The organism is Ideonella sp., from assembly GCF_035254525.1.
GTDB lineage: Bacteria > Pseudomonadota > Gammaproteobacteria > Burkholderiales > Burkholderiaceae_C > Ideonella.
In genome coordinates, this window is sequence record NZ_DATFAN010000188.1 from 1 (window position 1) to 45,975 (window position 45,975).

The 45,975-nt window shown below is 72.1% G+C and carries 41 protein-coding genes; 13 read left to right on the plus strand and 28 right to left on the minus strand.

Going from position 1 to position 45,975, the window contains the following annotated elements:
* A partial coding sequence (locus tag VJ693_RS20450; protein WP_414652329.1) for an AMP-binding enzyme occupies positions 1 to 373 on the plus strand: 373 nt, incomplete at its 5' end.
* A gap of 23 nt (positions 374 to 396) precedes the next feature.
* Here the strand turns inward: VJ693_RS20450 and VJ693_RS20455 are convergent.
* Together VJ693_RS20455 and VJ693_RS20460 are read right to left on the minus strand one after the other, a co-directional pair.
* Positions 397 to 1,272 carry a plasmid replication/partition related protein gene (locus VJ693_RS20455; RefSeq protein ID WP_324157222.1) on the minus strand — a complete coding sequence of 292 codons (876 nt, stop codon included), beginning with the start codon at positions 1,270 to 1,272 and terminating at the stop codon, positions 397 to 399.
* 63 nt (positions 1,273 to 1,335) lie between these two features.
* Positions 1,336 to 2,898 (minus strand): winged helix-turn-helix domain-containing tetratricopeptide repeat protein, encoded by a 1,563-nt coding sequence (locus VJ693_RS20460; RefSeq protein ID WP_324157224.1) that lies wholly within the window; start codon positions 2,896 to 2,898, stop codon positions 1,336 to 1,338.
* A gap of 135 nt (positions 2,899 to 3,033) precedes the next feature.
* Between VJ693_RS20460 and VJ693_RS20465 the strand changes: the two genes are divergently transcribed.
* Together VJ693_RS20465 and VJ693_RS20470 are read left to right on the plus strand one after the other, a co-directional pair.
* Complete coding sequence (locus tag VJ693_RS20465) at positions 3,034 to 3,477, plus strand: cupin domain-containing protein (RefSeq protein WP_324157225.1); 444 nt, start codon at positions 3,034 to 3,036, stop codon at positions 3,475 to 3,477.
* Positions 3,478 to 3,491: 14 nt separating this feature from the next.
* The gene (locus tag VJ693_RS20470; RefSeq protein ID WP_324157227.1) at positions 3,492 to 3,977 is read left to right on the plus strand and encodes a RidA family protein; all 486 of its coding nucleotides are present in this window, start codon (positions 3,492 to 3,494) and stop codon (positions 3,975 to 3,977) included.
* 15 nt (positions 3,978 to 3,992) lie between these two features.
* Here VJ693_RS20470 and VJ693_RS20475 read toward each other — a convergent pair whose 3' ends face one another.
* From VJ693_RS20475 to VJ693_RS20495, 5 genes are all read right to left on the minus strand, one after another.
* Positions 3,993 to 5,189 carry a polysaccharide pyruvyl transferase family protein gene (locus VJ693_RS20475; RefSeq protein WP_324157229.1) on the minus strand — a complete coding sequence of 399 codons (1,197 nt, stop codon included), beginning with the start codon at positions 5,187 to 5,189 and terminating at the stop codon, positions 3,993 to 3,995.
* Positions 5,190 to 5,222: 33 nt separating this feature from the next.
* Complete coding sequence (locus tag VJ693_RS20480; protein ID WP_324157231.1) at positions 5,223 to 7,322, minus strand: hypothetical protein; 2,100 nt, start codon at positions 7,320 to 7,322, stop codon at positions 5,223 to 5,225.
* 61 nt (positions 7,323 to 7,383) lie between these two features.
* Positions 7,384 to 7,791 (minus strand): hypothetical protein, encoded by a 408-nt coding sequence (locus VJ693_RS20485; RefSeq protein ID WP_324157233.1) that lies wholly within the window; start codon positions 7,789 to 7,791, stop codon positions 7,384 to 7,386.
* 28 nt (positions 7,792 to 7,819) lie between these two features.
* Positions 7,820 to 9,451, minus strand: a complete 1,632-nt coding sequence (gene groL / locus VJ693_RS20490) for a chaperonin GroEL (protein ID WP_324157235.1) — start codon at positions 9,449 to 9,451, stop codon at positions 7,820 to 7,822.
* Between the two features lie 4 nt (positions 9,452 to 9,455).
* Entirely contained in the window at positions 9,456 to 9,911 is a 456-nt protein-coding gene (locus tag VJ693_RS20495) for a universal stress protein (RefSeq protein WP_324157237.1), read from the minus strand.
* A gap of 368 nt (positions 9,912 to 10,279) precedes the next feature.
* On the opposite strand from VJ693_RS20495, the gene VJ693_RS20500 reads away from it, so the two are divergent.
* Genes VJ693_RS20500 through VJ693_RS20515 form a run of 4 tightly spaced genes read left to right on the plus strand, consistent with a single transcriptional unit; the run spans position 10,280 to position 14,711 of the window.
* Positions 10,280 to 11,635, plus strand: coding sequence for an MBL fold metallo-hydrolase (locus VJ693_RS20500; RefSeq protein ID WP_324157239.1), 1,356 nt, complete (start codon positions 10,280 to 10,282; stop codon positions 11,633 to 11,635).
* Entirely contained in the window at positions 11,632 to 13,230 is a 1,599-nt protein-coding gene (locus tag VJ693_RS20505) for a thymidine phosphorylase family protein (RefSeq protein WP_324157241.1), read from the plus strand. Before VJ693_RS20500 ends, VJ693_RS20505 begins: the two co-directional genes overlap by 4 nt.
* Positions 13,227 to 14,132, plus strand: coding sequence for a ribose-phosphate pyrophosphokinase (locus tag VJ693_RS20510; RefSeq protein ID WP_324157243.1), 906 nt, complete (start codon positions 13,227 to 13,229; stop codon positions 14,130 to 14,132). Before VJ693_RS20505 ends, VJ693_RS20510 begins: the two co-directional genes overlap by 4 nt.
* 45 nt (positions 14,133 to 14,177) lie before the next feature.
* The gene (locus tag VJ693_RS20515; RefSeq protein WP_324157245.1) at positions 14,178 to 14,711 is read left to right on the plus strand and encodes a CBS domain-containing protein; all 534 of its coding nucleotides are present in this window, start codon (positions 14,178 to 14,180) and stop codon (positions 14,709 to 14,711) included.
* Positions 14,712 to 14,747: 36 nt separating this feature from the next.
* Here the strand turns inward: VJ693_RS20515 and VJ693_RS20520 are convergent, their stop codons facing one another.
* On the minus strand, positions 14,748 to 16,544 hold the full coding sequence (locus VJ693_RS20520) for an AMP-binding protein (protein WP_324157247.1): 1,797 nt from the start codon (positions 16,542 to 16,544) through the stop codon (positions 14,748 to 14,750).
* Positions 16,545 to 16,728: 184 nt separating this feature from the next.
* Between VJ693_RS20520 and ftsH the strand changes: the two genes are divergently transcribed.
* Positions 16,729 to 18,609 carry an ATP-dependent zinc metalloprotease FtsH gene (gene ftsH / locus VJ693_RS20525; RefSeq protein WP_324157249.1) on the plus strand — a complete coding sequence of 627 codons (1,881 nt, stop codon included), beginning with the start codon at positions 16,729 to 16,731 and terminating at the stop codon, positions 18,607 to 18,609.
* Here ftsH and VJ693_RS20530 read toward each other — a convergent pair.
* Positions 18,570 to 19,076, minus strand: a complete 507-nt coding sequence (locus VJ693_RS20530; RefSeq protein WP_324157251.1) for an ornithine carbamoyltransferase — start codon at positions 19,074 to 19,076, stop codon at positions 18,570 to 18,572. The genes ftsH and VJ693_RS20530 overlap by 40 nt on opposite strands.
* Positions 19,077 to 19,318: 242 nt before the next feature.
* Between VJ693_RS20530 and VJ693_RS20535 the strand changes: the two genes are divergently transcribed.
* Positions 19,319 to 20,101, plus strand: coding sequence for a Crp/Fnr family transcriptional regulator (locus VJ693_RS20535; protein ID WP_324157253.1), 783 nt, complete (start codon positions 19,319 to 19,321; stop codon positions 20,099 to 20,101).
* A gap of 34 nt (positions 20,102 to 20,135) precedes the next feature.
* Here VJ693_RS20535 and VJ693_RS20540 read toward each other — a convergent pair whose 3' ends face one another.
* Both VJ693_RS20540 and VJ693_RS20545 read right to left on the minus strand, forming a co-directional pair.
* Complete coding sequence (locus tag VJ693_RS20540; RefSeq protein ID WP_324157254.1) at positions 20,136 to 22,226, minus strand: PAS domain S-box protein; 2,091 nt, start codon at positions 22,224 to 22,226, stop codon at positions 20,136 to 20,138.
* Between the two features lie 19 nt (positions 22,227 to 22,245).
* Entirely contained in the window at positions 22,246 to 22,977 is a 732-nt protein-coding gene (locus VJ693_RS20545; protein WP_324157256.1) for a response regulator transcription factor, read from the minus strand.
* A 211-nt stretch (positions 22,978 to 23,188) separates the two neighbouring features.
* Between VJ693_RS20545 and VJ693_RS20550 the strand changes: the two genes are divergently transcribed.
* Both VJ693_RS20550 and VJ693_RS20555 read left to right on the plus strand, forming a co-directional pair.
* Entirely contained in the window at positions 23,189 to 23,398 is a 210-nt protein-coding gene (locus VJ693_RS20550; protein WP_324157257.1) for a hypothetical protein, read from the plus strand.
* Positions 23,399 to 23,451: 53 nt separating this feature from the next.
* Positions 23,452 to 24,738: a DUF4010 domain-containing protein gene (locus tag VJ693_RS20555; protein ID WP_324157259.1), complete on the plus strand. Its 1,287-nt coding sequence runs from the start codon at positions 23,452 to 23,454 to the stop codon at positions 24,736 to 24,738.
* 22 nt (positions 24,739 to 24,760) lie between these two features.
* Here the strand turns inward: VJ693_RS20555 and VJ693_RS20560 are convergent, their stop codons facing one another.
* From VJ693_RS20560 to VJ693_RS20620, 13 genes are all read right to left on the minus strand, one after another.
* Complete coding sequence (locus VJ693_RS20560; protein ID WP_324157261.1) at positions 24,761 to 25,093, minus strand: TraR/DksA family transcriptional regulator; 333 nt, start codon at positions 25,091 to 25,093, stop codon at positions 24,761 to 24,763.
* 113 nt (positions 25,094 to 25,206) lie between these two features.
* Entirely contained in the window at positions 25,207 to 26,193 is a 987-nt protein-coding gene (locus tag VJ693_RS20565) for a zinc-dependent alcohol dehydrogenase family protein (protein ID WP_324157264.1), read from the minus strand.
* Positions 26,194 to 26,202: 9 nt separating this feature from the next.
* A complete protein-coding gene (locus VJ693_RS20570) occupies positions 26,203 to 26,622 on the minus strand; it encodes an Hsp20/alpha crystallin family protein (RefSeq protein WP_324157266.1) in 420 nt (139 codons plus the stop codon).
* Between the two features lie 127 nt (positions 26,623 to 26,749).
* Positions 26,750 to 27,958 carry an efflux RND transporter periplasmic adaptor subunit gene (locus tag VJ693_RS20575; RefSeq protein WP_324157268.1) on the minus strand — a complete coding sequence of 403 codons (1,209 nt, stop codon included), beginning with the start codon at positions 27,956 to 27,958 and terminating at the stop codon, positions 26,750 to 26,752.
* A gap of 238 nt (positions 27,959 to 28,196) precedes the next feature.
* The gene (locus tag VJ693_RS20580) at positions 28,197 to 30,557 is read right to left on the minus strand and encodes an ABC transporter permease (RefSeq protein WP_324157270.1); all 2,361 of its coding nucleotides are present in this window, start codon (positions 30,555 to 30,557) and stop codon (positions 28,197 to 28,199) included.
* Between the two features lie 4 nt (positions 30,558 to 30,561).
* On the minus strand, positions 30,562 to 31,239 hold the full coding sequence (locus VJ693_RS20585) for an ABC transporter ATP-binding protein (protein ID WP_414652332.1): 678 nt from the start codon (positions 31,237 to 31,239) through the stop codon (positions 30,562 to 30,564).
* 49 nt (positions 31,240 to 31,288) lie between these two features.
* Complete coding sequence (locus VJ693_RS20590; RefSeq protein ID WP_324157272.1) at positions 31,289 to 31,492, minus strand: hypothetical protein; 204 nt, start codon at positions 31,490 to 31,492, stop codon at positions 31,289 to 31,291.
* A gap of 99 nt (positions 31,493 to 31,591) precedes the next feature.
* On the minus strand, positions 31,592 to 31,933 hold the full coding sequence (locus VJ693_RS20595; RefSeq protein WP_324157274.1) for a hypothetical protein: 342 nt from the start codon (positions 31,931 to 31,933) through the stop codon (positions 31,592 to 31,594).
* Complete coding sequence (locus VJ693_RS20600) at positions 31,930 to 32,295, minus strand: phage holin family protein (protein ID WP_324157276.1); 366 nt, start codon at positions 32,293 to 32,295, stop codon at positions 31,930 to 31,932. Before VJ693_RS20600 ends, VJ693_RS20595 begins: the two co-directional genes overlap by 4 nt.
* The gene (locus VJ693_RS20605) at positions 32,295 to 32,603 is read right to left on the minus strand and encodes a DUF883 family protein (RefSeq protein WP_324157277.1); all 309 of its coding nucleotides are present in this window, start codon (positions 32,601 to 32,603) and stop codon (positions 32,295 to 32,297) included. The genes VJ693_RS20600 and VJ693_RS20605 overlap by 1 nt, the downstream gene beginning before the upstream one ends.
* Before the next feature lie 11 nt (positions 32,604 to 32,614).
* Positions 32,615 to 35,221, minus strand: coding sequence for a magnesium-translocating P-type ATPase (mgtA, locus tag VJ693_RS20610; RefSeq protein WP_324157279.1), 2,607 nt, complete (start codon positions 35,219 to 35,221; stop codon positions 32,615 to 32,617).
* A gap of 16 nt (positions 35,222 to 35,237) precedes the next feature.
* Entirely contained in the window at positions 35,238 to 37,058 is a 1,821-nt protein-coding gene (locus tag VJ693_RS20615; RefSeq protein ID WP_324157281.1) for a PHA/PHB synthase family protein, read from the minus strand.
* 7 nt (positions 37,059 to 37,065) lie between these two features.
* Complete coding sequence (locus VJ693_RS20620; protein WP_324157283.1) at positions 37,066 to 39,747, minus strand: bifunctional acetate--CoA ligase family protein/GNAT family N-acetyltransferase; 2,682 nt, start codon at positions 39,745 to 39,747, stop codon at positions 37,066 to 37,068.
* A 358-nt stretch (positions 39,748 to 40,105) separates the two neighbouring features.
* Between VJ693_RS20620 and VJ693_RS20625 the strand changes: the two genes are divergently transcribed.
* Together VJ693_RS20625 and VJ693_RS20630 are read left to right on the plus strand one after the other, a co-directional pair.
* Positions 40,106 to 42,682 carry a hybrid sensor histidine kinase/response regulator gene (locus VJ693_RS20625; protein ID WP_324157284.1) on the plus strand — a complete coding sequence of 859 codons (2,577 nt, stop codon included), beginning with the start codon at positions 40,106 to 40,108 and terminating at the stop codon, positions 42,680 to 42,682.
* A gap of 42 nt (positions 42,683 to 42,724) precedes the next feature.
* Positions 42,725 to 43,537: a TenA family transcriptional regulator gene (locus VJ693_RS20630; RefSeq protein ID WP_324157286.1), complete on the plus strand. Its 813-nt coding sequence runs from the start codon at positions 42,725 to 42,727 to the stop codon at positions 43,535 to 43,537.
* Positions 43,538 to 43,568: 31 nt separating this feature from the next.
* On the opposite strand, the gene VJ693_RS20635 is transcribed toward VJ693_RS20630, so the two are convergent.
* From VJ693_RS20635 to VJ693_RS20650, 4 genes are all read right to left on the minus strand, one after another.
* Positions 43,569 to 44,030, minus strand: coding sequence for an MSHA biogenesis protein MshP (locus tag VJ693_RS20635; RefSeq protein ID WP_324157288.1), 462 nt, complete (start codon positions 44,028 to 44,030; stop codon positions 43,569 to 43,571).
* Entirely contained in the window at positions 44,027 to 44,890 is an 864-nt protein-coding gene (locus tag VJ693_RS20640) for a type II secretion system protein (RefSeq protein WP_324157290.1), read from the minus strand. The genes VJ693_RS20635 and VJ693_RS20640 overlap by 4 nt, the downstream gene beginning before the upstream one ends.
* Positions 44,887 to 45,477, minus strand: a complete 591-nt coding sequence (locus tag VJ693_RS20645) for a type II secretion system protein (RefSeq protein WP_324157292.1) — start codon at positions 45,475 to 45,477, stop codon at positions 44,887 to 44,889. The genes VJ693_RS20640 and VJ693_RS20645 overlap by 4 nt, the downstream gene beginning before the upstream one ends.
* Positions 45,467 to 45,975, minus strand: a 509-nt coding sequence (locus tag VJ693_RS20650; RefSeq protein ID WP_324157294.1) for a type II secretion system protein, incomplete at its 5' end; no start/stop codon positions are given. The genes VJ693_RS20650 and VJ693_RS20645, both read right to left, overlap by 11 nt.

The window sequence follows — 45,975 nt, forward strand, 5'->3', positions numbered from 1 at the left end:
CACCGACCGCAGCAAGGACGTGATCAAGTCCGGCGGCGAGTGGATCGGCTCGATCGACCTGGAGAACATCGCGATGGCGCACCCGGCGGTGGCGATGGCGGCGTGCATCGCCGCCCGGCATCCGAAGTGGGATGAACGCCCCTTGCTCGTGGTTCAGCCCAAGCCTGGTGCCGACGCGACGCGCGAGGACATCCTGGCGTTCTTCGACGGAAAGATCGCCAAATGGTGGACGCCCGACGACGTGGTCTTCGTCGACGCGATCCCGCTCGGCGCCACCGGCAAGATGCAGAAGAACAAGCTGCGCGAGCAATTCGCGGCCCACGTGTTGCCAGGCGTCGGAATGGCAGCCGACGTGACCTTGCCGTCCACCTAGGCTGGCGATCTCAGCGCGGCGGCTCAGAACGGCGGCGACATTTCCTCGGCCTGGTCGGCCTGCGCGCCGCAGGCCTGCAGCCGGGCCTGCAGGCTCGCCACCTCGTCGCGCAGCGCCGCGTTCTCGGCGCTCAGGGTGGCCACGCGGCGGCGCAGCGAATCCAGGCTGTCTTGCTCCACCGCGCCCGCCTCGGGCACCCCGGCGGCGGAGTCTGCGGCCGGCTCGGCGGCCGGCTTGCGCTTGGCCTCGCGCACGCGCTTGGCCGCCTGCTTCAGCTCGTCCTTGCCGGCGGCGGCCGCGGCGGCCTGTTCCTCGGCCGGCAGGCTGGCGACGGCGGCCGCGGCGTTGATCGAGATCGTGCCGGCCTTGACGGCCGCCACCAGCTCGGGCGCGGCCTGCTTCTGGATCTTCTCGATCATCACGACCTGGCTGCTGCGCAGGCGCGCAGCCTTGGCCAGCGCCTCGCGGGTGTCGAGCGGCTCGGGCGCGGCGGCGGGGCGGGCGCCCGCGGCGTCAGGCGCCTCGGCGGCCGGCCCTTCCGCCGCCGGGCTCGGGGCGACGGCCCGGCGGGCGCGCCGCTCGGCCACGATCTCGCGCTTGCGCAGCGCGAGCACGCCGCGCTGGAAGTCCGACAGGCTGCGCCGGCCCAGGTGCTGGTCGATCATCCACAGGTGCACGTCCTCGATGGACTGGAAGCGCGTGTGCTGCACCGTCTGGAACGGCAGGTTGTGCTTGCGGCAGATGCCGTAGCGGTTGTGGCCGTCGACCAGCATGTCGCCCCACAGCACCAGCGCATCGCGGCAGCCCTCGGCCAGGATGCTGCGCTCCAGCGCCTCGTACTCCTCCGGGGTCAGTGGGTCGATGTAGGCCTTGAGTTCTTCGTTGACGACGATGTCCATGAGCGCGGTGTTCGAGCGGGGGCAAGGGGCGCGCATTGTAGAGAGCGGCCTCGCGCCGCCGTCTCAGCCCGCGTCGTCGCGCCCGGCTGGCGCTGGCGGGGCCTGCAGCAGGCGCTGCATCGCTTCGGCCCACCGGGGCTGGCTGTGCCACAGAGGCTGCAGCGCGTCGCCGCGGGGGGCGGGCAGCACCGACAGCTGGCCCCGCCATTGCCGGGCCTCGTCGATGCGCTCCAGCGCTGCGCAGCAGGCGGCCGCCACCTGTGCCGACGGGCGCCAGGCCGGCCGGACCTTCAGCGCCGCGACCGCAGTTCGCAGGCCCGCCTCGGGCCGGCCGTCGAACAGCTGCGCCAGGGCGAGGACGTTGAGCCAGATGAAGTTCTGCGGGTCGTGGCGATTCAGCTCCAGCCCGCGCTGGAGTGATTCGATGGCGGCCGGGGCGTCGCCGGAGAACAGGCGCGCCATTCCGTGCACCAGGTGCCCCAGCGCGAACCCGGGGCTGAGCTCGATGGCTTGCTCGGCGGCGCGGATGGCCGTGTCGAAGGATTCGCCGTACACGCTGACGATCGCCAGCGCGTAGTGCGCATACGGGCTCTTGTCGTCCAGCTCCACCGCCCGCACGGCAGCCTGCCGTCCCTCTCGCAAGTCCGACCCGGTGTCGGTGCTCCAGCCGTAGGCCACGAGGCCGGCGTTGACACGGCCGAGCCACAGGTGCGCTTCGGTTGACTCCGAGTCGATCTGGGCGGCCTGCCGGAACAGCTCGCGGGCCCGCCAGTGGGTCGGCTCGGTCACGTGGTGAAAATGCCAGGCGCCCTGGGCGACCAGATCCCAGGCGGTCACGGCGCCCGCGCGCCGGTGCGCGGCGAGGCCGCCTTCGCGCTGCAGCAGCTCGGGCTCGATGGCGCCCACGACCTGGCGCGCGATGGTGTCCTGGACGGTGAACACGTCCGCCATGTCGATGTCGACGTGGTCGGCCCACAGGCAATGGCCGCCGGCGGCATCGGACAGCCTGGCCGAGACGCGCAGCCGCGGTCCCGCTCGCCGCACCGCGCCCTCCAGCGCGTAGCGCACGCCCAGCTCGCGCGCCGCCGTGATCGCGTCCACGGGCCTGAGCTTGTAGACGTGGCTGGCGTTGCGGCCGACGACCGAAAACCAGCGGAAGCGGGTCAGCGCGGCGATGATGTCCTCGGTCACGCCGTCGGCGAAATAGTCTTGCGACGGATCGTCACTGAGGGTGGCAAAGGGCAGCACGGCCACCGAGGGCCGCCCGCCGCGATCGGCCGGGCTCGGCTGGACGGGCGCCAGCGTCGCATCTTCGACAGCGATCGCGCCGACCAGGCGGTAGCCCGCCCGAGGCACCGTGACGATCCAGTCGACGCCGCCGGCGGCCGGCCCGAGCTGGCGGCGCAGCGCCGCGATCTGCACCGACAGGTTGCTGTCCTCGACCACCAGCCCCGGCCAGGCGAGCTGCATCAGCTCGTTCTTGCCGACCACGCCGCCTTGCGCATCGAGCAGGGCCTTCAGGATGCGCATGCCGCGCTGGCCGATTGCCACCGCCGCGCCGTCGGACGTCAGCGTGCCCCGCGCCACGTCGAGGATGAAGGGGCCGAACGCGAATCGCTGGGCCATCGCTTGCCGCCGCCGCGGGTTTAGGAAGATTTCGGGGCATTTCGGCGCGCGTTCAGTGACGCGCCGGCCTGCCTGACGCATTGTGTTCTCGCGCAGCCGCGCGATGCAATCGCCCCACCGGGCAGGAGGTCCGACATGAACACCATCATCGACACCGGCAACCACGCCGGCACCCACGCCGGCACCGGCCGGGTCGTCCCGGGCTCGGCGCCCTACACGAGCGCCCAGGGCTCGGTGTACACCCCGGGCATCAGCGCCGAGACCGTCGGCGCCGCCGCGCTGTTCCTCGGCGTCGTGACGATCCCCCCTGGCCAGCGGACCAAGGCCCACGTCCACGCGCTGCATGAGTCGGCCTTCTACATGCTCAGCGGCGAGGAGGTCGAGCTGTGGACTGGCCCGCGGCTCCAGCACCGGGCAGTTGCCCACCCCGGCGACTACCTGTTCATTCCGGCCGGCACTGCCCATGTCGCGGTCAACTGCAGCGCGGTGCAGCCGGCGGTGTTCGTCGGCGCGCGCAACGAAGCGACGGCCCAGGAGAGCATGGTCCTGCGGCCCGAGCTCGACAGCCTCGTGCAATGAAGGCGGAGACCTCCATGGGACGAGTCGAACAACGCCTGGCCGAATCAGGCCTGATCCTTCCCCAGCCCATGCGTGTGCCTACCGGCCTGCAGTTCCCGTTCGCGTGGGTCCGCGTGCGGGGCCACCGCGCCTATGTCTCCGGGCACGTCCCGCTGAATCCGGACGGGACCCTGGCCCGGCCGCTCGGCAAGGTGGGCGCGGAGGTTTCGGCGGAGGAGGGCAGGCAGGCGGCGAGGCTCGTGGCGCTCGCGCACCTGGCGAGCTTGCAGCGCGCGCTCGGCGACCTGGATCGCATCACCGCCTGGCTGCGGGTGTTCGCGATGGTCAACGTGGCGCCCGGCTTTCATGAGACGCCGCGCGTGACGAACGGCTATTCCGAGCTGATCCTCGAGCTCTTCGGCCCTGAGGTCGGCGCCCATGCCCGCTCGTCGATCGGCATGATGATTCCGCTGAACGCACCGGTGAACTGCGAGGCCGAGGTCGAAATCGATGGTGGCTGAGGCCGCGATCGAGGCTCAGCAGCGCATCAGCTGCTCGAAGCTGCTGCGGTAGCTCGCCACCCACTGCGCCCGCCGCGCCTGCCGCTGCGCGGCATCACCGGCCAGCGCGGTGCGGATGCCCTCGGCGAGCCGGCCGGCCGGCCACAGCACGGCGTCTTGCGGTGCCTCCCAGGTGGTGAGGTAGGCGGCCAGCTTGCCGGCCTGCGCCGGGTCGTGCGGACGCTGCAGCCCGACAGCCGGCACGCCGAAGGCCGTGGCGACGATGTGGCCGTGCAGGCTGCTGCCGGCGTGCGCGCTGGCGTGGGCGAGCAGGGCGCAGATGTCCCAGAGGTCGAGCGACTCGAACAGCCGCACGCGCGAGCCGGTGGCCATGCGCTGCGCGATGCGGGCCAGCACGCCGAGGGCGTCGTGACAGGGCGCGGCGCCGGCGCGGAACAGCACGATGCCGAGGCCGGTGTCGGCGGCGGTGGCCTCCAGTTGCGTGCCGATCGTGGCCAGCGTCGCGTCGTCGCCGAAGTCGGCCGCCAGCTGCATGGCAACGTAGCCGCCGGGAAAGGCGGCCCTGACCTCGGCGACCGGGCCCTGGCCGGCCCGGGCCCGGATGGTCGGGCCGAACAGCGTGTCGACCATCACCGCCGGGTCGGGCATCAGGCTGGCGGCGATGCCGGCCGACTGCAGCGATGCCAGCGTGACCACGTCGCGCACGCCGACGGCATCGGCGGCCGCCAGCCGCGCGAGCACCGCCTGCCGCCAGGGCGGCGGCAGGGCCGGCAGCGCCACGCCGCCGACCGCGTTGAACACGACGCGCCCGACGCCGGGCAGCTCGTCGCGCGATGCGACGTAGGGCATGGGTGACGCCGTGCCGAGCAGCGTGCCCAGCCAGTGCGGCTCCTCGCCGGGGTGCTGCTCGATGTAGCCGAGCGTCGCATCGACCTCCTCGTTCGGCAGCAGCATCACCGCCGCCTGGCGTGCGCTGCAGCTGAGGATCTCGCCGCCGACGTGAACGAGGCTCGCGCCGCGCAGGCGCCCCTCGCGGGCCAGGCGGTGCAGGGCGTGCACCGTGTGGCCACCGTACGGGCGCAGGTCGCGCTCGGCCAGGCCGGCGAAGACCAGGTCGTGGCCCGGCAGCAGCGCCGAGACGATGTGCGGGAACAGCAGGTCGCCGAAGTTGTGCCGATCGAAGGCGCCGAACAGGACGGTGGCCGCGCGCATGCCTGATCCTAGTCGGCTGCGCGCCGACGCGGGTCAGGGGGCGCTGGCCTCGGGCGCGACCGTCCTCTCGGCACTGGCTGCGGCCCCGTCCTTGGCTACCGCGGGCTTGACCTCACTGATCTTCTTGGCAGCGGGCTTGTCGGGCGCGGCGGTGGCGGGCGCCGGGGCCGCGGCCGCCTTCGTGCCGGCCGCGTCGGTGGTCGCACTGCTGCTCGCCGTGGCGCCGAGCTTGCCTTCCAGGCCCTCGACGATTTTGACCAGCGCGCGTTCGGAGATGCCGAACAGCAGCGCGACCGCCAAGGCCATCGCGCTGTGCGGCCCGTCCCAGGTTACCGAGGCAAAGAGGTCGCCCAGCAGCTTCCACTGCACGGCCAGCACCACCAGCAGCACGCCGGCCCAGCCGCCGATGGCCCCGACGACCGGGCTCAGGAACAGGGTCGTCCACGCGCCGGCGTGGTCCGTGGGCAGCTGCAGCCGCCCCAGCACGCGCATCAGGCGGCTGAGGAAGCCGCCGGTCGCGCCGAGCAGGAAGAAGACCGCGTTGCCGACCGCGGCCGACAGCGCCGTGATCAGCAGCAGCGCGGAACAGACGAGCCAGAGCGTCTTCTTGTGCCAGCTGGCCACCGCGGCGAACTCGCCGTCTTCGCGGTCGTAGAGCTGGTTGCGCGCTTCGGTCAGCAGGGCATTGCGCCGTTCGCTCGGCAGCAGCGGGGCCGACGCCAGCGCCAGCTCGATGCGCTGGCGCAGGGCCTCGGCCGGCGCCAGCCCGTCGCCCTGGAAGGCGAGCAGGCGCTTGCGCCAGTCGGCTTCGGCCGGCGTCGTGTTGGCCGGCCAGGGCGCCGTGAGGCCGGTGCACGCTTGGTCCACGGCCGGCAGGAAGCTGTTCGCGACATGCTCGAGCAGCACGCGGTACTCGATGAGCATGCCGGCGCCGGCGGTCCGCAGCGTCGCGTGGATCTGCGGCAGCAGGTCCGCCTGCGGCGTCAGGGTGGCCGCCAGGCGGTGGGCCAGCGCCTGCATCTCGGCGGCCTTCGCCGTCGACTTGGGGTCGGCCATCGCGGTGGCGCTGCGGGCCAGGTCGCCGGTGGCCTGCGCCAGCATGGCATTGACTTCGCGCAGCAGCGCCGCCGGCGGGTCGCCCAGGTCCACGCTGGAGCGTGCCAGCTCGGCGCGGATGCGGTCGGCCAGCGCCAGCGCCTGGGTCGTGCCGACGTCGCGCAGCTGCACCTCGGCGTCGTCGAGCGACACGCGCACGTCGTCGGGCCGCGTCGCCGCGGCTAGCTGCTCCTTGGCCTCGTGAAGCAGCGTCCAGCCCGCGTGTTCGTGCCCGCGGCTCCAGAGCAGGACGTTCAGCAGCCGCTGCGGGCTGCCGCCGGCCTCCAGCCGCGCCCGCGCCTGGCCCAGTAGCGAGTCGACCTGATCGAGGCGTTCGGGCTTGCCGGTGGCCGTGGCGCGCAAGCCCGCTGCACGGGCCTCGACCGCATCGATCTCGGCGCTGAGCAGCTCGATCGCGGGCCGGGCGACCATGTTCCAGCGCGCTGCGGTCACGGCCAGCCAGTAGATCACCACGAGCAGAACGACCGGCCACATCGAATCGCGGCCGAGCCGCCAGGCCAGGCCCGTGGGCGCCTGCCGGCCCGCGCCCGTGCCGGCCAGCTGGGCCGCCACGCGGGTCGTGCCGCTGTCGCTGTCGGACACGACCAGCGCGCCCGTGGTCGCGCCGAGCTTCTTCGGCGCAAACGTGACGGCCAGGGCGCAGGAGCCCTGGGGGCCCAGCTTGCAGGTGGTCGGTGCCACAGCGAAGTCGCCGTTGGCGCGCACTTCATAGGTGGCGGCCGCCACTCCCGCACCGGCCTGGAGCGTGAGCGTTCGGACGGTGCTGGCCGTGTCGACCTGCTGGCTCGCGAAATCGATCCGCGATGGCTCGAACTGCAGCCCGGCCAGGCCCGCCGACGCGGCCGATGCGGCCGACGCGGCCGATGCAGCCGACGCAGCCGATGCAGCCGATGCTGGCGCTTGGGCGGCTTCCCCGCCGGCCCCGGCCATCAAGGCCAGCGGCAGCAGGGCCCATCGGCACAGCCGCAGGAAGCGGCCAGCCCCTGCACGGCGTCCGGACAGCGGCGCGTAGCTCATTCTTGTCCTCCTCGACGGTCGGGGCGCCGGGCCACCAGCCCGTGCCGGCCTGGGCTCTTTCCTACTTCGCGGGCGCAGCAGCCTTCAGCCCGGCACAGGCATCACGCCGCGGCTGGGCCGGCATGGCCGCGCCCTTCTCCTTCGCGCGGGCCGCCATCAGGTCGTGGTGCTCGGTCATGTAGGCGTGGCATTCGTCGTAGGTCTTCATCGAGGCGAGCCTGTCGCGGTGCTGCTGGCGCTCGGCGTCGCTCATCATCGACCAGCCGGGCGTCCAGCCCTGGCCCCAGCGCGCGCCGGGGCTGCGGCCGCTGCGCATCATCGGGCCGGGGCAGTTCACGCCTGCCGGGGCGCTGGCGCCGGCGCGGCAGGGGCCGGCGCCCGGGCCGGGGGCGGAAGCGGGTTGGGCGGCGGCGAACCCGGCGGCCAGCAGCATGCCGGCGGCACAGAGCGACAGGGTGAGTGCTTTCATGCGCGATCTCCTGGGGGTGATGGGCGAATCAGTACATCTCGGGCTCGGCGCCGGGCATGGCCGGTGCAGCGGGCGACTTCTTCGGCGCGTTGGCGACCATGCAGTCGGTCGTCAGCACCAGGCTGGCGATCGAGGCGGCGTTCTGCAGCGCCAGGCGCGTGACCTTGGCCGGGTCGATCACGCCCATCTCGAGCATGTCGCCGTACTCGCGCGAGGCGGCGTTGTAGCCGTAGCTGCGCTGGCTCGATTCGTCGACCTTGTGCAGCACGATCGAAGGCTCGTCGGCCGCGTTGCTGACGATGCGGCGCAGCGGCTCCTCGAGCGCGCGCTGCACGATCTTGACGCCCGAGGCCTGGTCGAGGTTCGGCGAGGCGAGCGTGGCCAGCGCGCGGCGCGCGCGCAGCAGCGCGACGCCGCCGCCCGGCACGATGCCCTCCTCGACGGCGGCGCGGGTGGCGTGCAGTGCGTCCTCGACGCGCAGCTTGCGCTCCTTCAACTCGGTCTCGGTGGCCGCGCCGACCTTGATCAGCGCGACGCCGCCGGCCAGCTTGGCGATGCGCTCGTCGAGTTGCTTGCGCTCGTAGTCGCTGGTCTGCGCCTCGCGCTCCTTCTTGATCGCGGCGATGCGCTCGCGGATCGCGGCCGCATCACCGGCGCCGCCGATGATCGTCGTGCTCTCGCGCCCCACCTCGATGCGCCGCGCGCGGCCCAGGCTCTCGAAGCTGGCCTTGGCCAGCGTCTGGCCCAGGTCGCCCGAGATGACCGTGCCGCCGGTCACCACCGCCATGTCCTGCAGCATCGCCTTGCGGCGGTCGCCGAAGCCCGGCGCCTTGACCGCGCAGGTCTTGACGACGCCGCGCACGCTGTTGATGACCAGCGTGGCCAGCGCATCGGCATCCACGTCCTCGGCGATCACCAGCAGCGGCGCGCCGGACTTGGCGGCGGCTTCGAGCAGCGGCACCAGGTCGTTGACGGTCGACAGCTTCTGGTCGCACAGCACGATGGCGGCGTTCTCGAACACCGCGGCCTGCTTCTCGGCGTTGTTGATGAAGTAGGGCGAGAGATAGCCGCGGTCGAACTGCAGGCCCTCGACGACCTCGAGCTCGCTGGTCAGGCCCGAGCCGTCCTCGATCGACACCGCGCCCTCGCGGCCGACCTTGTCCATCGCGCGGGCCACCAGCTCGCCGATGGAGCGGTCGTTGTTGGCCGAGATCGCCGCGACGTGGGCGATCTCCTGCGAGGTGGTCGAAGGCTGCGCGATGACCTTCAGCTCGGCGACCACCGCATCCACCGCCAGGTCGATGCCGCGCTTCAGGTCCATCGGGTTCATGCCCGCGGCGAGGTACTTCAGCCCTTCCTGGATCATCGCGTGGGCCAGCACGGTGGCGGTGGTGGTGCCGTCGCCGGCCATCTCGCTGGTGCGTGCGGCCACCTCGCGCAGCAGCTGCGCGCCCATGTTCTCGAAACGGTCCTCCAGCTCGATCGCCTTGGCGACGACGACGCCGGAGTTGACGATCTGCGGCGGCCCGAACTCCCGGTCGAGGATCACCGTGCGCCCGCGCGGGCCCAGCGTGACCTTGACCGCATCGGCCAGTGCATCGACGCCACGGCGGATGCGGTCGCGCGCGTCGTCGCCGAACAGCAGTTGCTTGGCGGCCATGGCGTCAGCCCTCCTTCTTCGCCCGCACCAGCAGCACCGGCACCGGCGATTGGCGCACGACCTGCTCGGCATCGCTGCCCAGCAGCATGCGGCCCACGCCGCGCCGGCCGTGGGTGCCGATCACGATCAGCTCGGCGCCCCAGGCCTTGGCCTGGTCGATCACCACGTCGCACACGCGCACGGCGGCGTTCTCGATGAGCTGCGTCTCGGCATGAACGCCGTCGGCCTCGGCGCGGGCCTTCGCGTCGGCCAGGATCTGCCGTCCGCCCTCGGTGAGCTGGTCCACCATCTGCGCCGTCAGCGCGACGCCGGCCTCGGGCACCATCGTGATCGACAGCAGGTCGATCACGTGCAGCAGCTTCAACGTCGCGCCGGTCAGCTTGGCCAGTTGGGTCGCCTCGGCCAGGCCTTGCAGCGAGGTCGGGCTGCCGTCCACCGGCACCAGGATCTTCGTATACATCGTGTCGTGCCCTTCCAGGTTCGCAGGGTCACAGCCCCGCTTCGCGCAGGCGCTGCAGCAGATCGTCGGGCCCGGGCGGTCGCCACGTCGGGTTCGCCGGGCGCTTGAAGGCGACCTTCCATCGGTTCAGCAGGCGTCTCATGGCAGCTCCTTGCACGCAGTTCGACGGCTCGATGACAACGAGCCATGCAACAAGGTCACATGCTTGCGTCGTCCGGTAAACGAGCCGGCAATGCCTGGGATCGGCCGGTAACACCGCGTGAACCGCGTGTATCCGCACACCTTCGGCGGTAATGCTCCGCGCCTTCGCGCTGGCCGCCGTTGATGGCCGTCAATCCGGTCGCCTGCGGCGCGCCTATCGTGCTTGCATGAAGCTGACCTTCCTCGGTGGGACCGGCACCGTGACCGGCTCGAAGTACCTGCTGGAGCACGAGGGCCGCCGGCTGCTCGTCGACGCGGGCCTGTTCCAGGGCTTGAAGCAGCTGCGCCTGCGCAACTGGGATGCCTTCGCGGTGCCGCCATCGTCGATCGACGCGATCGTGCTGACTCACGCACACCTGGACCACAGCGGCTTCGTGCCCAAGCTCGTGCAGCAGGGCTTTCGCGGCCGCGTCTATGCCACGCCGTCCACGCGCGAGCTGTGCGGCCTGCTGCTTCCCGATTCCGGCCGCCTGCTCGAAGAAGAGGCCGACTACGCGAACCGGCACGGCTTTTCCAAGCACCACCCGGCGCTGCCGCTGTACACCGAGGCCGAGGCGCGCGAGGCGCTCGATCGCTTCAGCATGCGCGACTTCGACCACGGCTTCGAGCCGATCCCCGGCGTGCGGGTGCTGCTGCGGCGTGCCGGGCACCTGCTCGGTGCGGCCAGCGTGCGGGTCGAGTGGGACCGCCGTTCGCTGCTGTTCTCGGGCGACATCGGCCGCGGCAACGACCTGCTGATGCATGCGCCCGAGCTGCCCGAGGCTGCCGACTGGGTGGTCATCGAATCGACCTATGGCGACCGCGCGCACGCGGCGGCCGACCCGCTGGCCCAGGTGGCCGAGGTGATCAACCGCACCGCCAGCCGGGGCGGCGTGCTGGTGATCCCGTCCTTTGCGGTGGGCCGTGCGCAGACCCTGCTGTGGGCGATCTCCCAGCTGCGTGCGCAGCGGCGCATCGCCGACGTGCCGATCTACCTGAACAGCCCGATGGCGGCCGACGCGACCGGCATCTACGTTGGCCATGCCGGCGAGCACCGGCTGTCGGCCGCGCAGTGCGAGGCGATGTGCAAGGCGGCCTACCTCGTCAACACGGTCGAGGAATCCAAGCGCCTGAACGAGCTCACCCACCCGGCGGTGATCATCTCGGCCAGCGGCATGGCCTCGGGCGGGCGCGTGCTGCACCACCTGAAGGCCTTCGCGCCGAACCCGCGCAACGGGATCCTGTTTGTCGGCTTCCAGGCGGCGGGCACGCGCGGCGCGGCGATCCTGGCCGGTGCGCCGACGGTGAAGATCCACGGCGAGCAGGTGCCGGTGCGGGCCGAGGTCACCCACATGGATTCGCTGTCGGCGCATGCCGATCGCGACGAGTTGCTGGCCTGGATCGGTGCGCTGCCGGCGCCGCCGCAGCGGGTGTTCGTCACCCACGGCGAGCCGGTGGCTGCCGACGCCTTGCGCCAGGCGATCGAGGAACGCCATCGCTGGCCCTGCACGGTGCCCGAATTCCGAGACACGGTGAGCCTGTGAACGACGTCAACGGTTATGTGAAATCCGGCGGCCGGCTCAAGGCCAGGCGCGCCGGCATCGACACCTACCAGCAGCCGGTGGTCTACATGCGGCGCGACTGCGCGGTCTGCCGCGCCGAGGGCTTCGAGGCGCAGGCGCAGGTCGAGCTGGTGGCCAACGGGCACCAGGTGCCAGCGCTGCTGAACCGCGTCGACGCCGAGTGGCTGGCGCACGACGAGGCCGCGCTGTCCGAGGCCGCCTGGGGCCTGCTCGGCCTGGCCGACGGCGACGAGGTGCTCGTGCGCCACGCGACGCCGCTCGAATCGCTGCGCTTCGTGCGCGCCAAGGTCTACGGCCGCAAGCTCGACTACCCGTCGATGCGCGCGCTAATCGACGACATCAGCCGCGGCCGCGTGTCCGACCTGCACCTCGCGGCCTTCGTCACCGCCTGCGCCGGCGGCCGGCTCGATGCGCAGGAGGTGGTCGCGCTGACGCGGGCGATGGTCGATGTCGGCGAACGCCTGAGCTGGCCGATGTCGCCGGTGATGGACAAGCACTGCGTCGGCGGGCTGCCGGGCAACCGCACGACGCTGATCGTCGTGCCCATCGTCACCGCCTGCGGCGTGGTGATGCCCAAGACCTCGTCGCGCGCGATCACCTCGCCGGCCGGCACGGCCGACACGATGGAGACGCTGGCGCCAGTGGCGCTGGACATCGCGACCATGCGCCGCGTCGTCGAGCGCGAGGGCGGCTGCATCGCCTGGGGCGGCTCGGCGCGCCTGTCGCCGGCCGACGACATGCTGATCCGCGTCGAGCGGCCGCTGGATCTGGACAGCGAGGCGCAGCTGGTCGCCTCGGTGCTGTCCAAGAAGGCGGCGGTCGGCTCCGAGCGCGTGCTGATCGACCTGCCGGTCGGACCGACGGCCAAGGTGCGCAGCAGTGCCGCGGCGCAGTCGCTCGCGGCCAGCCTGATCGAGGTCGGCAGCGCGATCGGGCTGCAGGTGCAGGTGCTCGAGACCGATGGCCGCCAGCCGGTCGGCCGCGGCATCGGCCCGGCGCTGGAGGCGTTGGACGTGATGGCGGTGCTGCACCGCCACACCGAGGCGCCGCAGGACCTGCGCGAGCGCTCGTTGCTGCTGGCCGGCACGCTGCTCGAGATGGCCGGCCGCGCGGGGCCCGGCCACGGCCTGGCGCTGGCCACGCGCACGCTCGACAGCGGCCTGGCGCTCGCCAAGTTCATCGCGCTGTGCGAGGCCCAGGGCGGCCTGCGCGAGCCGCCGCGCGCGGCGCACAGCGCGGTCGTCGCCGCGCCGGCCACCGGCCGCGTCGGCGCGATCGACAACCGCCGCCTGGCGCGCGCCGCGAAGCTCGCCGGTGCGCCGCGCGACCCGGCTGCCGGCGCGGTGATCCATGTCCGGTTGGGCGACGCGGTGGCAGCGGGCGAGCCGCTGTTCACGCTGCACGCCGAGGCGCCAGGGGAGTTGGCTTATGCGTTGGCCTACGTGAACGCGCAGGAGGCGGCGATCGTCGTGATCGACCCGCCAGACAGCGGGGCCGACAGCGCGGCTGATAACGCGCCGGCCGCTGCGGCCGAAACCGGGACCTATCTGCCATGAAGCTTCAGCTCATTGCCCTGCCTGGCGCGGAAGACCGCGCCGACTCGCTGGCCACCCTGCTCGGCGTCACCAGCTGCGTGCTGGACCACCGCCGCTTCCCCGACGGCGAAACCTACCTGCGCGTGGCCGGCGCGGTGGCCGGCGATTCGATCGCCGTCGTCGCGACGCTGCGCGATCCGGACCCGCAGGTCCCCGCCTTGCTGTTCCTCGCCGATGCGCTGCGCGAGCTCGGTGCGGTGCGCGTCGGCCTGATCGCCCCCTACCTGCCCTACATGCGGCAGGACACGCGTTTCCGCCCGGGCGAGGCGGTCACCTCACGCAGCTTCGCCAAGCTGGTGTCGCGTTCCTTCGATTGGCTGGTCACCGCCGACCCGCACCTGCACCGCTACGCCAGCCTGCGCGCGCTCTACGACATTCCGGCCACCGTCGTGGACAGCGCGCCGGCGATCGCCGAGTGGGTGCGGCGCGAGGTCGAGCGGCCCGCGATCATCGGGCCCGACGCCGAGAGCGCGCGCTGGGTGGCCGAGGTGGCGCGGCAGGTCGGCTGCCCGTTCGCGGTGCTCGAGAAACATCGCCACGGCGACCTCGACATCGATCAATCGCTGCCCGATCTCGCGCCGCTGCGCGGCCGCACGCCGGTGCTGGTCGACGACATCATCGCCACGGCGCACAGCATGGCCGGCGCGGTGCGCCTGCTGCGCAGCGATGGCTTCGCGCCGCCGGTGTGCATCGGCGTCCATGCGTTGTTCAGCGGCGATGCCGACGCCGTGCTGCGCGCGACCGGCGCGGCCCACGTCGTGAGCTGCAACACCGTGCCGCACCCGAGCAACGCGATCGACCTGGTGCCCTCGCTGGCCTACGCGACCCGCGACCTGGCGCTGCACGGCGCCGTCATGCCGTAGCCGGCACAACCCCGCGTTTCCCCACCCCCATCGAAGGAGCCCTCCATGAGCATCGGCGACATTTGCCAACGCCACATCATCACGATCGACGCCGTCGCGACCTTGCGCGAGGCCGCCAACCGCATGCGCGAGCACCACGTGGGCGCGCTGGTCGTCACCGTCGAGGCCGCGGGCCAGGACCAGGTGGTGGGCGTGCTCACCGACCGTGACCTGGCCATCGAGGTGCTGGCGCGCGACCTCGGCGCCGCCGACGTGCGCGTCGCCCAGGTCGCCAGCCGCCGCCTGGCCGCCGTGCCGGCCGCCGCCGACATCGGCGAGGCGGTGGCGGTGATGAGCCAAGCCGGCGTGCGCCGCCTGCTCGTCACCGGCGCCGAGGGCCAGCTCGAAGGCTTCGTCACCGCCGACGACCTGCTGGACGCGCTGGCGAGCCAGGTCAGCGGCCTGGCCGCCGCGCTGAAGAGCGGCATCGCGCGCGAGAGCGCCGAGCGCCCGGCCATCGCCCCGCCGCGGCCGCGCCCGGCCTTCCTGCCGCAGGGCACGCCGGGCTTCCAGGACCCGGTCAACTACGGCGGATCCTGACCCCCCGACAAGGCGCTCCGCAGGAGCCGCCGCCCATCAAGTGGCGTGCGCGGATCCGGCTTCGCCGGTCCGCTGCGCGAGCCCCCCCGGGGGGCAGTCCCCGGAAGGGGGCGTGGGGGCTTCAGCTCTCGCCTCCTCCTTCAACTGCCGGCGCAGCACCTTGCCGATCGGCGTGCGCGGCAACTCGCTTCGGAACTCGATGCGGCGCGGGCGCTTGTAGGGCGCGAGGTGGGTCGCACAGTGCTGGCGCAGCGCCTCGGCGTCGAGGCCGGGGTCGCTGGCGATGACGTACAGCGCGATCGCCTCGCCGCTGTGCTCGTCGGGCACACCCACCGCGGCGGCGTCCTGCACGCCGGGGTGCAGGCGCACCGCGTCCTCGATCTCGGCCGGGAAGGCCTTCATGCCGGAGACGACGATCACGTCCTTCTTGCGGTCGACGAACTGCACGTAGCCGTGCTCGTCGAAGCGGCCGATGTCGCCGGTCAGCAGCCAGCCGTCGGCGGTGAAGGTGTGCGCGGTTTCCGCCGGCGCGTTCCAGTAGCCGCGCATCACCTGCGGGCCCTTGACGGCGATCTCGCCGACGCGACCGGGCTCGCAGGGCTGGCCCTGGTCGTCGAGGATCGCCACGTCGGTCGACGACACCGGCAGGCCGAGCCGGCCGCTGCAGCCGGTCGCGTCGACCGGGTTGGCGCAGACGATCGGGGAGGTCTCGGTCAGGCCGTAGCCTTCGATGATGGGCTTGCCCATCAACGCCTGCCAGCGGTCCGACACCGTCGGCAGCAGGGCCATGCCGCCGGCCACGGCGAGCTTCAGGCGATCGCGGTTCGCGCGGGCCACCTCGTCGAAGCCCGGCGCCTTCAGCAGCGCGTCGAACAGCGTGTTGACGCCGGTGATGACGGTGAACGGCGTGTGCCGCAGCACGTCGATGAAGCGCGGCATGTCGCGCGGGTCGGGAATCAGCACGTTATGGCCACCCAGGCGCAGGAAGACCAGCAGGTTGGCCGTCAGAGCGAACACGTGGTACAGCGGCAGCGCGGTGATCACCGTCTCTTCGCCGTCCTTCAGCAAGCCGGCCGTCCAGGCCACGACCTGCTCGAGGTTGGCCACCAGGTTGCCGTGCGTCAGCACCGCGCCCTTGGGCCGGCCGGTGGTGCCGCCGGTGTACTGGATGAAAGCCATGTCCTCGGGGCCGAGCGCCACGTCCTGCAGTGGCAGGTGTTCACCCTGGGCCAGCACGTCGTGCAGGCTGTGCGCGGACGGCATCTCCCAGTCGGGCACGGCGTGCTTGACGTGACGCAGCACGAAGTTGACCAGCCACCGCTTGGGGGCCGGGAACAGGTCGCCGACCTGGGTCACGACCACGTGCCTGACCGTCGTGCCCGGCACCGCCTGCTCCGCCGTGTGGGCGAAGCCCTCGAGCACCACGAGCACCGTGGCGCCGGAGTTGTTGAGTTGATGTTGCAGCTCGGACGCCGTGTACATCGGGTTGACGTTGACGACCACCATGCCGGCGCGCAACGCGCCGAACACGCAGACTGGGTGCTGCAGCGTGTTGGGCAGCATCACCGCCACGCGGTCGCCGCGGGCCACGCCGGGCTGGTGCTGCAGCCACGCGGCAAAGCGGCGGCTCAGGGCGTCGAGCACGGCATAGCTGATCGTCACGCCGAGGCTGGTGAAGGCCGGCCGCCCGGCGAAGCGGGCGCAGCTGCGTTCGAGCAGGGCTTTCAGCGAGGGGCAGCCTTGCCAGTCGACCTCGGCCGGCACGCCGCGGGGGTAGGAGGCGAGCCAGGGCCGGGTTGCGGCCGGGGTGGGCGAGGGGGCGGTGGTGTCCATGGCGGGTCTCCGGTGGCAACAGGGACTTCGACGCTTTTCGACTCTAGGCCGCCGCAACGCGCGTGCCTTGCGCCAGCGCAGACCCGCGGGGCGCCGGGCGCGCGGGCGGTGACGCTTGAGCCGCGTCAAGGCATCCGGCATGCCGGCATGCCTCAATCGACCGCATGGTTTCGTGCGATCGACGATGAACAACAAGCCCTGGCGCTCGATGGGCGCGCTGCTCCTGGCGATGATGGCGGTGTGGCTGCTGGTGGACTGGTGGCAGGCCGGGCGCGAGCTCGCCACCGTGCCCTACAGCCAGTTCGAGACCGAACTGCGCGACGGCCAGTTCAGCGAGGTGCAGGTCGGCGACCGCACGATCATCGGCACCCTGCGCACGCCGCGCGACGGCAAGACGCACGTCGCCGCGACGCGGGTCGAGCCGGCGCTGGCCGAGCGGCTGGCGCCCACCGGCGTGACCTACAGCCGCCTGCCCGAATCCGGCGGATTGACCACGCTGCTCGGCTGGCTGGTGCCGCCGCTGCTGTTCTTCGGCCTGTGGACACTGGCCAACCGTCGCCTGATGGGCCGCGGCGGCGCCGGGCTGCTGGGCATCGGCCAGAGCAAGGCCAAGGTCTACATGGAGCCCAAGACCGGGGTCACCTTCGACGACGTGGCCGGCGTCGACGAGGCCAAGGCCGAGCTGCAGGAGGTGGTCGATTTCCTGCGCAACCCGAAGGAGCATGGCCGGCTCGGTGCGCGCATGCCCAAGGGCGTGCTGCTGATGGGCCCCACCGGCACCGGCAAAACCCTGCTGGCGCGCGCCGTGGCCGGCGAGGCCGGGGTGGCCTTCTTTTCGATCAGCGGCTCCGAGTTCATCGAGATGTTCGTCGGGGTCGGCGCCGCGCGGGTGCGCGACTTGTTCGAGCAGGCCCGGGCCAACGCGCCGGCGATCATCTTCATCGACGAGCTCGACGCGCTGGGCAAGGCGCGCGGTGCGGGCTCGGTCTTCGGCGCCCACGACGAGCGCGAGCAGACGCTGAACCAGCTGCTGGTCGAGCTGGACGGCTTCGACCCCAGCGTCGGCGTGGTGCTGCTGGCCGCGACCAACCGGCCCGAGATCCTCGACCCGGCGTTGCTGCGCGCCGGCCGCTTCGACCGCCAGGTGCTGGTCGACCGGCCGGACCGTGGCGGGCGGCTCGCGATCCTGAAGGTGCATGCGAAGAAGATCCGCCTGGCGCCCAGCGTCGACCTGGATCAGGTCGCGGCGATCACCGTCGGCTTTGCCGGCGCCGACCTGGCCAACGTCGTCAACGAGGCGGCGCTGGCCGCCACGCGGCGCCGGGCCGATGCGGTGACGCTGGACGACTTCACCCAGGCCATCGAGCGCATCGTCGCCGGCATCGAGAAGAAGCATCGCCTGCTCGGCGAGCAGGAACGCCGCCTGGTCGCGACGCACGAGCTCGGCCATGCGCTGACCGCGCTCGCGCTGCCAGGCACCGACCAGGTGCACAAGGTGTCGATCGTGCCGCACGGCGTCGGCGCACTCGGCTACACGCTGCAGCGACCGAGCGAGGACCGCCATGTGCTGCGCCGCGGCGAGCTGGCCGACAAGCTGGCGGTGCTGCTCGGCGGCCGTGCGGCCGAGGTGCTGGTTTTCGGCGAGCCCTCCACCGGCGCCGCCGACGACCTGGCCAAGGCCACCGACCTGGCGCGCGACATGGTGCTGCGCTGGGGCATGGACGACACGCTGGGCCCGGTGGCCTATGCCGACCGGCCGCCCAGCTTCCTGTTCGGCCCGGGCGGCGAGCCGGGGTCGGGCGGCGGCCGCTTCAGCCCGCAGACCGCAGAGCGCATCGACGATGCGGTGCGCCAGCTGCTCGAGCAGGCCATGGCGCGTGCCACCACGCTGCTGCAGGCGCGCCGGCGCGTGCTGACCGAGGCGGTGCAGGCGCTGATGGCGCGCGAGACGCTGGACGCGGCCGAGTTGTCGGCGCTGGCCGGTCTGGAAGGCGGGGGGCCGGCCGGCGTGGCGCCGGCAGCCGATCAGCCCACGCTGCCGAGCAGCAAGGCCTGCAGCACGTAGCGGCGGTTGCCCGCGCCGGTCGCGCCGTTGTCGAGCCGGTGGGCGAGCGCATCGGTGGCCGGGTGTTCACCGGCCAGCGCGTCGTAGACCGGCACGCCGGCATGGATGCGGATCTGCTCGACCAGCGCGGGCGGCAGGCCCTGGCACTCGATCGCGTCGTACAGGCGCCCGAGCACCCGCGCCGTCTGCGGCAGCACCGGGCCGTCGGTCAGGCCTGCCACGCTCGGGCGGATGCGCACGACCCGGGCCCCCAGCGACTGGGCGGCCTGTTCGAACAGCACGGCGTCGGGGCTGTCCTCGGCCTCGCAGATCAGGCCCAGGTTCTTGCCTTGCAGCGGGCGGTGGGCGCCACCGGCCAGCGCAGCGTGCTTCAACGCGGCGGCGCTGGCCGCCAGGGCATCGCGCTGGCTTTCGGACAACGTGTCGACACTGCCGGGGAAATCGGGGGGCAAGGTGGTGGTGGGCATCAGGCTCCCCACAGCCTGAGAACGGCAAGTCGCGGGAGTGACGCAAGGCTACCGGGCTGAGATATCGCTGCCTTGACGGGCGTCAACGGCCGCCCTAGGGAGTTGTGCTGATACACGCCCGTCATCGACCGTTGACCGAGTGTTACCGAGCGACGCGCGCCGTTGGCACGCCGTTGGCGACCGCTGCCTAGAGTGCATCCCATTCCATCGAGACCAGATCCACCGCCTGCCAGGAGCCCGCCATGCTGAACCCCGCCGTTTCGAACGCCCTGCCGCCCGTCACCGCCGCCGCCACCGCGGCCCGCGCCACGGAGCGTGCCGCCGAGCACCAGCGCGTCGGCCAGGAGATCGCCGAGGTGCTGCGGCTGGTGCAGGAGCAACTCACGCCGCAGCGCCGCATCGTGCGTGCAGGCGAGACGGTCTACCAGGCCGGCGATGCGTTCGGCAACCTCTATGTGCTCAATTCCGGCCTGTTCAAGCAGATCAACCTGTCGGCCGACGGCCGCGAGCAGGTCGTCGCGCTGAAGTTCCGCGGCGACTGGATGGGCTTCGACGGCATCGCCCCGGGCCACTACGCCTGTGACGCCGTCGCCATGGACACCGGCGAGGTCTGGGTGCTGCGCTACGACGCCGTGCTGGCCGCCTGCGCCACCCGCCCCGCGCTGCTGCGCGTGCTGCACGAGGCGATGAGCCGCGAGATCGGGCGCGACCGCGACTCGCTGATGTCGGTCTGCTCGCTGCCGGCCGACGCCCGCGTGGCCGATTTCCTGCGCTACTGGGCCGATTCGCTGGCCAAGCGCGGCCTGCGCACCGACCAGATCACGCTGCGCATGACGCGTGCCGAGATCGGCAACTACCTGGGCATGACGCTCGAGACCGTCAGCCGCTCGCTGTCGCGCCTGGCGCGCCAGCAACTGATCCGCTTCACCGAGAAGGGCCGGCGCGACGTGCAGATCCCCGACGTCAGCGCGCTCGTCGCCTACGTCCAGGGCAGCCTGGCGCCGGCACCGGCGGCGCTGCAATAAGCCAGCCCGCGGCCACGAACGGCAGGGCCAGCCGTTACCGGTTGGCCAGCAGCCGCGCCATCGCGCGCGCGAGTTCGGCGCGGCTGTAGGGCTTGCGCAGCAGCTCCCAGCTGCGCGGCGAGTCGCGGTCGGCCTCGAGCAGCTCGGCCGAGAAGCCCGACATCAGCAGGATGGCCAAGCGCGGGAAGCGCCGCTGCGCCTCGCCGGCCAGCTCGGTGCCGCGCATGCCGGGGCCGAGCGCGATGTCGGTCAGCAGCAGGTCGAAATCGGCCTCGGGGCCGAGCGAGAGCAGTGCCTGCTCGGCCGTCGTGGCGCTGGTGACGCGGCAGTCCAGGGCGGCGAGAAAGGCCTGCACGACCTTGCGCACCTCGCTGTCGTCCTCGACCAGCAGCACCTTCAGCCCCGCCGGCAAGGCCTCGTCCGCATGGTCGTCGGCCTCGGCGTGGGCATGGTCGTGCCAGGGCTGCGGGATGTACAGGGTCACCGTGGTGCCGGCGCCCGGCGCGCTGTCGATCGAGATGGCGCCCTTCGACTGCTTGATGAAGCCGTACACGGTCGACAGGCCCAGCCCGGTGCCGCGGCCGGCGCCCTTGGTCGTGAAGAAGGGCTCGAAGGCCCGCTCCTTGACCTCCTCGGGCATGCCGAAGCCGGTGTCGGCGATCGCAATCGCGACGAAGCGCTCGCCGCGGGCACTCGGGTCGTCGAGCTCCCGCCGCAGGCCGGTGGGCAGGCTGTCGATCGCCTCGCAGCTGAAGCGCAGGTGGCCACCGTCGGGCATCGCGTCGCGTGCATTGATCGCGATGTTCAGCAGCGCCGACTCGAGCTGGCCGGGGTCGGCCATCACCGGTGGGCAGCCGGGCCGGATGTCCGCCTCGATGCGGATGCGCTGGTCGACCGTGCGGCGCAGCATGTCGGCCAGCGAGCCGATCATCGCGCTCACGTCCACCGGCGCCGGCTGCAGCACCTGGCGGCGCGAGAAGGCCAGCAGCTTGCCGGTCAGTTCCGCGGCGCGGCGGGTCGCCCGCATCGCGGCGCCGACCAGCTGCAGCGCATGGGTGTCGGCCACCAGCGCCGGCCGTTCCTCCAGCACCTGCAGGTTGCCCTGGATCACCGTCAGCAGGTTGTTGAAATCGTGGGCGATGCCGCCGGTGAGCTGGCCCACGCTCTCGAGCCGCTGGGCGTGGTTCAGCGCCTCTTCCGACTGGGCCCGCTGCAGGCTGGTGGCCAGCAGGCTGGAGACCGCCTCGAGGAAGCGCTGCTCCTCGGCGCCGAAGCGCTGGGTGGTCTGCGAGCGGGCCGCCAGCGCGCCGATCGCGCGGCCGCGGTCGAACAGCGGCACGGCCAGCGCGCTGACCAGCCCGGCGTCGAGGTAGCCGGCCGGGACGGCGTAGCGCGTTTCGCTGCGGTAGTCCGCCACGACCACCGGCGCGCCCTCGTGCACCACGAAGCCGGGCGGCGTGTCGGGCCGGTTGGGCACCTTGTCGCCCAGGCGCTCGCCGGCCACGCCGCCGACGCAGCCGGCGACGCGGAATTCCTGCCGGCCGGCATCGAGCAGGAACACCACCACCACCTCGACCTGCAGCGCCTGGGCCACGATCAGCGGCACGTGCTCGACGAGGATGTGCGGGTCGCGCGTGTCGGCCGCGAGCCGCCCGAGCTGGGCCAGGTGCTCGCTGTAGCGCGCGCGCTGCAGCGCCTTCTTGACGCGCGGGTAGGCGCCGATGTCGCGGATGGCGGCGACGGTGAACGGCAGCCCTTGCGACTGCAGCGGGCTCAGTGCGATCTCGACCAGCACCTCGCTGCCGTCCTTGCGCTTGGCCACCAGGTCCATGTCGTTGCCCATCGGGCGCGAGCGCGGCGCCTTGCCATAGGCCTCGCGGTACGAGGCGTGGCGCGGGCGGATGCTGTCGGGCACCAGCGCATCGACGCCCAGGCCGATCAGCTCGGACACGTCATAACCGAGCAGTTGGGCGGCAACCGGGTTGGCCAGTGCGATGCGACCGGCCTGGTCGACCAGCAGCAGCGCATCGGGGTAGGCGGCGAAGATCGAGCGGAAGACCGCGCGCTCCTCGATGCCGGTGGGCAGCGCGGGCGCCGGGACGTGGGGCGGGGGCGGCTGCAACATCGAATCGCCTCTCGGGGGATCAGGTGACCGGCGGCACGAAGATGTAGCCCGCGCCGCGCACCGATTTGATGATCTGCGGGTTCTCGGCGTCGGCCTCGAGCTTCTTGCGCAGCCGGCCGACCTGCACGTCGATCGTGCGGTCGAACGGCGCGGCTTCGCGGCCACGCGTGTTCTCGAGCAGGAAATCGCGCGACAGCACGCGCCCGGCATGCTGCACGAAGGCGACGAGCAGGTCGAACTCGCCGGTGGTCAGCGTGACGTCCTGGCCGCCCGGCGCGGTCAGGCGGCGCGCCGCAGTGTCCAGCGTCCAGCCGAGGAAGTTGTGCTGCTGGCGCGGCGGGCCGGCCGGCGCGGGCGCGCCGCCGGCAGGCGCCTCGGCCGGGCCGAGCCGCCGCAGCACGGCCTTGATGCGGGCCAGCAGCTCGCGCAGGTCGAAGGGCTTGGTCACGTAGTCGTCGGCGCCGACCTCGAGCCCGACGACCTTGTCGATCGCATCGCCGCGCCCGGTCACGATGATCAGGCCGCAGCGGTGGTGCTCGCGCAGCTGGCGGGCGATCGAGAAGCCGTCCTCGCCGGGCAGGCCGAGGTCGAGCAGCACCAGGGCCGGCGCGTCGGCCGTCATCAATGACATCAGCGCCGCACCACTGTGCACGGCGCTGACGCGGAAGCCCTGGCCCTGCAGGTAACTGCAGAGCAGCGCGGTGATATCGGGCTCGTCGTCGAGAACGGCGATGTGTTGGGCAGTCGTCACGAGAATGCGGGAGGCGGGACTCCGGGCGAGGGTAGCAAATTTGGCCTACATGGTGCCAACAAAGGGTGTTGCAAACCGACACCGAGGGGAAACGCCCAGTTGACCGACTGTTTCGCGTCGATTCGATGCATTGGCAACCCGTTGACCACCGTTTCCTAGAGTGACACCAAGCGCCGAGGCCCACCCGGCGCGGCACATCGAGGAGACCGCGATGAACGCCATGACCGTCTGCGATGCCTACGAACTGCGCTTTCGCTCGCTCTTCAACGAGGGCCGGGCCTACGCCTTCCCCTGCGATGCCGAAGGCCATGTCGACCTCGATGCGCTGAGCCCCCGTGCGCTGCAGAACTACTTCTATGCGCGCACCGTCGTCGGGCGCGAATTCTCGATGCCCTTCGTCCAGCCCTGCGCCTTTCACTGACGGGCTGATGACCTGGGGGCCGGCGCCGCAGCAGCGTCGGGCATGATGCCGAGGTGGACATTCCAACGTACGAGTTGCCGCCGCTGATGCCCGGGCTGGCCGCGGCGCTGGTCATCGGGCTGCTGATCGGCCTGGAGCGCGGCTGGAGCGCGCGCGACCGGGCCGAGGGCCAGCGGGTCGCGGGCCTGCGCACCTTCTCGCTGATCGGCCTGCTGGGCGGCGTGCTGGCCAGCCTGGCCGAGCACGTGGGCCCCTGGCCGCTGGCGGCGGGCCTGCTGGGCCTGGCGCTGCTGCTGGCGGTGGGCTACCGCGAGGCGGTGCGCGCCGAGGGCGACCTGAGCGCCACCACCGCGGTGGCGGCCCTGTTGACGCTGGCGCTCGGTGCGCTGGCCGCCGGTGGCCACGCGGTCTCGGCGCTGGCGGCGGCGGTCGTCGCGGCGGTGCTGCTCGACTACAAGTCCACCCTGCACGGCTGGCTGAACCTCGTCGAGCACCGCGAGTTGCGCGCGGGCCTGCAGATGCTGGTGCTGTCGGTCGTCGTGCTGCCGCTGCTGCCCGACACGGGCTTCGGCCCGCACCAGGCGCTGAACCCGTACCGGCTCTGGTGGGCGGTGGTGCTGCTGGCCGGGCTGTCGCTCGCCGGCCATGCGGCGATGCGCTTTTCCGGCCCGCAGCGCGGCGTGCTGTTGACGGGCGTGCTTGGCGGCGTGGCGACCTCGACCTCGGCCACGCTGGCGCTGGCCCGGCGTGCCCGACGCGAGCCCGCGCTGCTCGCGCCGGCGCTGGCCGGTGCGCTGGCCTCGAGCGGCATGATGTTCGTGCGCATCCTCGTGATCATCACCGTGCTGCAACCGTCGCTCGGTCGCATGGTCGCGCTGCCGCTGCTGGGCGCGGGGGGTGTGCTGTTCGCTCTCGCGGCCTGGCGCTGGCGCCGGCGCGGCGACGGCGCGGCCGGCGGCGCCGAGGACGTGTCGCCCTTCGACCTGGGCACGGTGATCGGCTTCGGCGCGCTGCTGGCGGTGGTGGTGGTGCTGGTCGACGCCGCCAAGGCCTGGTTCGGCGCGGCCGGCATCTACGTGGTGGCGGCGCTGTCGGGCCTGGTCGACGTGGACCCGGTGGTCGTGTCGCTGGCGCGGCTGCACGCGGCCGGTGACGCGGCGAACGCGGCCTCGGTGGCGATGATCGGGGTCGGGCTGGCCGTGATCGCCAACATGGTGACCAAGCTGGTCATGGCCGGTGCCGCTGGCGGCCTGGCCTTCGCCCGCGGGCTGGTCGGCGGGTACCTGGGCTCGGTGGTGGCAGGCGCCGCGCTGGCGGCGGCCAGCGGGCTGCTGGGCTGAAGGGCCGGGCCGGTCCGGGCAGTCAGGGCCGGCGTTCGAACTGCGCCTGGCAGGCGGTGCAGCGGGCGGCGGTCAGCTGGGCCTGCAGGCGGCCCGGGGCGATCTTTTCGCCGCAATCCACGCATTGGCCGTAGGTGCCGGCGGCCAGGCGCGCGCGGGCCTGCTCGATCTGGCGCAACTCGGCCAGGTGCCGCTCGATTCCGGCGCTGTCGACCTCGGCCCGGGCCTCTTCGCCGGCGCCGTCCTTCTGGTCGGTGACCTCGGCGCCGACGTTTTCCTCACGGACCTGGCCGGCGGCGATCCACTGCTCGAGCTGGCGCGCCCGTTCGTCCAGGCGGGCGGCAATCTCGGTCATCGAAGCAGAAGGGGAGGCGGACATTGGCGGGCTCGCAGCGGTGGCAGGGCGATGCCCGTATTGTTCGGCCAGACGGCCAAGTCTGCTTGACTTTGCGCAAGCCTCTCAAGCCGTCAGGGCAGCAGCACGGCCGCGCCATTCAGGCGCCCGGCGCGCAGGTCGGCCAGTGCCTGGTTCGCCTCGCGCAAGGGGTAGGCCGTCGTCTCGACCCGCAGCGGCAGGCGTGCCGCGATCGAGAGGAACTCGGCCGCGTCGGCGCGTGTCAGGTTGGCCACCGAGACGAGTTGCCGCTCCTCCCACAGCAGCCGGTAGGCGAAGCTCGGGATGTCGCTCATGTGGATGCCGCCGCAGACCACGCGGCCGCCCTTGCGCACTGCCTGCAGCGCCAGCGGCACCAGGGCGCCGACGGGCGCGAAGATGATCGCCGCATCGAGCGGCTCGGGCGGCGGCGAGTCGGACGCGCCGGCCCAGGCGCAGCCAAGTTCCCGCGCGAACGCCTGGGCGGCCGTGTCGCCGGGGCGGGTGAAGGCGAAGACCGTCTTGCCTTCGTGCGCGGCGACCTGCGCGATCAGGTGTGCGGCGGCGCCGAAGCCATACAGGCCGAGTGTTTTCACTTCTCGCCCCGCCACCTTGAGCGCACGCCAGCCGATCAGGCCGGCGCACAGCAGAGGGGCGGTGTGCGCGGCGTCGGCCGGCAGCGTCAGTGGCAGGCAGAACGCCGCCTCGGCGATCACGTGCGTCGCGAAGCCGCCGTCGCGCCCGTGGCCGGTGAACACCGGTGCATCGCACAGGTTCTCGCGGCCACTGGCGCAGTAGGCGCAATGGCCGCAGGTGTGACCCAGCCAGGCCACGCCGGCGCGCCGGCCGACCCACGCCGCGTCGACACCGGGGCCGACGCAGTCCACGATGCCGACGATCTCGTGCCCCGGCACGACCGGCAGCTTCGGCAGTGCCAACTCGCCGTCGACCACATGCAGGTCGGTGCGGCAGACCGCGCAGGCCTCGACCACCAGGCGCAATTCACCCGGGCCGGGCAGCGGGTCGGGCCGCTGCAGCCACTGCAGCGGCTGGCCCGGCGCGACCAGCACCATCGCCTGCATGAAGGCGCTTTACGTGATCGAGATGCGCCGGCGGCCGCCGCCCTCGCGCTTGGGCAGCGTGAGCTTCAGGATGCCGTCTTCGAGCTTGGCGACGACAGCCTTGTCATCGATCTCGTGGGCCAGCGAGAAGCCGCGCGAGGCGCTGCCGACATAGGTTTCCTTCAGCAGCGTGCGGCCGCCGGATTTCTCTTCCTTCTCCTTGCGGACCTCGGCCGAGATCGAGACGAAATTGCCGTCGACCGAGACCTGGATGTCTTCCTTCTTCGCGCCCGGAATCTCGGCACGAACGGAGTAGTCCTTGTCGTTCTCGGTCACGTCGATGCGGATGTCGGCCGGCATGTCCTTGTCGAAGCCCGACAGGCGCGGAAAGCGGCGAAACATGTCGGGGAAGAACTGTTCGAACGGGTCGTAACGGGTCAGTGCGCTCATGAGCTTCTCCTGTGCGTTCGTGGCAGGTTCAATATCCGGCCGAGGCCGGCGAAAACCAGTCTAGGAAGCCACACCGATCAGGCTTTGAGAAGGGTCAACCCAGGGGGTGCGGGCCCCCACGTTGCGCCTAGACGCTGCGCCGCCGCACGCGCGCACCGTCCTTGACCGCCGAACTCGGGTAGACGATCACCGGTTCGCCCGGCGACAGGCCTTCGCGCACCGAGGCCTCGCTGCCGTTGCGCGCGTCGATCTGCACCGGCTGCAGCGCCGCGCGGCCGCCGCGCAGCACGAACACCGCCATGCCGCCGCCGGCCGCATCGGCGCGCGGGAACACCGCGCTGACCGGCACCTTCACCGCCTGCTCAACCGAGCGCGTGATGATGCGCACGTTGACGCGGTAGCCGTCGCCCAGCGCCTGCCATTGCGCCGGCGGGCTGGTCAGGTCGATCAGCACCTTGACACGCTGCTCTTCGACGCCGAGCGCCGACACCTTGGTGAACGCCGCCGGCTCGACGTGCCGCACGCGGCCCTCGAGCGTGCCGGGGCCGCCCCAGCGCTCGATCAGCACGCGGCTGCCCGGCCGGGCCTGCAGGGCGTCCGTGGTCAGCAGCTCGGCCACGACCTCCAGCGCCCGCGTGTCGCCCAGCTCCACCAGCGGCGTGCCGATGGCGACGGCCGATTCGCTGGCCTGCGCCACGCGCAGCACGCGCCCGGCGATCGGCGAGCGCAGCACGAAGCCCTGTTCGCCCAGCCGCCCGGGGCTGCGCACGGCGCCCAGCGCGGCGCGGGCCTGGTCGAGCTGGTGGTCGGCGACGTGGCGGGCTTCGAGGGCGGCGTCGAGCTCCTTCTGGGCTGCCTGCGCGGCAAGGCGGTCGCTGTCGAGCTTGGTCGGCGAGACGAAGCCCTGGGTGGCGAGCTGTTCGGTTCGGCGCTGTTCGTTGCGCGCCTGCTGCAGCACCACGCGCGCGGCCTCGGCTCGCGCCGCTGCGAGCCCGACGCCGGCCTGCGCCACCTCGACCTGGGCCTGCTGCTCCCGCAGCGTGCGCTCGTCCTGCATCGGCGACAGGACCGGCTGCAAGGTGGCGACCGCCGCGTTCGCCTCCACCGCGTCGCCCTCGCGCAGCGTGATGCGCGCGAGCAGCCCCGCCAGCGGGGCCGAGACCACGTAGCGGTCACGCAGGCGCGTCTTGCCGTCTTCGTCGATGCTGGTCTCGAAGCGGCCCTTCGTGACGGTCGCGACTTCCACCTCCACCGGGCGCGGTGCGAAGGCCCAGGCGAGCAGGGCGACGGTGAGGACACCGGCCGTGGTGGCGTAGATCCAGGTTTTCTTTTTCATGTTGCCTGCGTTTTTTGGGGGGGATACCGGCTCCCAGCTTGCAACCGTCGGTGGCGTGGCACCGCGCTTGTATTCAACCCGTGCCTTGGCACCCACGATGGACTCGGCCGGGGGCCGGCAGGGGGTGGGGCGATTTTGGGAGCGCCGAAGGCGAGGGCGCGGACACATGAGCCCCACCGCCTGCGGGCCCCCGGCCGCCGCGCCAACCGCTGCACTGCAAAGTGCGCCGCACCGCTCATCAATCCCTCGTCTTCAAAGCCGCCACCATGTCCAGCCGGTCGATCCGGCGGCGAACGACCAGGGCGCTCGCGGTCCCGGCCACCAGGATGCAGATCGACGCCCAGGCGTAGGTGCGGGCGCGGATGACCACGGGGAAGTAGAACTGGTCGGACTTCAGCAGCTCGGCGATCAGGTGGACCAGCCCCCAGCCGAGCAGCATGCCCAGCGGCAGCGCGATGGCGATGACGATCGCCAGCTCGCCCAGCAGCAGGCCCGAGACCTCGGCGCGGCTGAAGCCGAGCACGCGCAGGCTGGCCAGCTCCCAGGCACGCTCGGCCAGCGCGATGCGGGCGTTGTTGTAGACCACGCCGACCGCGATGATGGCCGCGAAGGTGGTCAGCACCGTGCTCATGATGCGGATGTTGCGGGCGCTGATCTCCTCCATGTTGCGCAGCATCGTCGCCTTGCTCCAGGCGCCCGCGGCGCGCGGCAGCGCCTTGCTCGCCTCCAGCACATCGGCTTCGCGGCCGCGCTCGATCGCGAGCACGAAGCCGGTCGACAGGTCGGGTTCGCCGAGCAGGCGGTTCAGCGTGTCGCGGTCCATGTAGGCATTCAGGCCCATCATCTCGCGCACCGTCGCGCCGAGCGGCATGGTCACGGTGCGCTCGCGGCCCTCGAGGATCTCGACCTGCACCGGGTCGCCCACCTTCAGCCCCAGCTTGTCGGCCAGGCGGTCGGTCAGCACGAGGCCGCGGCCGTCGAGCAGCGTCTCGCGCCGGTCGACGTCGATCACGCGGTACAGCTCGGGCCGTGCCGCATAGCCGCGGATCATGCTGCGCTCGCGCCGGTGGCCGTTGACGAGCGTGACCGGCACGAAGCGGCTCGACTCGACCTGCGTCACCCCGGGCAGCCGCGCCAGCTCGCGCCGCACGCCGTCGTCGACGGCCTCGGCCGTCCAGACGCTGATGTCGCCGCGCAGGCCGAGGCGCATCTGGGTGTCGACGACGACCTCGATCGCGTCGCGGAAGAAGTTGCCCATGATGACGATCGCCACCGCGGCGGCGACGCCGGCGATCGACAGCCCGGTGCGCAGCGGCCGCCGCTCCATGTTGCGCACGATCATCCGCGTGGCCGGCCCCATGCGCTCGATGCCCAGCGTTTCCAGCAGCGTGCGGCGGTAGTGCCCGGGGGCCGGCGGGCGCATCGCCTCGGCCGGCGGCAGGCGCACCGTGGCGATGATGGCGTTCATCGTGCCGCCGATGGCCGTGAGCACGGTGAGCCCCGCGCTGACGGCCAGCAGCCACGGCGCGATGCGGTGCTCGAAGCTCGGGAAGTGGAAGAACTCGGCGTACAGGCCGGTGAACATCGTGCCCAGCCGGTCGCCCGCCGCGATGCCCAGCACCAGCCCCAGCGTGACGATCAGCAGCACCAGCTTCAGGTAGTGCACGCCGATCGCGAGGTTCGGGTAGCCCAGCGCCTTCAGTGCGGCGATCTGCTCGCGCTGGGTCGACACCAGGCGCGAGACCACCACGTTGAGCAGGAAGGCCGCGACGCCGAGGAAGATCGCCGGCAGCACCGTGCCGAGCACGCGCTGCTCCTTGATCTCGTTGTCGAGCATCGCGTGCGAGGTCTGGTCGGCGCGGCCGTGCGCCTCGCGGCCGCCGTAGCGCGCGAGCAGCTGCGTGACGCCGTCGATCGCCGCCTGCTCCGAGGCCCCCGGCGCGAGCTTGAGCGCGACGCGGTTGAACGCGCCATCCATGTCGTAGGCGGCGGCCAGTGCGTCGCGGTCGAGCCAGAAGACGCCGAAGCCGCGCGTGTCCGGCATGCCCCACAGGCCGGCGAACACGAACTCGGGCGACAGGGCCGTGCCGGTGACGACGAGCGTGCGCTGGCGTCCGTTGATCTGCGCGCTCAGCGTGCTGCCCGGGTGCAGGTGGTGGGCCTGGGCGAAGCCCTCGGAGACCAGCACCTCGAGCTGGCTGTTGGCGTGCAGGTCGGGCAGGCGCCCGCTGGCGACGCTGACGCGGTTCATGTGCTGCGGCCGGCGCCGATCCAGGCCGATCAGCTGGCCGATGATCGGGTCGACGACACCGGGCAGCTCGATGCGCACGATCTCTTCCAGCGTGGTCTGTGCGTCGGCCACGCCGGGCACCTCGCGCAAGACGTCGGCCAGCGCATTCGGCGCGCGCTTGACGCTGGCGAACACATCGGCGAAGCGGCCATCGGCGTAGAAGCGGTCGCGCGCCAGCGCCAGCGAATCGACCGCCGACAGGCTGGTGATGAAGCCGCCGACCCCGCTGGCGACGACCAGCGCGATCGTGAGCGCCTGGCTCCACATCAGCTTCAGGTCGCGCAGCAGCTTGCGGTCCAGCGCTTTCATCGCGTCACCACGAGAGCTCCGATGGGCGGATCTTGTGCTCGTTGCGCACGATGCGCTGGATGCGCCCGTCTCCGAGGTAGACCACACGATCGGCCATGCCGGCGATCGCTGCGTTGTGGGTGATGACCACGGCGGTGGTGCCGATCTCCTCGTTGACGTGGGCGATGACCTCCAGCACCAGCTTGCCGGTCTGGTAGTCGAGCGCGCCGGTCGGCTCGTCGCACAGCAGCACCTCGGGCCGCTTGACGATGGCGCGCGCGATCGCCACGCGCTGCTGCTCGCCGCCCGAGAGCTGGGCCGGGAAGTGGTCGCGCCGCGGCGTCAGGCCGACACGGTCGATCGCCTCGTCGACCGGCATCGGGTGCTGGACGATGTCGGTCACCAGCGCGACGTTCTCGCGCACGGTGAGGCTGGGGATCAGGTTGTAGAACTGGAAGACGAAGCCGACGTGATCGCGGCGGTATTCGGTCAGTGCGGCTTCACCGGCGGCGCTCAGGTTGTGGTCGCCGAACATCACCTGGCCGCTGCTGGCCGCGTCGAGGCCGCCGAGGATGTTCAGCAGTGTCGACTTGCCGCTGCCCGAGGGACCGAGCAGCACGATGAACTCGCCGCGCGCGATGTCGAGGTCGACATCACGCAGCGCGACGACCTCGACCTCGCCGGTGCGGTAGACCTTGCTCAAGCCCCGGGCGCGAAATAGGGCCGGAGCCGGGGACGCGCTGGGCTGTGTGTCAGTCTCCGATGGGGGCGCCGCCAGCCCAGTGGGCGGTCCACTCATCCCACAGCTCCTGCTGCATCGAGGCGACGGCCTGCTGCCAGGCCGTCACGGCCTGCCACTGGGCGCTCTGGATGGCCCACCAGACCTGCGACGCGGCGTTGAACCAGTCGGTCGGCATGCCGGTGCCTGCCGGCGTGAGGGAAGCGTTGGTCGCCATGGCGTGTGCTCCTGGGTGATCGGGTCGTGGCCGCGCGTCGGCAGGCGGGGTGCGCCGACGTGGCGGATGCGGTGAAGGGGGAATGCGTGAAGCGGCCGGTCATGGCGTGCCTGTCCCCGTTCGGCCTCGGCCAGACCGCCATCGGCGGATGGTCTGCCACAACTGCCAGGCCGTCAACGCATGACCCAACAGCCGACGTGTACCGAAACGCTTCAAGACGACGAGGGCCGCGGCGCCCGCCAGCAACCAGCTCGGGCGGCGGCGAACGCCGGCCAAGCCGCGCGCCAGCATGGCGGCCGGCGCCAGCTGGGCCTGCAGGTGGGCGGTGTCGCTGCGCAGGGTCTGGCGCTGCAGCGCGGCGTGGGCCACGAGATGGTGGCGGCGCGCCGCCAGCACGTCTGCTCGGCGCTCGCCGTGGCTGCCGTGGCGGTGGGCGTTCATCGCGGGGAGAGTTCATCCTGGTCGCGCCGCAACTCGCCCAGCGTCGCCTGCAGCAGGGGCGGCCTGACGGCCGAAAGCTGCCGCCAGCGCCAGCCGGCCACGCCGGCGGCGACGAGAAAGGCCGCGGCCAGCACGCCGAGCGCCGTCACGCGCTGCTCGGGCGGGCACAGCATCACGACCCAGGCCGCGGCGAGCACCACGCCGGCGAAGAGCAGGAACAGCGTGACCGTGGCACCGACCCACAGCCGCGCCAGGCGAAGCCGTTCCTCCTCGAGCTCGACGGCGGCCAGCTCCAGCCGGGTGCGGCCGATCTCGACGACGTCGGCCAGCACCTGCTGCGCGGCGGCGCGCAGGCCCTCCATCAGCGGCGAGCCACCAGGAAGCCGATCAGCAGCCCGACGGCCGCTGCGACGCCCATCGCCTCATAGGGGTGCTCGTGCACGGTGCGGTCCGCCTCGCGGGCGGCGCGCTTGGCCCGGTAGGCCGCGGTCTCCTGCAGTTCGTCGAGCTGGTCGCGCATCTGGCGAACCTGCTCGGTGAGCTTGTCGCGCACGCTGTCGAAGGCCTCGTCGCCGGTGTTGGCAGCCGTCTTCAGCAGCGAGTCGGCTTCGTCGATCATGTGGCGCAGGCTGCTGGCCAGGCCTTGCTTGTTCGTGGCAGTCGTTTCCATGCTCCGTCCTTTCATGTGATCGGGCCCATCCTAGGCGGCGGCGATGGCTGGGCATTGATGCGGCTCAAGCGCGGAAAAATGAACTTCAGCGCCTCGGCCGCGGCGAGGTAGGCCAGCGTCAGGCCGGCCAACGCGGCCAGCACCCTGCCTGGCAGCGGCACGAAGCCGAAGGCCCGCGCCCACCCAGCGTACGGCAGCGCGACCGCGAGCGCAACGACGCCGAGGCTCGCCGCGGCGAGCCAGCCCGAGGGCCGGTCGCGCCAGCTCGGGCGGGCGCTGCGGATCACGAAGATCACCAGCACCTGCGTGGCCATCGATTCGACGAACCAGGCGGTCTGGAACTGCGCCACCGGCACCTGCAACACGAGGTACAGCAGCCCGAAGGCGGCCAGGTCGAAGGCCGAGCTCAGCAGGCCGAAGCCGAGCATGAAGTTGCGGATCGCGGTGATGTCCCAGCGCTGCGGCGCGAGCAGGTCGGCATCGTCGACGCGGTCGGTCGGGATGGCGAGCTCCGACACGTCGTACAGCAGGTTGTTCAGCAGGATCTGCACCGGCCGCATCGGCAGGAAGGGCAGGAACAGCGCGGCCGCCGCCATGCTGGCCATGTTGCCGAAGTTCGAGCTGGTGGCCATGCGGACGTACTTGTTGACGTTCAGCAGCGTGCGCCGGCCCTCGCGCACGCCGTCGCGCAGCACCGCGAGGTCGTGGTCGAGCAGCACCAGGTCGGCGGCCTGCTTGGCCACGTCGACCGCCGCATCGACCGAGATGCCGACGTCGGCCGAGTGCAGCGGCGGCGCGTCGTTGATGCCGTCGCCGAGGTAGCCGACGACCTGGCCGTTGGCCTGCAGCGCGCGCACGATGCGGTTCTTCTGCTCGGGTGTCACGCGGCAGAAGAGGTTGGCGCGCGTGACCCCGGCGCGCAGCGCCAGGTCGTCCATCGCGGCAATCTGCGTGCCCGTCAGCACGCCCGCCACCGGCAGGCCCAATGCGCCGCACAGGTGGCGCGTGACCGCCTCGTTGTCGCCGGTGACGACCTTCAGCGCCACGCCGTGCGCCTGCAGCGAGGCGAGCGCGGCGGCGGTCGAGCGCTTGGGCGGGTCGGTGAAGGCGACGAAGCCGGCAAAGACCAGGTCGTGCTCGTCGGCGGCCGAGACATCCACCGTGCCGTCGGTGATGCGCCGGCTGGCCACCGCGAGCAGGCGCAGGCCCTGGGCGCTGGCCTCGTCGAACAGGCGGGCGACGGCCGCGCGCCGGGCGGCATCCAGCGGCTCGGCCGCGTGATTGCCGGTGTCGACGGCGACCGACAGGCGAAGCACGTCCTCCGGTGCGCCCTTGACGATCAACAGCCGCTCGGATTGGCTTTCGAGCAGCACCGAGACGCGGCGGCGCTCGAAATCGAAGGGCACCTCGTCGAGCTTGCGCCAGGGGCTCGCGTCCACGCTCCCGTGCGCGATGATCGCGTCGTCGAGCGCGGCCTTCAGCCCCGTCTCGAAGTGCGCGTTCAGCCAGGCGAGCTCGAACACCCGCGGGCTCGTGCGGCCGTCGGGGCCGAGCAGCTGCTCGACCCGCAGCGCGGCCTCGGTCAGCGTGCCGGTCTTGTCGGTGCACAGCACGTTCATCGCGCCCAGGTCCTGCACCGCCGACAGGCGCTTGACGATCACCCGCTGCCTCGACAGCCGCACCGCGCCGCGCGCCAGCGTGACCGAGACGATCATCGGCAGCAGCTCCGGCGTCAGGCCGACGGCCAGCGCCACGGCGAACAGGAAGGATTCGAGCAGCGGCTTCTGGTACAGCGTGTTGACCAGCAGCACGAACAGCACCATCGCGATCGTGGCGCGCGTCAGCAGCAGGCCGAAGCGGCGCGTGCCGCGCTCGAAGGCGGTGGGCGGTGGCTCCTCGGCGAGCGTGCCGGCGATGCGGCCGAGCTCGGTGGTGGCGCCGGTCGCGCAGACCAGCAGCCGCGCCGAGCCGCTGACGACGCTGCTGCCCTGGAACACGGCCTGCTGCGTGGCCAACAGGTCTGGCGTGTCGCCAGACAAGGCGTTGGGAGCGTCGACGGTGCGCTTCTCGACCGGCCAGGCTTCGCCGGTCAGCGTGGCCTGGTTGACGAAGAAGTCGGCGGCCGACAGCAGCCGGCCGTCGGCCGGCACCAGGTTGCCGGCCGAGAGCTCGACCACGTCGCCCGGCACGAGCTGCTCGGCCGGCAGCTCGGCGCAACGGCCGTCGCGCCAGGCGCGCACGCGCAGCGCGACCGATCGCTGCAGCGCCTCGACGGCGCGGCCGGCGCGGTGCTCCTGCACGAGGTCGAGCGCGACGCTGAAGACGACCACCACCGCGACGACGCCGAAGCTGATGGTGTCGCCCGTCAAGGCGGCAATCGCCGAGGCGACGACCAGCACGGCGACCAGCGGGTCGAGCAGCCGGGCCACGATGCGGCGCGCAAGCGACACCCCCGGCGGTGCGCCGAGCCGGTTCGGCCCGTGGCGCCGCCGCCGGGCGGCGGCCTGGCGCTGGGTCAGGCCCTCGGGCGTGGTACGCAGCGCGGCGAGCAGGGCGCCGATCGGTTGCTCGACCCAGCGCTCGATGTGCAGGGGCGCCGAGCGAACCGTTCGAGCCACGGCAGCACCGCGGGGGTCAGTGCGCCAGCACGTAGCGGCCGGGCGCCTCGCCCAGCGGCACGTAGCCGCGCGAGGGTGCGCCCATGGCCGGCGGCTTGACCGGCGTGCCGGAGCGCGCGGCGAGCCAGGCGGACCAGGCCGTCCACCACGAGCCCTCGTGCTGCTCGGCATCGGCGAGGTACAGCTCGGGGTCGATGTACTTGCCGTCGGCCGGGCTCTTGCGCAACCGGTAATGCCGCCGCGGGTGCCCCGGTGGGCTGACGACGCCGGCGTTGTGCCCGCCGTTGGTCAGCACGAAGGTGGTCTCGCACTCGGTCAGCAGCTGGATCTTGTAGACCGAGCGCCAGGGGGCGACGTGGTCGGTCTCGGTGCCGAGGCAGAAGATCGGCAGGTCGAGGTCGGCCAGCGCGACCGGCCGGCCGCCGACACGAAAGCGCGCCGCGGCGAGGTCGTTGCGCAGGAACAGCCCGCGCAGGTACTCGGAGTGCATGCGGAACGGCATGCGCGTCGCATCGGCGTTCCAGGCCATCAGGGCGTTGAACGGCGCCCGCTCGCCCATCAGATAGTCGCGCACCCCGCGCGACCAGACGAGGTCGTTCGAGCGCAGCAGCTGGAAGGCGCCGGCCATCTGGCCGCGGGTGAGGTAGCCGCGGTCCTGCATGATGTCCTCGAGGAAGCTGACCTCGCTGTCGTCGATGAACAGGCCGATCTCGCCGGGCTCGCTGAAATCGGTCTGCGCGGCCAGCAGCGTCAGCGAGGCCAGCCGGTCGTCGCTGTCGCGTGCCATCGCGGCGGCGCCGATCGCCAGCAGCGTGCCGCCCAGGCAGTAGCCCACCGCGTGCACCTTGCGCTTGGGGCAGATGGCGTTGATCGCGTCGAGCGCGTCGAACAGGCCCAGACGCAGGTAATCCTCCATGCCGTGGTCGCGGTCGGACGGCGCGGGGTTCTTCCACGACAGGCAGAAGACGGTGTGGCCCTGGTCGACGAGGTGCTTGATCAGCGACGCCTGCGGCTGCAGGTCCAGCACGTAGTACTTCATGATCCAGGCCGGCACGATGAACACCGGCTCGGGGTGGACCTTGGCCGTTGTCGGCCGGTACTGGATCAGCTCGGCCAGCGAATTGCGCTGCACCACCTGGCCGGGCGTGACGGCCAGGTTCACGCCGACCTGGAAGGCCTCGCTGCCCGCAGCCGGGCGCCCGGCCTGCTGGCGCTCCCAGTCGTCCCACCAGTGCAGCGCGCCCTGCGCGAGGTTGGCCCCCATCGTGGCCAGCGTGCGTTGCCAGACGACCGGGTTGGTGGCCACGAAGTTGGCCGGCGAGACGATGTCGAGCAACTGGCGCGCGATGAAGGTCACCACCTCCTCGTGGTGGCGCGAGACGCCGCGCACCTCGGTGGTGGCGTTGTGCCACCACTGCTGCTGCAGCAGGAAGGCCTGCGAGATCAGGTTGTACGGCCACTCGCGCCAGGCCGGATCGTCGAAGCGCCTGTCCTGCGGCAGCGGCTCGATGCAGCAAGGGGCGCCGGGCTGCTGCGCGTGCGGCAGGTACAGCGCGAGCCGTTGCGCCTTGCGCCAGGCCTTGTGGACGAGCTCGGCCTGCTTGGCCGGTGACAGTGCGAGATGGGCCAGCCAGTCGGTGGTGGCCAGCAGCAGCGCGGCCGGCGAGACGCCGGCGGTGTGGTGGCCGATCTGGGCGTGCAGCCAGCGGTCGAAGCCCTCGGTGGGCTCGCCGACGCGGCCGTCCGGCGGCTCGGGCTCACCGGGCAGGGTGGCCGGCGGCGCGGCGGGCAGTTGCAGCGCGAGCGGGGTGGTGACGGTGTCGAGTGTCTGGTTCATGGGGGTTTCAGCCGGGGGCGTTCAGCCGCTTCACCAGGCGCAGCGAGGTCGGGTCGGGCGCGTGCTCGTCGGCGCTGAAGCCGAGCGATTGCGCCATCTCGCGCATCAGGGTGTTCTCGCGCAGCATGTAGCCGACCAGGCGCTGGGTGCCGCGGCGGGTGAAGTGATCGATCAAGGTGGTCATCAGCAGCCAGCCGAGGCCGCGGCCTTTCAGGTCCGAGCGCACGATGACCGCGAACTCGGCGTCGACGTTGTCGGGGTCGGCCACGGCGCGGGCCACGCCCAGCGTCTGCGTGCGGCCATCGGGCAGCACGCGCTCGGCGATGAAGGCCATCTCGCGGGCGTAGTCGATCTGCGTCAGGCGCGCCAGCTCGCTGGGCGGCAGCTCGCGCAGCGGGCTGAAGAAGCGCAGCCGCAGGTCCTCGGGCTCGAGCTGGGCGAGGAAGGCACGGTGCTGCGGCTCGTCCTCGGGGCGGATCGGGCGCACCCGGATGGGCTCGCCCTGCCAGTCGACCATCTTCACCAGCTCGGCCGGGTACGGCGCGATCGCAAAATTGGCCGCGCCGGCGCCGGCCACGCCGGCCGGTGCCAGGCGCAGCCGCGCATCGAGCGCGAGCACGCCGGTCGAATCGGCCCACAGCGGGTTGATGTCCAGCTCGGCGAGCTCGGGCAGGTCGGCCAGCATCTGCGACAGCGCGATCAGCACGTCGGCGATGGCGTCGAGCCTGGCGGGCGGGTGGTCGCGGTAGCCGGCCAGCAGCCTGGCCACGCGGGTGCGCGCGATCAGCTCGCGGGCCAGCACGCGGTTCAGCGGCGGCAGGCCGATCGCGCGGTCGGCCAGCACCTCGACCGCCGTGCCGCCCTGGCCGAACAGCAGCACCGGGCCGAAGGTGGCGTCGATGCTGGCGCCGACGATCAGCTCCACCGCCTGCGGCCGCTGCGCCATCGCCTGCACGGTGAAGCCGGTCAGGCGCGCATCGGGCTGGGCGGTGTGGACACGCTCGAGCATGCGCCGTGCGGCCTCGCGCACGGCGGCCTCGTCGCGCAGGTCGAGCGCGACGCCGCCGACGTCCGACTTGTGGCTGATGTCGGGCGACAGGATCTTCAGCGCCACCGGGTAGCCGCCCTCGCGGGCCGCCGCGGCGGCCGCGTCCGGCGTGGGCGCGACGGCCACCGTGGGCACGGTCGGGATGCCGTAGGCGCGCAGCACGGCCTTGGCCTCGACCTCGTCGAGCATGGTGCGGCCGGCCTCGCGCGCGCTGGCGATCGCGGCTCGCGCGGCGGCGAGGTCGGGCGGGCCGTTCTCGCTGGCGGTCGGCGTTTCGAGCAGCAGGGCCTGGTTGCGGCGGTAGGTGACCAGCATGCCGTAGGCGCGCACGGCCTCTTCGGGCGTCGCGTAGTCGGCCACGCCGGCGCCTTCGAAGATGCGGCGCGCGTCGGCCACCGCCGCGTCGCCGAGCCAGCAGCCCATCACCCGGCCGGCGGCCTCGCGCACGATCGGCGCGCAGGCGCGGGCGATGTCATCGCTGCGCACGATGGCGGTCGGCGCATGGGCGAAGAGGATCGCGCCGGTGTCGGGGTCGGCCAGCAGGGCCCGCAGCGTGTCGGTGTAACGCTGCACTGGCGCATCGCCGATGATGTCCACCGGGTTGCCGTGCGACCAGGTCGCGGGCAGGCCGGCGTCGAGCGTCGCGCGCAGCGCGTCGCCCAGCGTGCGCAACGGCAGCCCGGCCAGCGCCGCGGCATCGGCGGCCATCACGCCGGCACCGCCGCCGTTGGTCATGATGGTCAGGCCGCGGTCGAGTACGCCGTCGGCGGTCCGGAACCGGGCGAGGGTCTCGGCGGCGATGAACAGCTCCTGCAGCGTGTCCACGCGCAGCATGCCGGCGCGGCGGATCGCGGCGTCGAAGACCACGTCCGAGCCGGCCAGGGCGCCGGTGTGCGAGGCCGCCGCGGCCACGCCGCCGCCGGCGCGACCGGCCTTGACCACGATCACCGGCTTGTTGCGCGCCGCGGCGCGGGCGGCCGACATGAACTTGCGCGGCGCCTCGATCGACTCGATGTACAGCAGGATCGAACGCGTGTGCGGGTCGCTGGCCAGGTGGTCGAGCAGGTCGCCGAAATCGACATCGCTGCGTTCGCCCAGCGACACCATGTGCGAGAAGCCGATGCGGCGCGACTTGGCCCAATCGAGCACGGCGGTGACGAGGGCCCCCGATTGCGAGACGAAGGCCACGTCGCCCGGCAGCGCATCGGTGTGGGCAAAGCTGGCGTTCAGGCCCAGGTGCGGCGAGATCAGGCCGAGGCAGTTGGGGCCCAGCAGGCGCAGCACATGCGGCCGCGCGGCCTCGAGGCAGGCCTGCTTGCGCTCGGGCCCGAGGCCGGCGGTCATCACGATGGCGGCCCGGGTGCCCAGGCGGCCGAGCTCGCCGATCAGCCCCGGCACGGTGGCCGGCGGCGTGCAGATGACTGCCAAGTCGGGCGCCTGCGGCAGGTCGGCCGGGCGGGCGAAGACGGGCTGGCCGTCCAGCGTCGCATGCGACGGGTTGACCGGCCAGATCGGCCCGGCGAAGCGGCCGGCGCGCAGGTTGCGCCAGACGGTGGCGCCGACACTGGCGGGCCGGTCGGAGGCGCCGATCACGGCGACCGAGGCCGGCGCGAGCAGGCGGTCGAGGTGACGCACGCTCATCCCTGCCGCTCCCATGCAATGTTCTTCATCGCGCCAGCCTACCAAGCGGGGCTGGCACCGACTTGAGCGTCGTCAAGCGCTACATCGGGGCGCAGCCTGCGATGAGCCTCGTTCGACCTACGCGATAAAGTCTTGCCAGCGCCCGAAAGACCGGTTCCACTCACGGAATAAACGGTTCGAGCCCCTCGACACCGCAGCCGCCCGGCCCGAAGGCGGCCAGGGAGGCGGCCCGGGTCGGCCGACCGGAGATTCGCCCCTGCCGCCTTCCGCCCCCCATGCACTTCATCTTGGCCCCGCGAGCGGGGCGGTCGCCGGCCGTCGGCGCTCGTGGCCGGTCGTCGCGGCGTTCGTCGGCATCGTGGCGGTCCAGGTCATCGTGGCCATCGTCAGCATCGACGTGCTGTCGGCGGTGCGGGCCTACGTGACCGGCGAGAGCCTGTACTCCAAGGGCCAGAAGGACGCCCAGATCCACCTGCTGGCCTACGCCGACAGCCACGACGAAGCCGACTACCGGCAGTTCGTGCAGGCGCTGACCGCTCCGCTGGGCGACCGCGCGGCGCGCGAGGCGCTGCAGCTGCCGCAGCCCGACCGGGCGCGCGCCTGGCAGGGCCTGCTCGCCGGTGAGACCCACCCGGACGACATCCCTGGCGTGATCCGGCTGTTCCTGTGGCTGCAGGATGTGCCGTTCATGGCCCGGCCCATCCGCACCTGGACCGAGGGCGACGGCGTGATCGAGCAGATACGCGCGCTGGTCGAACAGGCGCACGAGCGCATCGCGGCGGGCGATACGAAGGCCGTCGAGGTGCGGGAGCTGCGGGCCCGGGCGCAGGTGCTGAACCAGCGCATGAGCCAGCTCGAGCGCGAGTTCTCGGCGCAGCTCGGCGATGCTTCACGCCTGGCCAAGCGCCTGCTCTTCGTCGTCAACCTGGGCCTGGCCCTGCTGCTGGCGACGACCGGGCTGTGGTTCATCCGCTACAGCCTGCGCCGGCAGGCCCTGGTCGAAGACGAGGTGCGGCGGCGCCAGCAGTCGCTGCAGAGGCTGCTCGACTCCACCGCCGAGGGCCTGTACGGCGTGGACAACCAGGGCCGATGCACCTTCATCAACCGGGCGGCGCTGGCGATGCTGGGCTGCCAGCGCGAGGCCGAGCTGCTGGGCCGTGACATCCACGGCCTGATCCTGCGCGCGCGGCCGGTGGCCGGCGCCGCCCCGGCGCCTGCCAGCCTGGCGCACGCCGAGGGCCGCGAGCTGCATGTGACGGGCGAATCCTTCCTGCGGCGCGACGGGAGCTCGTTCGCCGTCGAATGCTGGTCGCACCCGGTGCTGCAGGACGGTGTCGCCGAGGGTGCCGTGGTCACCTTCTTCGACGTCAGCGAGCGCCTGCGCATGCAGGCCGCCTTGCGCGAGGGCGAGCTGCGCCTGGCCAAGCTGGTCGACGCCGTGGCCGACGGCGTCATCACGACCGGCGCGCACGACAGGATCCTGCTGTTCAACCGCGCCGCCGAGCGGCTGTTCGGCGTTCCGGCGTCCGAGGCCATCGGCAGCCATATCCGGCGGTTCATTCCGCAGAGCCCGCGCGCCACCCCGGCGCCCGAGCCCGGCCATGCTGGCGCCAACGGCGCGGGCAGCGGCTTGGTCCACGAGCTGACCGGCACGCGGGCCAACGGCGAGACCTTTCCGCTCGAGGCCACGCTGTCGCACCTGAGCACCGACCACGGGCCCCTGACCACCGTGGTGCTGCGCGACGTGACCGAGCTGCACGCGGCGCGCGCCGAACGCCAGGCCCGCGAGGCGCTGGAGGCGGCCAGCCGCGCGAAGACGGAGTTCCTGTCGCGCATGAGCCATGAGCTGCGCACACCGCTGAATGCAGTGCTCGGCTTCTCGCAGCTGCTGCGGCTGGACACCGGCAGCCCGCCGTCGGCACAGCAGCTCGACCGGATCCGCCACATCGAGCGCGCCGGCTCGCACCTGCTGGCACTGGTCAACGACGTGCTGGACCTGTCGCGCGTCGAATCGGGGCAGATGTCCATGTCGCTCGAGCCGGTCGACCTGGTGTCGGTGGTCGAGGAATCCATCGCCATGGTGTCGACGCAGGCCATCGATGCCGGGGTGCGCGTGGAGCGGGCCGTACTGGCGGCCGACCTGGTGGCCGGCGGCGATGTGCAGGTCGTCGCCGACCGGGTCCGCCTGCGCCAGGTGCTGGTCAACCTGCTCAACAACGCGGTGAAGTACAACCGGGCCCATGGCACGGTCACGGTGGGCTGGGCGCTGCACGGCGAGACCTGCCACGTCGGCGTCATCGACGACGGCCCGGGCATGTCGCCCGAGCAGACGGCGCGCCTGTTCGAGCCCTTCAACCGCCTGGGCGCGGAGAAGACCAGCATCGAAGGCACGGGGATCGGGCTGTTCCTGTCGCGCAGGCTCGTCGAGCTGATGGGCGGCGAGCTGATGATCACCAGCCGCCTGGGCCGCGGCACCGTGGCCACGCTGGTGCTGGAGTGCTCCGACGAGCAGGCGTATGCACCGCCGCTGCCGTCGGCGCCCAGCCAGCACGGGGAGTTCGACGCGGGCCTGAACGTGCTGTACGCCGAGGACAACGAGGTCAACGTCGAGCTGGTGCGGCAGGTGGTGTCGTTTCGCCCCTCGATCGCGCTGCAGGTGGCCGGCAACGGCACGCAGGCGCTGCAGATGGCGCGCCGCAACCCGCCGGACCTGATGCTGGTGGACATGCACCTGGGCGACATGAGCGGCATGGACCTGGCTCGCGCACTGCGCCGCGATCCGGCCACCGCCGGCATCCGCCTGGTGGCGCTGTCGGCCGACGCGTTGCCGGAGCAGATCGACGGTGCGCTCGCGCTCGGCTTCGAGGCCTACCTGACCAAGCCCATCGAGTTCCGCAAGCTGCTGCGCGTGCTCGACGGGCACCTGCAGACCTGAGTTCCCGCCCCTACCAAGACCACCCCACAGGAGAGAGCGTCCATGAAGAACGAGTTCCGCCGCACCGGCGAGTTGAAGGACATTGCCAGCTACCCCGCCTGGGTGCAGCGCGTCGTGCGCGAGACCCGGCGCGAGAAGATGCGCGTGCTCGACCACGAGCTGTTTTCGCTCATGCGCGACGCCCGCCTGCCGCTGCCGGCGATGCGCCGCTTCCTGATCGGCACCTGGCCGACGATCGAGCGCTTCCCGCGCTTCATGGCCATGAACCTGAAGAAGATCACCCACGGCGACGGCGAGGGCGAGAACATGGCCCGGCGCTACCTGGTGCAGAACATCCGTGTCGAGCAGAAGCACGCCGACCACTGGATCGAGTGGGCCGCCTCCGCCGGCGTCACGCCGGAAGACCTGAAGCATGGCGAAGAGATCGAGGGCATGTCGGCCCTGGCCCACTGGTGCTGGTACGTCTGCGACCAGGCGCCGCTGGCGGTGGCGATGGCCGCGACCAACTACGCCGTCGAGGGCCTGACCGGCGAATGGTCCTGCCTGGTCTGCTCGAAGTCCACCTACGCCGATTCGCTGCCCGAGGGCATCCGCGGCCCGGCCACCCGCTGGCTGCGTCTGCACGCCGAGTACGACGACACCCACCCGTGGGAAGCGCTGGACTGCATCGCCACGCTGCTGGGCCACGCACCGCCGCAGGCCATGATCGACGAGGTGCGCCGCGCCATCCGCGCAAGCTACGTCTACATGGAGATGGCCGCCGACCAGGCGATGCTGGCGGCCCTGCACGGCAGCTTCGACGAGACGGCGTCCAACTCCACCATCCTGGGCGCGGACATGCTGGACGTGGCGTAGCGCAACACGCCGCCTGGCCGCGGAGGGCTCCTCAGTCGCTCGCGTGGATCTGCATGCGCCGCTCGACGTAGGTCGGGCCGGTGGCGCGGGTCGCGTCGGGGCAGGCGGCGGTGCCGTTGCAGGCGATGGCGTCGAGCGTGTAGACCCGCACGGCCTGCGGCACGTCCGGGGCCGATTCACCCTCGTTGAACTGCGACGAGTGGCAGGTCACGGTGACCCGCATGCCGAGGTCGCTGGAGAGATCCAGAGTCTGGCTGTGGCCGCTGCAGGCCGTCCAACTGCCGCGGAAGGCCTGGAACAGGCCCCATTCGATGCCGGCGCGCGCGGCCTGGGCGGCGCGCGCGGCATCGAGCTCCTGGGCGCTGCCGATCTGCTGGGTGTTCGACAGCCGGACCACCGCGGCGGCCAGGCCGGCCAGCAGCACCAGCACCAGGATGGCGGCGATCGCGCCGAAGCCACACTGGGCCGTGCGAAGGTGCGGGGCGATCCTCATGGCACGTTCGCCACGTGGGCGCCGACGACCAGGCTTGCCGTTTCGCTGTTCTGCGCGAGCTCGATCTGCATCGAGACGAAGCCGCTTTGCTGCGTGGCGCCCTGGCTCGGGTCGTAGATGAAGCGGCACGAGCGCACGCCGGTGGCGAGCACGGTGCCGCTGGCGGCGTTGGGGCAGGTCGCGGGGTAGGCCGTGTTGAAGCCGTAGTGCGACAGGCGGGCCAGCACGCCCTTGCCGTTGCCCGACGCATCGAGGGTGCCGTCGGCGCCCTGGCAGACGTAGAACACCGCCTGCTGCGAGCTCGGTACGACGACGACCCGGTGGCCCTGGTAGCCTGGCGGGAACTGTTTGGCCGCGATCGTGACGCGCTGCGCGCCGAAGGCAGTGTTCGGCGGCGCCACCGGCACGGCCGTGATCGCGCTGCTGTTCGCCCCGCTGTAGACGTCGCCGGGGTTCTGGTTGTCGATCACCACCAGGTCGCCCACGGCGGGCGTGGTGGAGAAGCTGGTCAGCACGTCGAACTCGGTGGTCACATCGCTGGTGTCCAGTGGTTTCGAGCCGAGGTTGATGGTGTCCTCGGCGCGCCGCAGCCGCGCGCCCGCCAGCGTGGGCACCAGCTCGATGCACTGCGAGCCCGGCGTGCGGATCGAGTTCGGCACCGCGATGCGGATCTCGTCGCGCATGCGGCGCAGCGCGCCGGCGGCCTGGAACGACAGCTCGGTGCGGCTGCGCATCGCGAGCCAGCTGTCGATCGCCGGGCGCAGGAAGACCGCCAGCGTCGCGGCGAGCACGCCGCCGATCACGATCACGAGGACCAGCTCGACGAGGGTGAAGCCGCGCTGGCGGACCGGGCCCCTCATGGTGCGGACCCCTGCGCGTAGTTCGTTCGCCAGCCGACCAGCGACAGGCTCTGCGAGCCCTTGCTGGCCGTCACCACGATGCGCAGCGCCTCGCCCACGCCGCCCAGCGTGGCGCTGCCGACGCTGACGCCGACCGCGTAGCCGGCCAGCGCCGCGACCTCGGTGCCGTCCACCGTGCAGACCTTGCCGGGCGCGTAGCCGTTGTAGTCGGCCACGTCGTTGTAGGTGTCGCGCGCACAGCCGGCCGGCGCGCCGTTCGGCGAGGCGGCATAGGGCTTGAGCTGGATCTCCTCGATCATCTCCTCGGCGATCGCCAGCAGCTGCTGGTGGATCACCGGATCGGCGCTGCCGCGCACCGCGGTCGAGAACGCAACCATCACGCCGGCCAGGCCGACGCCGAGGATGACGATCGCCACGATCATCTCGACCAGCGTGAATCCACCCTGCGCCTTGGTTGTGGCCTTACGGACGCGCGGAGCGCCGTCCCATCCAAGGTCTTGCGTGGATCCGGCTTTGCCGGTCCGCTGCAAGGGCCCCCTCGGGGGGCAGCGACCGGAAGGGAGCGTGGGGGTCCGATTAGCGGACAAGGCCGGTCTCCCCGAGCAGGGTGATGCTGCTGGCGCCGGAGATGGCCAGCGTCCGGTTGCTGCTGCTGGTTCCAGCCCCGTCGCTGGTGACCCGCCCGTCGGGCTGGAAGTACAGCGTGCCCGAAGGCGACAGCGTGAAGCTCGCACCGCCCGCGTTGGCGGTGAAGGCGGCCGAGCCGTCGGGGCCGGTGAGCGCGCTGTCGCAGGCTGATGAGCCGTGGGCGGTGGCGATGCGCAGCGTGACGGCGCTGCTGCTCACGTCGGCGCAGATCAGGCGCCGGTGCGACTGCGCGGTTTGGCTCGCGTAGCGCAGCGCGGCCAGGACCTCGTCGTGCGCGGCCTCGCTGCGCGGGCCGGCGGCACCGTCGAACTTCGGCATCGCGACGACCGCGAGCACGCCGATCACGAGCAGGATCGCGATCAGCTCGACGAGGGTGAAGCCGCGTTGGCGCGTCGGACTAGAAGATTTCGCGTACATGGACCGTCTTCTTCGATTCG

Excerpts from the sequence above, each read along its gene's own strand:
- VJ693_RS20515 (WP_324157245.1), top strand. The coding sequence starts at position 14,178 with ATGAGCATCGGCGACATTTGCCAACGCCACATCATCACGATCGACGCC.
- VJ693_RS20540 (WP_324157254.1), bottom strand. The coding sequence starts at position 22,226 with ATGTTGCAGCCGCCCCCGCCCCACGTCCCGGCGCCCGCGCTGCCCACC.
- VJ693_RS20510 (WP_324157243.1), top strand. The coding sequence starts at position 13,227 with ATGAAGCTTCAGCTCATTGCCCTGCCTGGCGCGGAAGACCGCGCCGAC.
- VJ693_RS20620 (WP_324157283.1), bottom strand. The coding sequence starts at position 39,747 with ATGAGCGTGCGTCACCTCGACCGCCTGCTCGCGCCGGCCTCGGTCGCC.
- VJ693_RS20575 (WP_324157268.1), bottom strand. The coding sequence starts at position 27,958 with ATGAAAAAGAAAACCTGGATCTACGCCACCACGGCCGGTGTCCTCACC.
- VJ693_RS20595 (WP_324157274.1), bottom strand. The coding sequence starts at position 31,933 with ATGAACGCCCACCGCCACGGCAGCCACGGCGAGCGCCGAGCAGACGTG.
- VJ693_RS20630 (WP_324157286.1), top strand. The coding sequence starts at position 42,725 with ATGAAGAACGAGTTCCGCCGCACCGGCGAGTTGAAGGACATTGCCAGC.
- VJ693_RS20635 (WP_324157288.1), bottom strand. The coding sequence starts at position 44,030 with ATGAGGATCGCCCCGCACCTTCGCACGGCCCAGTGTGGCTTCGGCGCG.
- ftsH (WP_324157249.1), top strand. The coding sequence starts at position 16,729 with ATGAACAACAAGCCCTGGCGCTCGATGGGCGCGCTGCTCCTGGCGATG.
- VJ693_RS20615 (WP_324157281.1), bottom strand. The coding sequence starts at position 37,058 with ATGAACCAGACACTCGACACCGTCACCACCCCGCTCGCGCTGCAACTG.
- VJ693_RS20600 (WP_324157276.1), bottom strand. The coding sequence starts at position 32,295 with ATGGAGGGCCTGCGCGCCGCCGCGCAGCAGGTGCTGGCCGACGTCGTC.
- VJ693_RS20570 (WP_324157266.1), bottom strand. The coding sequence starts at position 26,622 with ATGAGCGCACTGACCCGTTACGACCCGTTCGAACAGTTCTTCCCCGAC.
- VJ693_RS20495 (WP_324157237.1), bottom strand. The coding sequence starts at position 9,911 with ATGTATACGAAGATCCTGGTGCCGGTGGACGGCAGCCCGACCTCGCTG.
- VJ693_RS20530 (WP_324157251.1), bottom strand. The coding sequence starts at position 19,076 with ATGCCCACCACCACCTTGCCCCCCGATTTCCCCGGCAGTGTCGACACG.
- VJ693_RS20465 (WP_324157225.1), top strand. The coding sequence starts at position 3,034 with ATGAACACCATCATCGACACCGGCAACCACGCCGGCACCCACGCCGGC.
- VJ693_RS20605 (WP_324157277.1), bottom strand. The coding sequence starts at position 32,603 with ATGGAAACGACTGCCACGAACAAGCAAGGCCTGGCCAGCAGCCTGCGC.
- VJ693_RS20550 (WP_324157257.1), top strand. The coding sequence starts at position 23,189 with ATGAACGCCATGACCGTCTGCGATGCCTACGAACTGCGCTTTCGCTCG.
- VJ693_RS20475 (WP_324157229.1), bottom strand. The coding sequence starts at position 5,189 with ATGCGCGCGGCCACCGTCCTGTTCGGCGCCTTCGATCGGCACAACTTC.
- VJ693_RS20535 (WP_324157253.1), top strand. The coding sequence starts at position 19,319 with ATGCTGAACCCCGCCGTTTCGAACGCCCTGCCGCCCGTCACCGCCGCC.
- VJ693_RS20565 (WP_324157264.1), bottom strand. The coding sequence starts at position 26,193 with ATGCAGGCGATGGTGCTGGTCGCGCCGGGCCAGCCGCTGCAGTGGCTG.
- VJ693_RS20580 (WP_324157270.1), bottom strand. The coding sequence starts at position 30,557 with ATGAAAGCGCTGGACCGCAAGCTGCTGCGCGACCTGAAGCTGATGTGG.
- VJ693_RS20590 (WP_324157272.1), bottom strand. The coding sequence starts at position 31,492 with ATGGCGACCAACGCTTCCCTCACGCCGGCAGGCACCGGCATGCCGACC.
- VJ693_RS20455 (WP_324157222.1), bottom strand. The coding sequence starts at position 1,272 with ATGGACATCGTCGTCAACGAAGAACTCAAGGCCTACATCGACCCACTG.
- groL (WP_324157235.1), bottom strand. The coding sequence starts at position 9,451 with ATGGCCGCCAAGCAACTGCTGTTCGGCGACGACGCGCGCGACCGCATC.
- VJ693_RS20480 (WP_324157231.1), bottom strand. The coding sequence starts at position 7,322 with ATGAGCTACGCGCCGCTGTCCGGACGCCGTGCAGGGGCTGGCCGCTTC.
- VJ693_RS20520 (WP_324157247.1), bottom strand. The coding sequence starts at position 16,544 with ATGGACACCACCGCCCCCTCGCCCACCCCGGCCGCAACCCGGCCCTGG.
- VJ693_RS20560 (WP_324157261.1), bottom strand. The coding sequence starts at position 25,093 with ATGACCGAGATTGCCGCCCGCCTGGACGAACGGGCGCGCCAGCTCGAG.
- VJ693_RS20500 (WP_324157239.1), top strand. The coding sequence starts at position 10,280 with ATGAAGCTGACCTTCCTCGGTGGGACCGGCACCGTGACCGGCTCGAAG.
- VJ693_RS20640 (WP_324157290.1), bottom strand. The coding sequence starts at position 44,890 with ATGAGGGGCCCGGTCCGCCAGCGCGGCTTCACCCTCGTCGAGCTGGTC.
- VJ693_RS20485 (WP_324157233.1), bottom strand. The coding sequence starts at position 7,791 with ATGAAAGCACTCACCCTGTCGCTCTGTGCCGCCGGCATGCTGCTGGCC.
- VJ693_RS20470 (WP_324157227.1), top strand. The coding sequence starts at position 3,492 with ATGGGACGAGTCGAACAACGCCTGGCCGAATCAGGCCTGATCCTTCCC.
- VJ693_RS20460 (WP_324157224.1), bottom strand. The coding sequence starts at position 2,898 with ATGGCCCAGCGATTCGCGTTCGGCCCCTTCATCCTCGACGTGGCGCGG.